Origin of the sequence: Burkholderia sp. 9775_39, from assembly GCF_015712225.1 — a bacterium.
GTDB lineage: Bacteria > Pseudomonadota > Gammaproteobacteria > Burkholderiales > Burkholderiaceae > Burkholderia > Burkholderia cenocepacia.
On record NZ_JACCQC010000005.1, the window covers coordinates 1 to 55640 of the forward strand.

Below are 55640 nucleotides of genomic sequence, written 5' to 3' on the forward strand. Positions count from 1 at the left end.
GATGGGGGATGCGGGGCGAGCCCGCGAGATGGGGAATGCGTGCGGAGCGCAGGAGGATGCGGCGCGCAGGACGGGACGCGCGAGCGGAGCGCGCGTCGATGCCGCGATGCGTGCGAGAGAAGGTGAAGTCTCGTTAGAGGGTGCGAACGCGAGTTTCGCCATGCAAGCAACCTGCCATACAACTCCATGCCGGCCAGCATACCATCGCCGTTATTGGGCGGGCGTTGCGTTGCAACAAGAAACAACTGTGACGGCGCGCCGGCATGCGCGTTGCAGACAGGTCCTTTTTACAGGCGTGGTCGCACGGGCTTTGGGGACGAAACGGCCGCGACGGCCGCCCCGCAAGGGTTTCGCACGAGCGGCAATTTCACCCTGCCGCTCGTGCGTACTCGCGACGCAAACGCGCGCCGCGCGAATTCGCGTTTTCGCTACTCAGGCAAACCCTGAATTAGGTTGCGTACACAAACATCCTGTTTGAATGCCCGCCACACGTCCCCGCTCAAAACGGTGCGCCAGGCAATCCGGGGTAATACGCGCCCGCCGCCATCCCGCCGTCGACGGCCAGTTCCGCACCGTTGCAGTACGACGCTTCGTCGCTCGCGAGGAACAGCGTCGCGCGCGCGATCTCGTCGGGCAAGCCGACGCGCTGCAGCGGCACGTTCGCATAGTGCCGGTTGATTTCCTCGAGCGGCGCGCCGGTCGGGTTCGACATCGCGGTGTTCACGCCGCCCGGATGGACGGAATTCACGCGCACACCCTGGTGACCGAGCTCGAGCGCGGCGACCTTCGTCAACCCACGCACCCCCCATTTGCTCGACACGTACGCGGCCAGCGCATTCACGCCGCGCAGCCCGTCCACCGACGAGATGTTGACGATCGATCCGCTCTGCTGCGCGATCATGCGCGGCGCGATCGTGCGGATGCCGACGAACGTGCCGACCAGATTGATCGACACCGCCCGCTCGAAATCGCGTTTCGAGAGCTCGGTGATGCCGCCGAACGCCAGCACGGCCGCGTTGTTGACGAGCACGTCGATGCGGCCGAACTGCTCGACGGCCGCCTCGGCCACGCGCGCCCAGCTCGCTTCGTCGGCCACGTCGAGCCGCACGAAGCGCGCCGCGTCGCCGAGTTCGCGCGCGAGCGCTTCGCCTTCCGCGTCGAGCACGTCGCCGATCACCACGCGAGCGCCCTCTTCGACGAACAGCCTGCACGTCGCGGCGCCCATGCCGCGCGCGCCGCCCGTGACGATCGCTACCTTGCCTGCCAGTCGACCCATGTCGTCCTCTCTCGATTCCGGTTTGCCGGCAGCGCTGCGCACGCATGCGCGCGGCTGCCGAATTGATGATGGGCACACGCCGTGCGACGTCAGCCCCAGTACGCCTGTCCGCCGTCGAGCGGCAGCGTCGCGCCCGTCAGATACGCGGCGTCGCGACTCGCGAGAAACACGATCGCGCGCCCGATGTCCTGCTCGCAATCGCCGACGCGGCCGAGCGGGATCGTGCGGAAGAACGCGGCCGCTTCCTGTGGATGCGCATCGATCCAGCCTTTCAGGCCCGGCGACAACGCATGCGGCGCGACCGCGTTCACGCGGATGCCGTCCGCGCCCCATTCACATGCGGCAGCGCGCGTCAGCGCACGAATCGCCTCCTTGGTCGCTGCATACGCGCCGTAACCGGACGCATCCCAGCGCACCGCGGCCGACGACGCGAAGTTGACGATCACGCCGTCGCCCTTCAGATGCGGATGGCACGCGCGCATCATCCGCAGCGTCGCGATCGGCCCCGATTCGAGTCCCGCCAGAAAATCCGCGTCGCTCACGTCGAGCAGGCGGCCGAGCGGCACGACCTGCGCGTTGTTGATCAGGATCTGCACGCCGCCGCACCGCTCGACGACGGCCTCGACGCACCGCGCGATCTGCGCGGCGTCCATCACGTCGCAAACGAACGCGTCGGCCAGGCCGCCGCGCGCACGGATCGCTTCGCACGTCGCGAGCAGCTTGTCGCGCGTGCGGCCGACCACCGCGACGTGCGCGCCTTCGGCGGCGAGCGCATGCGCGACGCCCTGGCCGACGCCCTGCCCCGCGCCCGTGACGAGCGCGACCTTGCCGTTCAGGATGCCCATGCGTGCTCCTTTAGGCGACGATCGCCGGATGGGCCTGCACCGGCCCGCCGAGCAGTTCGCGGTACGACGGCGGCTGCTTGCCGTCGAGATCGGCGATGCCGTATTGCAACGCGGCTTCCGCACCGACGAGCACCTGCCCCGACAGCGCCATGCGCCGCGGATCGTCGTGGATCGCATGAATCACGCGGCCCGTGAATTCCGGGCTTTCGGCGACGAGCGAAAACTCCTTGTACAGATCCGGATGTTCTTCCCATACGCGCGTCGTGCGCTCGGTGCGCAGCGGCCCCATCCAGATCGACACGGCCGCGACGTCGAAGGGCTTCAGGTCGACGGCCATGTCCTTCGCGAACTTGTCGACGCCGGTTTTCTGCGCGCCGTACGCCGCGCCGTGCATGTAGCAGCTCGCGCCGAACGACGACGTGAACGCGATCAGCCCGCTGCGGCGCTTCGCCATCAGCGGCGCCGCGTGCCAGCTCGCGACGTACGCGGAGCGCAGCCCGACGTCGAGGATGTTCACCAGATCGAGCGATTTCTCCCAGAACGGGCCGGGCAGGATCAATTGATCGTGCAGGTAGGTCGCGTTGTTGACGAGGATGTCGAGCCGCCCGCCGTCGCGCTCGACACGTTCGAACAGCGCCTTCACCTGTGCGTCGTCCGCGTGGTCGCAGGCCACCGCGATCCCGCGGCCGCCGAGCGCGTCGATCTCGCGTGCGGTCTCGTGAATCGTGCCGGGCAGCGGCGCATCGCCTTCGCGCTGCGAGCGGCCCGTCACGTAGACGGTCATGCCGGCCGCACCGAGCGCCCGCGCGATACCCTTGCCGGCACCGCGCGATGCGCCCGTCACGACGGCAACCGGCGCATCGTGGTTCTGTGTCATGTTCGATGTCTCCTGTGGAAGGTTCATCACGCAGCCGGCGGCTGCGCACCGGCGAACAGCACGCCCGGCGCGTCGCCTTCGTAGCGGGCCGACAGCGTCGACGTGACCACGCAGCGCGTGGCCGCGATCTTCCATTCGCCGTCGACCTTGCGATACACGTCGTCGTAGGTCGCGCCGAGCTGCGTGAGCGTGCGCGCGTGCGTGTCGATCATCTGGTAATGCAGGCCCCACGTACCGCGCGCCTGCGTGTCGTCGATCACGGTGATGTCGGGATTCACGCCGTGATGCATTTCAACGATGTGCGGATGGCAGCCAAGCCGCTCGAATACGTCGACGAGCGCGTCGCGCGTGTCGAACGTGCCGATCCGGCCGTAATCGATCTGCACGGGGCCGGCCACGAAGCAGTCGCGCATGCCCTGCGGATCCTTGCGGTCGCAGCACGTGAAGTAGCGCGCCTTCAGCCGGCGGATCGCATCGGCGTCCTCGAGCCTGCGCACGCGCGTTTCGAGCGATTCGATGAGGGTCATCCCGTCTCCTTGTTCGGTGCCCGCGCGGTTCGAAGGCCGCGTCGATGCCACGTTACCGCCGCGCGCTGCGCCGGCCATCACCCGTTCGGATGAAACCGGCGCTTCGTCGAAGCAGCGCCGCGCGCATGCGCACGCGGCTTTCGTCCGAACAGACGATGTGATGCAGGCGGCCTCGTCCCTACCATCGAACGACATCACCACGAGACACGCCGATGGACGACACGACCCGCACGCTCCACGAATACGAGCAGATCCGTCAGTTGAAATACCGGTATTTCCGCGCGGTCGACACGCACGACTGGACGCTGCTCGCGGCGTGCCTGACCGAGGATTGCGAGGCGCGGCTGTATGGCGGCCGGTATGCGTACGACGGCCGTGACGCCTTCGTGTCGAGCCTGCGCGAACTGATCGGCAAGCCGACCTTCCTGACGATGCATCACGGCCATCACCCGGAGCTCACGCTGGTGTCGGCCGAGCACGCATGCGGCATCTGGTTTCTCGAGGATCACGCGATCAATCTCGACGACGACTACCTGCTGCACGGCACCGCGTTCTACGACGACCAGTACGTGAAGCGCGACGGCGTATGGCGCATTCATGCGACGCGCCACGAGCGGTTGTTCGAAACCGTCACGTCGCCGATTCCACCGTCGTTCACGCTGACCGCGAACCGCTTCGCCCCCGGTGCGCATCGAGCGGCCGGATCGACCGAAACCGCTTCCTGAACCGCGGCGGCCACGCCGCCGCTCCCGTCATTCCCTTTCCGGAGCCGGAACCATGGAGAAAGTCATTTACGTGTTGTGGCGCGATGCACAGGTCGCGCCCGATCAGTGGAGCCGCGGCGTACGCGCGCAGCTCGCCGACCGGCTGCTGTCGCTCGGCGCGCACGGCGTGCAGGTGAACGTCGCCGATGCCGACGTCGCGCCCGCCGCCGGCCTGAAGCAGACCAACACGCACCCGGGCATCGACGGGATCGTCGCGGTATGGGTCGACAGCGCGAACGCGATGTTCCGCCAGCCGTTCGACGACGCGGTGCGCGCCGTGGTCCCGCACATGGCCGCGTATCTCGTCACCGAGTCGCAGCCGATTCCGAACACGCGCTTTCCCGCGCGGCCCGGCGAGCGCACGACCGGTTTCTCGCAGCTCGCATTCCTGAAGCGCCCGCCGCGCCTCACGCACGAAGCGTGGCTCGACGTGTGGCACGGCCATCACACGCGTGTCGCGATCGATACGCAGGACAATTTCCTGTACGTGCAGAACGTCGTCGTGCGTGCGCTCACGCATGCGGCGCCCGGCTACGACGCGATCGTCGAGGAGTGCTTCCCGGCCGCCGCGATGACCGATCCGCACGCGTTTTTCGATGCGGTCGGCGACGAGGAGAAGTTCCAGCGCAACGTGGCCGAGATGATGGACAGTTGCGGGCGCTTCATCGATTTCGACAAGATCGACGTGGTGCCGACGAGCCAGTACGTGGTGAAGGCCGTGCGCGGGTGACGTGCCAGGCTCGGGCAGACAAAAAAAAGCCAGCCCCGCGGGGCTGGCTTCGTGCTTCGGGTCGGACGACGATCAGAACTGGTTCATCGTGTTGTCCTTGCCCGCGGCCTTCAGCGCCGCTTCGCCGCTGAAGTATTCCTTGTGATCGTCACCGATGTCCGAACCGGACATGTTCTGGTGCTTCACGCAGGCGATGCCCTGACGGATTTCCTTGCGCTGCACGCCGGCCACGTAGCCGAGCATGCCCTGGTCGCCGAAGTATTCCTTGGCCAGGTTGTCGGTCGACAGCGCGGCCGTGTGATACGTCGGCAGCGTGATCAGGTGATGGAAGATGCCTGCTTCACGCGATGCATCGGCCTGGAACGTACGGATCTTCTCGTCGGCCAGTTGCGCCAGTTCGGTCTCGTCGTATTCCACGCTCATCAGCTGCGCGCGGTCGTAAGCCGACACGTCCTTGCCCGCTGCCTTCATCGCGTCGTACGCCTGCTGACGGAAGTTCAGCGTCCAGTTGAACGACGGGCTGTTGTTGTACACCAGCTTCGCGTTCGGGATCACCTTGCGGATCTCGCTGACCATGCCGCCGATCTGTGCGATATGCGGTTTTTCGGTTTCGATCCACAGCAGGTCGGCGCCGTTCTGCAGCGACGTGATGCAGTCGAGCACGCAACGCGCTTCGCCCGTGCCGGCGCGGAACTGGAACAGGTTGCTCGGCAGGCGCTTCGGACGCAGCAGCTTGCCGTCGCGCTTGATGACGACGTCACCGTTGCCCAGTTGGTCCGCCGACAGTTCCTCGCAATCGAGAAACGAGTTGTATTGATCGCCCAGGTCGCCCGGCTGGTTCGTCACGGCGATCTGCTTGGTCAGGCCGGCGCCCAGCGAATCGGTACGCGCGACGATGATGCCGTCGTCCACGCCCAGCTCCAGGAATGCGTAGCGGATCGCGCGGATCTTCGCGAGGAAGTCCTCGTGCGGCACCGTGACCTTGCCGTCCTGGTGGCCGCACTGCTTCTCGTCCGACACCTGGTTTTCGATCTGGATGCAGCACGCGCCCGCTTCGATGAACTGCTTGGCCAGCAGGTAGGTCGCTTCCGCGTTGCCGAAGCCGGCGTCGATGTCGGCGATGATCGGCACGACGTGCGTGACGTGGTTGTCGATCTTTTGCTGGATCGCGGCCTTGGCGGCCGCGTCCTTCGCGGCATCCAGTTCGCGGAACAGGCCGCCCAGCTCACGGGCGTCGGCCTGGCGCAGGAACGTGTACAGCTCGCGGATCAGCGCGCTGACCGAAGTCTTTTCGTGCATCGACTGGTCCGGCAGCGGGCCGAACTCCGAGCGCAACGCGGCGACCATCCAGCCCGACAGGTACAGGTAGCGGCGTTCGGTGCTGTTGAAGTGCTTCTTGATGGAGATCATCTTCTGCTGGCCGATGAAACCGTGCCAGCAACCCAGCGACTGCGTGTACTTGGACGGATCGGCATCGTACGCGGCCATGTCGGCGCGCATGATCTTCGCCGTGTACTTCGCGATGTCCAGGCCGGTCTTGAACTTGTTCTGGGCACGCATGCGGGCGGCATATTCGGGGCTGATGGCATTCCACGCGCTGCCGTGGTTTTCCTTCAAACCAGCCACTGCCTTGATGTCGTCTTGATATTGGGACATGTCTATCTCCTGGGAACGAAGCGCATTTGAGTAAAGGGTTCAGCGTGCCCGCCGCGTGTGACGAAGCGAACTGCATGGACTCAATAGTAATCCCGTCCAGCGAAATTTCAGTCAAGTCTTATATAAGACATAAGATATAAATTTCTGTTGTTTTTCAATGAGATAGCCAGGCGTTTTTGCGATGCAAAACACGGTTTCAAGCGGCGGTAAAACGCGGCGACAGGAATCCGGCGCGTATCCCGCAATATGAAACGCCCTTTCGGCTGCTGAAGAACGACATGCCTGGGCCGCGGTCGGCCAACGACGAGCGCGCCCCCTTTGTCACGGCCATGACAAAACGTCTATACTTGGACAATTCTTTGATCCGCGCGCATCGGCGCGCCGGCCTGCCTGCTCCGGAGCAACATGAACGACTCGCCCGTTTTCGACACGCTGTGCGAACTGCTGAATACCGCCGGCGCGCGTTTCCGCGTGCTCGAGCATCCGGCGGAAGGCAAATCCGACGCGATCGCCGCGCTGCGCGGCACCCGTCCCGAACAGGGCGCGAAGGCGATGCTCTGCACGTTCAAGGATGGCGGCGCCGCCACCGCGCTCGCGGTGATTCCCGGCCACCTGAAAATCGACTTCCGCAAGGTCGCCGATGCGCTCGGCCGGCGCAAGGCGACGCTCGCGTCGCCCGACGTCGCGGCCGCCGTCACGCGCTGCGTGATGGGCGCCGTGCCGCCGTTCGCATTCGATTCGAACGTGACGCTCGTCGTCGATCCCGCACTGGTCGAACACAATGACGAGATCGCGTTCAACGCGGGCCGGCTCGACCGCTCGGTCGTGCTCGACTCGGCCGACTACGTCCGGATCGCGCGCCCGCTGCTGGCCGACATCACGCGATCGGAAACGACGGACACCCCGGCTCCCCAGGACCACGCATGAGCACGAACGACACACCACGGCCGTCGGAACAGGCCTCGCTGATCGAGCAGGTGCAGCGCATCGCCGAAGGGCTCGGCGCGATGTTCGCGCCGTTCACCGAGGTCGTCGTGCACGACCTGCGCACGCCGGAGCACGCGATCCTCGCGATCCACAACAACCTGTCCGGACGCGCGGTCGGCGATCCCGCGACCGAGCTCGGCCTCGCCCGCATCGCCGACGACGATTTCCCGCAGGTGCTCGCGAACTACCCGAACCGCTTCGCCGACGGCCGCACCGCGAAAAGCACGTCGATCGGCATCAAGGATTCGACCGGGCGCTACGTCGCCGCGCTGTGCCTGAATGCCGACGTCACGCTGTTCCGCGGCTTCCAGGGCATGCTGAACCAGTTCTGCCGCACGGACGGCGAAACCGTCGTCGAAACGCTCGACCCGGCCGGCGCGGACGCGATCCGGCAGCGCATCGACGCGTTCGCGACGCGCCTCGCGACGACGCCGCGCGAGCTGAAGACCGACCAGCGCCGCGAGCTGATGCAGACGCTGAAGGCCGACGGCTTCCTCGAAGTGCGCCGCGCGATGGAAATCGTGTCGCAGCATCTCGGCGTCTCGCGCGCCACCGTCTACAACGATGCGAAGTGACGCCGCGCGCCCTGCCGTCCCGTTTCGAATTTCCCGTTGACTGACCTTTTCGACCTCTAGCGACCATGAACTCTCCGACTCTCCCCACGTACGACGACGTTGCCGCCGCCGCGGCCCGGCTCGAAGGCCATGCGCACCGCACGCCGGTGATGACGTCGCGGACGATCGACGACGCGCTCGGCGCGCAGGTGTTCTTCAAGTGCGAGAACCTGCAGCGGATGGGCGCCTTCAAGTTCCGCGGCGCGTTCAATGCACTGTCGCGCTTCAGCGCGGAACAGCGCCGGCACGGCGTCGTCGCGTTCTCGTCGGGCAACCATGCGCAGGCGATCGCGCTGTCGGCGCGCATCCTCGGCATTCCGGCGACGATCGTGATGCCGCAGGACGCACCGGCCGCGAAGATGGCCGCGACGCGCGGCTACGGCGGCAACGTCGTGACCTACGACCGCTACACCGAGGATCGCGAGCAGATCGGACGCGAGCTCGCGGAGAAGCACGGGCTCACGCTGGTTCCGCCCTACGATCACCCGGACGTGATCGCCGGCCAGGGCACCGCGGCCAAGGAACTGTTCGACGAAGTCGGCCCGCTCGACGCGGTATTCACGCCGCTCGGCGGCGGCGGCCTGCTGTCGGGCACCGCGCTCGCCACGCGGGCGCTGTCGCCGCACGCGAAGCTGTACGGCGTCGAGCCCGAAGCCGGCAACGACGCCCAGCAATCGTTCCGGTCCGGCACGATCGTACACATCGACACGCCGCGCACGATCGCCGATGGCGCTCAGACGCAGCACCTCGGCAACCTGACGTTCCCGATCCTCCGCCGCGACGTCGACGACATCCTGACCGCGACGGACGCGGAACTGGTCGACTGCATGCGCTTCTTCGCCACGCGCATGAAGCTCGTCGTCGAGCCGACCGGCTGCCTGTCGTTCGCCGCCGTGCGACGGATGAAGGATGCGCTGCAGGGCAAGCGCGTCGGCGTGGTGATCAGCGGCGGCAACGTCGATCTCGAGAACTTCTGCGCGCTGGTGTCGGCACCGGCCTGACCGTCGCGGCGCGCATGAAGATCCTGTCATGCGCGCGCCGCCGACCCTTCACGTCGCGTTAAGTTTCGCGCCCTAGACTGATTACGTCGTCCTGAAGTCAGTCGTGAAGGAGTCGCCATGAATACGCACGCGATCGTCGCCGCCGCCCTGGCGGCCGCTTCCCTGTCGGCGTTCGCTCAACCGGGCGTGACGTCATCCGGTTTTCCCGCCGCATCGCCGGCCCCCGCAGTCGCGCAAGCGACGCACCGTTCGCCCGCCGCGTTGCCGCCCGTCGGCTTCGTGTTCGCGAAGATCGATCAGAACAATACGCCGCCCGATCGCGGCGGCGACCCGGGCGGCCGCACGCACGCCGGCACGCATATGTAACGACACGCGCCGGCCGCCGGCATTCAGAACGACGGCAGCGACGGATCGCGGGCGGCGAGGATGTCGTCGGTGCGCCGCTGCAGCGCGCCGTCGAGCGTCTCCGGTTGCGGAATCAGCCAGTAGCGCCCGGCGCGAATACCGTCGAATACCCGCTCGGCGAACGCGTCGGGCGTGAGCCCGTGTGCGTTCAGCATCGTGCGCATCGTGTCGACGAAACCGCGCACCTCGGGCCGGTCGTGCGCGGCGGCGAACGGATCGTTGAAGATGCCCGACAGCACGGGCCCCGGCGCGAGCAGCGACACGCCGACCGGTGCGCCGAGCATCTTCAGTTCGCCGTACAGCGATTCCGTCAGCGCGACCACCGCGAATTTCGTCGCCGAATACGGCGACATCAGCGGGCTCGGCAGGAAGCCGCCGACCGATGCGGTGTTCACGACCCGCGCCGGCGCGTTGCGTTCGAGCATGCGCGGCACGAAGCTGCGAATCCCGTTCAGCACGCCGTGCACGTTGATCGCGAAGCTGCGCTCGAAGCGCTCCGGCGTGATTTCCCAACTGAAGCCGGTCGCCATCACGCCCGCGTTGTTGAACAGCAGGTCGACGCCGCCGAAGCGCCGCCATGCGGCTTCGGCCAGCGCGTCGACGGCTTCCGGCCGGCTGACGTCGGTCGGCACGCACAGCACGTCGGTGTCGAGCGTCGCGGCGAACGCGTCGAGTTTCGCCGGATCGAGATCGGCCAGTACGACACGCATGCCGAGCGCGGCCGCGTGGCGCGCCAGCCCGCTGCCGATGCCGCTGGCCGCGCCGGTAATCACGGCGGTGCCGCCGTCGAAGCGAATCGAATCGGTCATGTCGGTCAACGTCCTGTCGGGTCGGATGCGCGGCGCTGCGCGAGCGTGCACTGGCCGGCGAGGAACCGGCTTCGGGTGTCGGTCATGATGTCTCCTGTCATCGAGTGCGGGCCGTTCAGCTCGAACCCGCGATATCCACACGGTGCAATACGCGCCCGGGTTCCGCCTCGCCCGTTTGAACGAGATCGCGCACGCGAGCGGCAGGTTCGAACGGGAAACTGTCGAGGGAAGCGCGGCCCGCGCAACGCGCCGAGCCGGTTCCGGCTCGAGGGCACGCGCTCGCCCCGTTTCGTCAGACCAGACGCACGGCCCGCGCGCATGAAACGAAAGGATCCGGAAAGCTGACGCCGGACAATGACGTTTTTTCGCATCCGCAGGCAGCCGGACGATTGACGTGCCCGAGCGCACGCCATTACCCTTGCGCGCTGATGGTTCCCGGAGACGGGATCAAAAGGGAACGCAGGCGAGGCAACGCCTCGAATCTGCGGCTGCCCCCGCAACTGTGAGCGGCGAATCCGTGCCACCGCATGCCACTGGGAAACCGGGAAGGCCCACACGGATGACGACCCGCGAGCCAGGAGACCTGCCATCGACCCGAGGTCCAGGCAGCCGCACCGGGCGGGGTGTCCCGATGCGCCAGGCACCGCCCCCGGGTGGTCGCCCGTTGCATGGACGACCCGACCTCAGGATCCACCAGATGTCCATCGTTCCCGAATCCGCTTCCCGGCCGGAAGCGTCGCACCGACACGCCGTCGGCATCCGTTGCTCGTCCGCCCTCCGCTCACGATCGCCGTACCCGCTACTCGCTTTGTCCCGCCGTCTCATGAACCTTCGTCACCTGCTCGCCACGTCCGCCGCCACCGCGCTGCTTTCCCCGCTCGCCCATGCGGCCGGCGACACGGCGCCTGCGCAGCCCGCCGGGCCCGCGGAAGGGGCGGACCTGCCGACGATCAGCGTGACCGACACGCGGCACCTGCCCGAATCGTTCGACCGGCGCTACGCGTCGACCCAGGTGCTCACGCGCGACGATCTCGACCGGCTGTCGCCGGCCGACCCGAGCATCACGCAGGCGCTCGCGACGCTGCCGGGCGTGACCGTCGCGCAGAACGGCGGGCCCGGCTCGTCCGCGTCGGTCAGCATCCGCGGTTCGTCGGCGAGCCAGGTCGCCGTGTTCATCGACGGCATCCGGATCGGCTCGCCGACCACCGGCATCGCGCCGTGGGCCGACCTGCCGACCGACGCGTTCGAGCGCGTCGAGGTGATCTCCGGGCCGGCCGCCGCGTCGTTCGGCAACAACGCGATGGGCGGCGTCGTGCAACTCTTCACGCGCCGCGCCGCCCAACAGCCGAACCAGACCACCGTGTCGTTCGGCGGCGGCACGAACAAGACGTTCGACACGCGGTTCCGCACGTCGGGCACGGTGCCGTCGACGGGACCGCTGGCCGCGCTCGGCGGGCTCACCTATTCGCTCGGGCTGCACGACTACAACACGGCCGGCATCGACGCGACGCGGCCGTTCTTCTACGGTCACGAAGACGGCCGCAATCCGTATCACGCGCAGGATCTCGACGCGCGGCTCGGCTATGCGCGCGACAACTGGTCGCTCTCGACGTTCGCGCTGTACCACCGCTCCGACCTGTCCTACGACAACAGCGGCTACGCGAATCGCGAGCTCGATCACCAGCTGACGACCGGCGTCGCGTTCCATCTCGACATCACGCCCGATACGCAATTCGACCAGTCGTTCGGTTATGCGAACGACCGCCAGTTCATCTACGCGGACAACCCAGCCCTCGCGACGGACCAGATCAATTCGCAACGCATCAGCACGTCGACGTCGCTGACCCATCAGGCGCACGGATTTCATCTGTTCGGCCTGCCGCTGTCGGGCGAATCGAAGCTCGCCTACGATTTCACGCGCGAACAGGCGTTCCTGCCGGTCGACATTCCCGGTGGCGTACCGACGCGCAACGATTCCGCGTTCTCGCTGCACCAGTCGGCGACGCTCGGCAGCGTGACGATGTTCGTCGCGGGTCGTCACGAGATCGTCGCCGGGCAAGCGGTGAACACCGGCAACGCCGCGCTGTCGTGGGCGATCACGCCGGTCTACACGGCGCGCGTGTCGTACGGCAATGCATTCCGCCTGCCGACGTTCAACGACCTGTACTATCCCGGCTACGGCAATCCGAGCCTCAGCCCGGAACGCAGCACGTCGGTCGAGGCCGCGCTCGACGCGAACACGGCGTACGGCACCTTCACCGCGGCGATCTACGATACGCGCGTCAACAACCTGATCGCCTACAACCCGGCAACGTTCTCGCCGATGAACATCGGCCGTTCGCACATTCGCGGCATCGACCTGTCGTACAAGGGGACGATCGGCCGTTCAACGCCGGTGAGCATCGCGGTCGGCATCCTGAATCCGCAGGACGAGACCAACCAGACCTGGCTCAGCCGCCGGCCGCGCCAGACGGTCAGCCTGAGCGTCGACCACACGTGGGACGAATTGAAGCTGCACGCGCTGAGCACGGGCGCGTCGCTGCTGTACGGCGGTTCGACGTTCGACGATCCGGCCAACCGGCAGTATCTGGCGTCGTACCTGACGGTGAGCCTGCGCGCGTCGTACCGGATCAATTCGCACCTGACCGTGTCGGCGTCGCTGTCGAACCTGTTCGACCGGCAGTACATGACCGCGTACGGCTACAACACGCTCGGGCGCACCGCGTTCGGCAAGGTCAGCTATACGTTCTGACGAGCTCACGCATCCGCATGAAGCGCCACGCCGGCACGCGCGGAAAATTGACATCGCGGCCAAACCTAATAGAATTAGTTTTTTGACTAATCCGCATAGCATTCGTCATGGCGCGTGCCGGCATTACCGTGGACAAGCTCGTCGAAGCCGGCGCGCGGCTCGCCGATGAAACCGGCTTCGAGCTGCTCACCGGCGCGGCGCTCGCGCGGCATTTCGACGTCAAGCTGGCGAGCCTGTATTCCCATATCCCGAGCTTCGACGATCTGAAGAGCCGGATCGCGCTGTTCGCGCTGCAGGAGCTGGCCGATCGCGCCACCGACGCGCTGGCCGGCCGCACCGGCAAGGACGCGCTGGCCGCGCTCGCGAACGTCTATCGCGACTACGCGCGGGCGCATCCGGGCCGCTTTGCGGCCGCGCGCCATCCGGTGAGCGCCGAACGGGCCGCCGAGAGCGCGGGCGGGCAGCTCGTCAGGATGACGTCGGTGGTGCTGCGCGGCTACGACCTGCCGGAAACCGAACAGGCGCATGCGATCCGCCTGCTCGGCGGCTTCTTCATGGGCTACGTGACGCTCGAAAGCGCCGGCGGCTTCTCGCACAGCGCGCCGGATTCCGACGCGTCGTGGTCGCGCAGCCTCGATGCGCTCGACGTGATGCTGCGTCACTGGCCGTCGGCCGCCTGACGCACCGAACGGAACCCGAGCGATGAAAGACAAACCCGACGGCGTCGTACTGCCGAGCCGTGTCGTTCCCTTCCCGACCTCGATCAGCGACGAAGCACGCGCCGCGCTGCAACGCCTGACCGGCGACGACGGCGTGCCGCTGAACGCGTTGCACGTGATGCCGGCCCCGGACGATATCGACGCGTGGATGCGCGTGAAGGCCAGCGCCGACGCACATTACGCGGCCGCGGTCGAGCAGCTCGCCGGCTATCTGCGTTCGAGCGTCGAGACGATCCGCGTCGGCGATGCGGACGTGCATGTCGCGACACCGGAAGCCGAGGCTTCCAGCGCCTATGCGACCATCGACCTGCACGGCGGCGCGCTGGTCGTCGGCGGTGGCGCCGCGTGCCGTGCCGGCGCGCAGATGCAGGCCGACCGGCTCGGCGTGCGCTGCTACGGCGTCGACTACCGGATGCCGCCCGAGCATCCGTATCCGGCCGCGCTCGACGACTGCATCGCGACCTATGCCTACGTGCTGGAGCGCTACGCACCGGAACACGTCGTCATCGGCGGCCGTTCGGCCGGCGGCAATCTCGCCGCCGCGATGGTGCTGCGCGCCCGCGACGAGGGCCTGCCGCTGCCGGCCGCGCTCGTGCTGCTGTCTCCGGAAGCCGACCTGACCGAATCCGGCGACAGCTTCGAGACCAACCGCCTGGTCGACGTCGTGTTGCCGGGGCCGCTGATGGCGAACAATCTGCTCTACGCGAACGGCGCCGATCTCGCGCATCCGTACCTGTCGCCGCTGTTCGGCGATTTCGCCGCCGGCTTCCCGCCGACCTTCATCCAGAGCGGCACGCGCGACCTGTTCCTGTCGAACGCCGTGCGCCTGCATCGCGCGTTGCGACGCGCGCAGGTGCCGACCGAGCTGCACGTGTTCGAGGGGATGCCGCACGGCGGATTCATGGGCGCGCCGGAGGATATCGAGCTGAGCCAGGAAATCGCGCGCTTCGTGCACGCGCACCTGCACGCATCGAATGGAGCCGGCGATGAATAGAAACGCACCCGGCAACGACATCGGCATCGGCCGGGATCGCTGCGCTGCCCCGCGCGTCTAGATCAGTCCGCGCACGCCCGCGACCAGCTGGATCGCGCCGAATCCCGCGACGATCGCCGCCGACACGCGCGACAGCCCGTGCATGAACCCGAACGACAGCCTCGTGCGCAGCGCGGCGCTCGCGCTGCTCAGGCACAGCCACCACATGGCCGAACCGATGAACACGCCGGCGACCATCGATCCGACGGTGGCCCCCATCGCGCCTTCCTGCGTGCCCGGCAGCGGGCCGAGCGCCGCGAAGATCCCGACGAACGACACGATCGTCATCGGGTTCGACAGCGTGAGGCCGAACGTCGTCAGGAAATCGCGCAGGACCGTCGTACGCGGCAGCTCGCGTTGCCCCGCCGGCGCGGCCGGCGCCTGGCGCGCGATGGTCCACGCGAGCCAGACGAGAAACGCGCCGCCGCCGATTTTCAGGGCGACGGTCAGCATCGGGAACGCGGTGACGAGGCCCGCAACGCCCAGCGCGCCGAGCAGGCCGTAAATCGCGTCGGCGCATGCGGCGCCGACGCCCGTCGCGAATCCCGCCTGGAAGCCGCGGCTCAGGCTGCGCTGAATGCACAGCATGCCGATCGGGCCGACCGGCGCCGCGATCGACCACCCCATCACGACGGATTTGATGAACAGCATCGCCTGCTCCTTGCAGCATCCAGTGGATCGAACAGGCATCGTAGGGAAAGTCCGGCCCCCGCTGAATACGGTTTTTAAGGAAAAATAGGCACTCCACCTTAAAAACGCCCGCCGCGATGGACGATCTGGACTGGAAGATACTGGCGCTGTTGCAGGACAACGGACGCATCAGCTATACGGAGCTCGCGCGCCAGGTCCACCTGTCGGTGCCGGCGGTGACGGAACGCGTGAAGCGCCTTGAAGCAGCCGGCGTGGTCGAGGGCTACACCGCGCGGATCAACCCGTCCGCGGCAGGCTATCCGGTGAGCGCGCTGATCGGCATCACGGTGCAGCAACCGGCGAAAGCGAAGTTCCTGAAGCTGCTGGAGACGATTCCCGAAGTCGTCGAATGCCATCACGTGACGGGGGCGGATTCGTACGTGATGCGGTTGGTCGCCGTCAGCATGGCTCATCTCGAACAACTGATCGAACGCATCAACCTGTACGGCGAAACGCGCACGTCGATCGTGATGTCGACGCCGCTGCCGGCGCGCGGGCTCGCACGGCCGCCGTCGAAGCCCGGCGACACGCGCAGGTAGCGGGCCGCGGTTTCAGGCTCCATCGCCGGTCCCGGCCGGGACCGAAGACGACCGATGGCCGTCGTCTCCGGTCATGCGGCCGGGTTCCCGCATGGCGATCGGCACGAGCCGGCTATTTGCCGACCGCGCCGCCGAGCAGGCCACCCACCAGCGACGTCACCGGCGCGAGCGGGTTGGCGAGCGCGCCCAGCGGCGAGCCGCCGCCGCTCGCACCAGTCTCGGCGCCACCGTGCACGGTCGCCGGTATGCCGCCGACCACGCTCGTCACCAGACCGGCGACCGGCACCGCGCCGTTCGGGCCGCTCGGGTTCACGAGGCCGCCCGCATTGGTCACCGTGTTGCCGACCGCCCGGACGAGACCGCCGACCGCGCCGACGATCGGCTGCGGCGACGTGGACGTCACCTTCCATCCGGCCGACGTGATCGCTCCGCCGACCTGCCCGAGCAGGCCCGCGACCGGCTGCCCGAGGCCAGTTGCGGTGCCGGCCTGCTGCGTGAGCTGACCGGCCGTCGTCACGAGCGGCGTGATCGCCGTGCTGAGCGCCTGCGTCGCCTGCTGGACCGGGCCTGACGACAGGGCCGAGCCGAGCATGGTGCCGCCCGACTTCAGGCCGCCGGCCACCGTGTCGAGTAGACCGCCGACGGGCGTCGTAATCGGCGCGAGCGGCGACAGCGGGCCGGAGCCGAGCGCCTTCACCGTTTCGCTGAGACCGTTGACCGGGTTGCTGGTCGAGCCGACGAGGGTGCCGAGGCCCGTCACCGTCGTGCCGACCGGGTTCGGCGTGAAGCCGATCTGGCCGATACCGTTGCTCACGGCATTCGTCGTGTCGCGGATGAGCGTGCCGACGCCGGTGACCGTGTCGGCCGGCCCGGCCGTCATGGTCTTGCCGACGCCGGGCAGTGTCACGTCGCCGAGCGTCGAGCCCGCGGCCAGCACGACTGCGCCGACGGAACTGATGATGCCGTTGGTGCCGGGTGTACCGCTGGTTCCACTCGTGCCGCTGGTTCCGCTTGTGCCACTGGTTCCGCTTGTGCCACTGGTTCCGCTTGTGCCGCTTGTGCCGCTGGTTCCGCTCGTGCCGCTGGTTCCGCTTGTGCCACTGGTTCCGCTTGTGCCACTGGTTCCGCTTGTGCCACTGGTCCCGCTCGTGCCACTGGTGCCGCTCGTGCCACTGGTGCCGCTTGTGCCGCTCGTCCCGCTTGTGCCGCTCGTCCCGCTTGTGCCGCTCGTCCCGCTCGTCCCGCTCGTCCCGCTCGTCCCGCTCGTCCCGCTCGTCCCGCTCGTCCCGCTCGTCCCGCTGGTCCCGCTCGTACCACCGGTTCCGTTCGTCCCGCTCGTACTCGTCCCGATGGTGTTGCCGGCCAGCGTCGGCGCCGTAATGTCACCGCCGCCGCACGCCGCGAGCGCACACGCAGTGGCAATGGCGGCGAGTGAAACGTTCGCCTTGGTGAAGTGATTGTGCATGGAAGCCCCCGTTCGCTATTCAGCTCGATCACGTCAACAAGCATCTAGCGTGCCATCTCCGTGGGCCTCCTTCACATTGTCACGATCGCCTTTCGATCGCGGTCCGGGCCGCACTGCGCGTCACGGCACATCGCGTGCGGATCGTGCGTCGCGGCGCGTCCCGTCCTGGCATTCCGATCGCGCTGACGTAACACCGGCCCCGCGTTACGTAGCACCGACCGGGAAAAACCGGCAGCATCCTCGTCACGGCCGCTTCACCAGCTTCACGATCGTCAGCGTGCCGTTGACGTTTTCCACCCGGACCCGAACCTTGTCGCCCACATGCAGCGGCGGGATCATCGCCGCGTCGCTGGCCTTGAATGCCATCGTCATCGGCGGCATGCCGATGTTGTCGAGCGCGCCGTGCTTCAGCGTCACGAGCCTGCGGCCGGCATCGATTGCCTTGACTTCGGCATCGGTCAGCGTCGCATTCGACGCCGACATGGTCGCGCCGCCTGCGTTCATGCCCCGCATGTCGCCGCCGGCGAGCGCCGGCATGGCAATGGTCGCCATCGCGCACGACACGACGACAGCGCGAAAACAGGTCTTCATCGAGCATCTCCCGTCGAGCCAGCGCGTTCCCGTCGCCAGCCAGCGCCACGCATCACACGATCAACGTCGCACCGGCCCACGCGATCAGCACGACACCCAGCACGCGGCCGATACGCTCGCCACCGGGCAGCACCTTCTCCACGAACACGAACAGCGACAACGCGACGATCCACACCACGTTCATCACGCCGCCGACGAACAGCAGCGCCATCAGCAACCAGCAGCAGCCCACGCAAACGATGCCGTGCCGCACGCCCAGCAGGAAACTGCCGGCGACGCCCGGGCGCCAGTGCGCGACCAGGAATGCAGCCGGCGCCCGGCATTGCCGCAGGCACGCGCGTTTCAGCGGCGAGAATTGATAAAGCCCGGCCAGCGCCAGCACGATCGCGGAAAGGCGCGCACTCTTCGACCACAGCATCATCGCGGAGATCAGCCCGGCCGGTTGCAGCAGCGCCTGAAGCAGCGCCGCGCCGATCGAGAACACGAGCCACGTCGTCAGATAGCCGGCCAGCAGCGCCACCGACGTGAACGCCGATCCCGTCGCCCCGTCGCCGTGCTGCCGTAGCACGCGCCGGTACAGCATCACGAGCGGCGCCGCGCCGGGCGTCATCATCGCGATCATCATCACCCACCACATCGCGATCACGGTCGGCAGAGGCGGATCCATGCTGCCCATGCCGTCCGCCAGCCGATGCGGAAACAGCGCGACGGTCGTCATCTCCCGCGCCGACATGCCGGTTCCCGCGCCCGTCCACAGATAGAACCAGCACAGGCCGACGAGCGCGGCCATGCCGATCAGCGTGACGGCGCGCTCGCGGGCGAGCCAGGTGTCGAACGGCGTCATGCCGCGGCGCGATGCCGAATCAGCCCGTGGTTGTTCAGATGCAGCCGCGCGAATTGCGCATAGGTTCCGTCGAGATTCAGCGCGATGTTGCCCTGCGAGCGCCCCGTGCCCGAACCGATCTCGGCCAGCTCGTATTCGAAACCGTGCGGCAGGTCGATCCGCACACGGTGCTCGGCACCCGTCACCGGATTGTGGATGGGTTCGCCGGCTGCGTCGAACACACCGTCCACGTGAATCCGGCCGCGCCGCGCATCGACGTCAACGTCGAAATCGATCTTCGTGAAGATCGGCTCGAACGCGTGCTCGAGCGTCGACGCATACACCGAAAACATCGTCGCGAACGGATCGGTATCCTGACCGGTCATGATCTTCAGCACGGCCTCGCGCTGTGCCGGACTGGCACGCTCGTCGACGATCGGTTGGCACTTGCCCTTGCCTTCGTGAACGGCGCCCGGCCACTGGAACACCACCGCGATCCTGACGCCGTCGAGCACCACGTCGCCGTAGTGGCCGCTGTCGATCGAAATCGCCCCCATCGCTTCGCAGTTGCCGTTGGTCGGCAGCGCATTGAACTGGCAAGGGCAACCGTATGAGCAATTGCAACTGATCATTTCGGTTCCCTGAATTTCCCACGGCGTCATGGCTCCACCTCGCGCTCTGAAACAGACGAACGCTTCGAATCTAGTGCACGCGATCGGGGAAAGCAAAGCGGTCGTGGCGGCGTGAAAACCGAGGGTTCCGGCCTCACGTAAGACGTTTCAGGATGCGTTCGCCGGGTTGCGCCGGAAACCGTCTCGTCCGCCTGTTCTCACACGATCAGCGAAGCAACGATCGCGCACCACACGGCGCCTGCGCCGCACAGAAACACGCGCCGCGCGACGAACATTCGCGACTCGTCGCCGGGGGTTTTCATCGGCGACGTGGCGAGAAACGGCACGCTGGCGAGGCACGCGAAACCCGCCAGCGCGGGCACGATCACGACGTAGTCGCCGAACCGCCAGGGCAGCGCTTCGTGCAACCCCCAGTAGCCGAGAAACAGCATGCCCATCGAGAACATCGTCGCGGCGGCCGAACTGAGCGCGACCACCGATCCTGTCGGAAATTGCACGGGAACCTCCCCTCGCGCGACCCGCGCGCTGACGCCCATCTCGCCGGGGACCGCGATGACGGCGTCTGCCGGCGCAGACTCACGCGTTCATGTCCGGCTCGAACGCATCGCGTGCGCCGTCGCGACCAGGCAGCGAATGCGCGTTGTCACGGATTGACAGGCTCGGCCCGATCGAGCGGCCATGTCGTACCCGTTTAACGAGGACGTGCGTGGGCCGCTAACCCGGTTTTTTCGTGCCCTGCGCAACGGAAATCCACCCGACCACCGCCGCGGCGACCCAGCAGCAGGTGATCATCAGGTCCAGATCCATCCAGCCCTCGAAATTCGTACTGTTTTCGAAACTGCAGCGCTGATGGCCCCTGACCCACATGCAGCCGCTGATCAACTGCTGGACATGCATGTAGATGCTGTACACGGCAACGGCCGAAGCGATGATGGCGACCCGCAGGCTTATGCTCTTTTTCATTGACGCTGAAGGCGTGGGATGATTTCCCGACGATCTTAAGCCAATGGCGATGCATGACGCAATCGATCCGGTATCGTCCCGATTGACCCGCATGCGTAAAAGCGCATCGATTGTGGCAACCTCGACGGAAGCCGGCATGCGTCGCGACGGCGGAAGGATTTCGCGCGTTCAGGCGCGATGCCGCATGGATCGCGGGGCGGCTCTCCGCGCCACCGCGCTCAATCGACGACCGGCCTGATCGTCTTCAGGCAATCCGCCGCCAGTTGCTGATAAATCCGCGTGCCATTCGCCTTCGCGTCGATCTCCGCGCCGCTCAGCCGGCGTACGACACGCGCCGGCATGCCCGCCAGCAACACGCCGCGCGGCACGTCGTAGCCGGCCTTCACGAACGCACAGGCCGCGACGATCGTCGTTGCGCCGATCGTCGCACCGTCCATCACGACCGCATTCATGCCGATCATCGTGTCCGGCTCCAGCGTCGCGCCATGCACGATCGCGCCGTGGCCGATGTGGCTGTTCACGCCCAGCCGGCAGGTCTCGCCGATCCCGACGTGCAGCACGCAGCCGTCCTGCACGTTGCTGCCGTCTTCGACGACGATCGCGCCGAAGTCGCCGCGCAGGCTCGCATGCGGGCCGATGTAGCAGCGCGCGCCGATCGTCACGTCGCCGATCACGACCGCGCTCGGGTCGAGGTACGCGGACGGATCGACGCGCGGCCGCATCCCGTTGAATTCGAACAGCGGCATCGTCAGAGCGCCGCGACCGCTTCCGGCACGAGCGTGAACAGGTCGCCGACGACACCGTAATCGGCCACGCTGAAGATCGGTGCTTCGGGATCCTTGTTGATCGCGACGATCACCTTCGAATCCTTCATGCCGGCCAGGTGCTGGATCGCACCCGAAATGCCGACCGCGACGTACAGCTGCGGCGCGACGATCTTGCCGGTCTGGCCGACCTGATAGTCGTTCGGCACGTAGCCGGCGTCGACTGCCGCGCGCGATGCGCCGAGCGCGGCCTGCAGCTTGTCGGCCAGCGGCTCGAGCACCTTCGTGTAGTTTTCGCCGCTGCCCAGTCCGCGGCCGCCCGACACGACGATGTTCGCGCTGGTGAGTTCCGGCCGATCCAGTTTCGTCACTTCACGGCTCACGAAGTGCGACGTGCCGACGTCTGCCGCTGCGTCGATCCTCTCGACCGTCGCATTGCCGCCTTCCGCCGAAACCGGATCGAAGCCGGTCGCCCGCACCGTGACGACCTTGACCGGATCGCTCGACTGCACGGTCGCGATCGCGTTGCCCGCGTAGATCGGGCGCTCGAACGTGTCGGCCGATACAACGGCCGTGATCTCGGAAATCTGTGCGACATCCAGTTTCGCGGCGATACGCGGCGCGACGTTCTTGCCGTACGCGGTGGCCGGCGCGAGGATGTGCGAGTAGTCCTTCGCGATGTTCAGCGCGGTCGCTTCGACGTTTTCCGCCAGGCCCTCCGCCAGATGCGGCGCATCGGCCAGCAGCACCTTCGAAACGCCCTCGATCTTTGCCGCTGCATCGGCCGCCGCTTGCGCGTGGTGGCCCGCGACCAGCACGTGAACATCGCCGACGCCCGCGGCATCGAGCGCCCGTGCCGCGGCCACCGCATTCAACGTCGCGGCCTTGATCGACACGTTGTCGTGCTCGGCCATTACCAGAATCGTCATTTCGTTGCGTTCCCTGTTACAGCACCTTGGCTTCGGTCTTCAGCTTGCCGACCAGCGTCTGCACGTCCGGCACCTTCACGCCGGCTGCGCGCTTCGGCGGCTCGCTCACCTTGAGCACTTTCACGCGCGGTAATACGTCGACGCCGAGATCGTCGGGCTTCACCGTTTCCAGCGGCTTCTTCTTTGCCTTCATGATGTTCGGCAGCGTCACGTAGCGTGGCTCGTTCAGGCGCAGGTCGGTCGTCACGACCGCGGGCAGTCGAAGCGACAGCGTCTGCGCGCCGCCGTCGACTTCGCGCGCCACCGTCGCATGGCCGTCGGCGATCACGACTTTCGACGCGAACGTCGCCTGCGGCAGACCGGCCAGCGCGGCGAGCATCTGGCCCGTCTGGTTCGCATCGTCGTCGATCGCCTGCTTGCCGAGAATCACCAATTGCGGCTGCTCCCGGTCGACCAGCGCCTTCAACACCTTCGCGACGCCCAGCGGTTCGACGCCTTCATTCGACTCGACGAGAATCGCGCGATCCGCGCCGATCGCCAGCGCCGTGCGCAGCGTTTCCTGCGCCTGCGCGACACCCACCGATACCGCGACCACTTCGGTCGCGACTCCAGCCTCCTTCAACCGCACCGCTTCTTCCACCGCGATTTCGTCGAACGGGTTCATCGACATCTTCGCGTTCGCGATATCGACGCCCGTCCGGTCGGATTTCACGCCGACCTTCACGTTCGCGTCGACCACGCGTTTCACTGCCACGAGCACTTTCAACTGCCTGTCTCCTGTTCCGTTGCGCGAGCGCGCCGTATCAGCGCGCGGTAAACCCGCCGTCGATCACGAGCTCCGCGCCCGTCACGTAGCGGCCTGCCGGCGACACGAGATACAGGATGCCGGCCGCGATATCGCGCGGATTGCCGATCTTCGCCATCGGCACGTGCGTCTGCATGTACTCGAACGCGCGATCGGGGTCCTGGCCCATCTGGCGAAACGCGTCCTCGAGCATCGGCGTGCGGATATAGCCGGGATGCACCGAGTTCGCGCGGATGTTCTTCGCCGCGTACAGCATCGCGTCGACCTTTGCCATCATCCGCACCGCGGCCTTCGACGCGTGATACGCGGGCACGTCGGGGCCGCCGACGATCCCGTACATCGACGACAGGTTCACGATCGATCCGCCGCCGGCTGCGTCGATATGCGGAATCGCCGCGCGCGTGCACAGGAACACGCCGTTGACGTTCACGTCCTGCACGCGCTGCCATTGCGCGAGCGTGAGCTCGTGCGTCGGCACGTTGTGCCCTTCGATGCCCGCGTTGTTCACGAGCACGTCGAGGCGCCCGAAGCGCGCGACGATCTCGTCGAACACGCGCGCCACATCCGCCTCGTGCGTGACGTCGAGCGACCAGAATGCGGCCTGGCCGCCCTGTGCGCGGATGTCCTCGACCAGCGCTTGCGCCGGCTGCGACAGCACGTCGAGAATCGCGACGCTCGCGCCGGCCGCGGCCAGCGTACGCGCCGTCTCGGCGCCGATACCGCGCGCGCCGCCGGTGATCGCGGCCACCTTGCCGCGCAGGTCGAACAGTTCTTCGATGAGTTTCATGTCGTCTCCTTGTATTCGGATGGGCGCCTTCGAGCGCATCCGGCGTTATCGCGTATTCCGCGCCGCAAGAAAATCGAGGCATTCCCGATTGAAATAATCGGCGTGCTCCACCATCACCCAATGGCCGCAGCGGTTCATCAGCACGAAGCGCGCATCGCGGCAGCGTTCGAGGAAGGTCAGCGCGCCGCCGACCGGATTGAAGCGATCGTCCGTACCCCAGAAACCGAGCACCGGGCTGCGCAGATCGCCGAGCGCCGCGGTCAGGTTCGGCACGCTCATCGTCGACAGCACTTCGGTCGGCTGCTCGACGCATACCTTCATCCGCTCGGCGACGAGCGCGTCGGTGACGATCGCCGGATCGTGCACGAGCAGCGTCAGCAGTTCGCGCATCGTGTCGTCATTCATCTGGCGATGGGTGAACAGCTTCACCATCCGCTGAATCCCTTCCATCCGGAAATAGGTGTCGCGATCCTCGACGCCGCCGGGCGCCATCATGATCAGCCCGTCCACTTCGTCCGGGTAGTCGAGTGCGTATTTCAGCGCGATCGCGCCGCCGAGCGAATTGCCGAGCAGGACGGCCGGCCCGATCCCGAGCGCGGCGAGTTGCGCATGCAGCGCACCGACGAAGAAATCGAGCGTATAGGCGACGTCGGACGGCTTCGACGACTGCCCGTAGCCGGGCAGGTCGACGACGATCGCGCGATGGCCGGCCGCCGCGAACGCCGGATAGTTGTGCTTGAAGTTGCTGAAGCCGCTGGCGCCCGGCCCGCTGCCGTGAATGAACACCACCGGCCGGCCCTCGCCCGCCTCGAAATGATGCAGGCGCATGCCGCCCGGTACGTCGGTGAAGATGCCGGCCGGCGGCGTCGTGGGGGTCGTCATCGCGGGTTGTCTCCTTCGTCGTTCGATGGATGCCTGCCACGATGATTGCGCCGCCGGCGCCGGCCGGCATCATCCTTTCAGACTACGAAGCCGCGCGCACTTGTTCCTATCATCGGTCCACCGAAACGGAGGCGACGATGAACGGATTCGACTACAGCGGCAAGACGGTGCTCGTGACGGGCGGCACCAAGGGCATCGGGCGGCGCATCGCCGAACGGTTCCTCGCGGCCGGGGCGCGCGTGTTCGTCTGCGGACGCAGCGCGCCCGATACGCCGCCGTCGGCGAATGGCCGCACGGCTGCCTTCGTCGCGGCCGACCTGCGCGACATCGAGCAGGTCGACGCGATGCTCGCGACGATTCGCGACATGGCCGGCGGCCTCGACGTGCTCGTCAACAACGCGGGCGGCTCGCCGTTCGCGCTCGCGGCCGATGCGTCGCCGCGCTTCACCGAATCGATCGTGCGGCTGAACCTGATCGCGCCGCTGCAACTCGCGCAACGCGTGAACGCGATCATGCAGCCGCAGTCCACGGGCGGCGTGATGCTGTTCATCGCGAGCGTCAGCGCATCGCGACCGTCGCCCGGCACGGCCGCGTACGGCGCCGCGAAAGCCGGCCTCGTCAACGCGGTCACGTCGCTCGCGGTCGAGTGGGCGCCGCGCGTGCGCGTGTGCGCGATCAGCCCGAGCCTCGTGCAGACCGACGCGGCGACCGAAGGCCACTACGGCGACGATGCCGCGCTCGACGCGATTCGCGCGACGATTCCCGCCGGCCGGCTCGCGACACCCGACGACGTCGCCGCCGCCTGCCTGTTCCTCGCATCGCCCGACGCGTCGTACACGTCGGGCGCGAACCTGCGACTCGACGGCGGCGGCGAACGGCCCGCGTTCCTGTCGGCCGCACGGACGGACGCGCGCTGAACCATGCGACGCACACGGTGCGCAGCCGGTCGTTGCCGATGCTAGGGAAGTCCTCTAGTTCATTTTGACGATTCCCTGCTACCGCGATCTCCCTACTCTGCCTCTCACGACAACACACAGAGTCGACCGTCGTCGATACCCCAAGAGGAGACACCATGCATCAACGGATTTCGCGCCGTACCGACAAGCGGGCCGCCGCCACGCTGTCGACGCTGGCCGCCGCGCTGCTGACGTGCGCCGTTCCGGACGCACACGCCGGCAGCACGATCGCGCTCGGCGCCGACACGACGCTGGACTATACGTTCACGCTCAGTTACGGCCTCGGCATGCGCACCCGTGCGCCGAGCGGCAATCTGCTGACGCCGGCGAACATCAACGGTGACGACGGCGATCGCAACTTCGCGAAGAACAAGCTGATCGAGAACCAGGTCAGCCTGCTCGGCGAAGTGAACCTGAAGCATGACGACTGGGGGATATTCGTTCGCGCGGACACGTTCTACGACCAGGCGTATCGGCGCCCGAACTACAACGACGCGCCGGGCACCGTGAACCACTCCGGCCAGTACAACGACTTCACGAGCGACGCGCGCTACTGGTCGGGCGGCCACACGACGCTGCTCGCCGCGTACGCGTACAACACGTTCCATCTCGGTTCGACGAGCCTGAACGTGAAGGTCGGCGATCAGGTGGTCGCCTGGGGCGAAAGCCTGTTCTTCCCGAACATCGCGGGCGCACAGGGGCCGTCCGACGCGACCAAGTCGTACATGGCCGGCGCCGAGGTCAAGGACATCCTGCTGCCGGTGCCGCAGATCTCGACGCAGTGGCAGATCACGCCGAACTTCAGCCTGCTCGGCTACTACCAGTTCTCGTACCAGCAGAACCGGCTGACCGCGCCCGGCACGTACTGGAGCTACTCCGACGTCACGGGCCCCGGCGCGCAATACATCATCGGCCCGGGCGGGATGATCATTCCGCGCGGCCCGGACGACAAGCCGAGCGCACGCAACCAGTGGGGGATCGGCGCGCGCTTTCGCATACTCGGCGACACCGAGCTCGGCCTGTACCACCTGCACTACAACGACATGAACCCGAGCGTCGTCACGACGTACTTCCCGACGCTGCAGTACCAGCAGAAGTATTTCAGCAACATCAAGCTGACCGGCGCGAGCTTCTCGACGCAGGTCGGCCCGGTGAACGTCGCGGGCGAAGTGTCGTACCGCCAGGGCGCGGCCGTGCTGGTCAATACGGCGACCGGCCCGCAGTCGACCCGCGCGAACGTGCTGCAGACCAACCTGTCGGGCATCTACTCGATCGGCCCGAGCTTCCTCGCGAACTCGCAATCGCTGATCGGCGAACTCACGTACGTGCACGCAGGCAGCATCTCGGCGCTCGACGGCTCGACCACGCTGTCGAATTCGCGCAACGCGCTCGCGATGGAGATCGCGTGGACGCTCAGCTACAAGAACGTGTTCAACGGCTGGGATCTCGACGTGCCGCTGACCTACACGCACGACCTGACGGGCACGTCGCCGCTCGCCGGCGCGCTCGGCTCGCTGACGGGCCAGGGCGATCACCGCGTGACGGCCGGCCTGACCTTCACGCGCCTGAGCAACCTGCAGCTGTCGCTCGTCTATGCCAAGTTCCTCGGCTCGCCGAACCCGGTCACGCGTCCGCTCTCGGATCGCGACTACGTACTGGCCACGGCGACCTATCACTTCTGAGCGGCCCGGCCGCTCGTCACTCAGCAACAAGAGGATCGATATGAAACGCATTCATCTCCCCCTCCTTCGCGCCTCGGTGATGGCCGCGTGCGCGGTCGTCGCGACGGCGTCGTTCCCGAAGGTCACGCCGGACGACCTGAAGGCGCTCGACGGCCCGCTGACGCCGATGGGCGCGCTGCGCGCCGCGAGCAAGGACAACGGCGTGCCGGAGTGGTCCGGCAAGTGGCTCGGCACGCCGCCCGACGTGCAGTACAAGCGCGGCGGCCGCTACCCCGATCCGTTCGCGAACGAGAAGCCGATCGCGACGATCACCGCGGAAAACATGGCGCAGTATGCGGAGCATCTGACCGACGGTCAGAAGGCGATGTTCAAGCGCTATCCGGCCACGTTCAAGATCAACGTCTACCCGAGTCATCGCGATTTCCGCTACACCGATTCCGTCTACAAGGACATCCGCACGTACGCGCCCGATTCGACGATGACGTCCGACGCGAACGGGCTGACCAACGCGCCGCCGCAGGTGCCCTATCCGATCCCGAAGACGGCCGCCGAGCTGCTGTGGAATCAGCGCATGTCGTCGGCGATCGGTGCAGAACAGGCAACCTACGACCAGGCGGTCGTCTATTCCGACGGCAACATCGCGTGGGGCAAGGTGCGCTACGACATCTACTCGCCGCGCAACGTCGGCAAGTACGACGTGAAGAATGACCTGAACAACCGCACGTTCTACCGCAACGCGACGGAGTTGCCGCTGTCCGACCGCGGCTCGCTGATCGTCGGCTTCCAGAACTGGGACAAGGCCGGCGCGGACAACGCGTCGCGCACGTGGATGTACAACCCCGGCACCCGGCGCGTGCGCCAGGCGCCGGAATACGGCTATGACCAGCCGCAGGGCCCGGGCGGCTTTCGCACCGTCGACGACGATCGCCTGTACAACGGCCCCGGCGACCGCTACGACTGGAAGATCGTCGGCAAGCGCGAAATCTACGTGCCGTACGACAACTACAAGGCGATGGACAGCTCGGTCAAGTATGCGGACCTGCTGACCAAGGGGCATGAAAACCCGGCGTACATCCGCTACGAACTGCATCGCGTGTGGGTGCTGCAGGCGACGCTGAAGAGCAACTACCGTCATCAGTATGCGAAGCGCGTGCTGTACATCGACGAGGATTCCTGGATGACGCTGCTCGCCGACAACTACGACGCGCGCGGCCAGCTGTGGCGCACCAACGTCGCGACGACGCTGTATGCGTATGACGCGAAGACGTTCTATCCGGGCGTCGTGTTCTTCCACGACCTGATCTCCGGCGCGTACATGGCCGACCGCCTCACCAACGAAGGCCCGATGCCGAAGCTCGACAACAGCCCGCAGTTCAGCGAAGCGTACTTCTCGCCGGACGCGATCCGCAGTTCGGGCAACTGATCGATCGACGCGGCCTGCCCGCGCTCCACGCGCCGGAGCCCCGGCTCCGGCGCACGACGCCGCCCGCGACGGCGGCCTTTTTCCATTCGAGGGCCCTTTCATGTCTTCCCGCCTGCATACGACGCTCGGCGACGAGCTGTACGCCGCGTGGCACGCGCGCGCGCCGGTCGCGCCGCTGTCGAGCCGCCCGCGCCGTCTGTCGCTCGACGATGCCTATCTCATCCAGCAGCGCTTCATCGAACGCCGCGTCGAACACGGCGAAGCGGTCGTCGGCAAGAAGATCGGCGTGACGAGCCAGGCCGTGCAGGACATGCTGAACGTGCGCCAGCCCGATTTCGGCATCCTGCTGTCCGGCATGCACCATGCGGCCGGCGAAGCGATCGCGACCGACTCGCTGATCGCGCCGCGCGCCGAGGGCGAGATCGCGTTCATCCTCGCGCGCGACCTGCGCGGCCCCGGCATCGACCGCACCGACGTGATCGCCGCGACGGCCGCCGTCGCGCCCTGCTTCGAGATCGTCGACTCGCGCATCCGCGACTGGGCGATCCGGATCGAGGACACCGTCGCCGACAACGCTTCGTGCGGTGTGTACGTACTCGGCGATGCGCGCGTCGATCCGCGCACGCTCGATCTCGCCGCCTGCGAGATGACGATCGAGAAAAACGGCGAGCCCGTCGCGCGCGGTCGCGGCGATGCGGCGCTCGGCCATCCCGCCGATGCGGTCGCGTGGCTCGCGAACACGCTCGCCGCCTACGACGTGCCGCTGCTTGCCGGCGAGATCGTGCTGTCCGGCTCGCTCGCGAAACTGATTCCGGTCACGGCCGGCGACACGCTGTCGATGCACATCGCCGGCATCGGCGGCTGCGACGTCCGCTTTATCTAAAGGAACACTCCCGATGAAGAAAATCAAATGCGCATTGATCGGGCCGGGCAACATCGGCACCGATCTGTTGTACAAGCTGCGCCGTTCGCCGGTGCTCGAACCCGTGTGGATGGTCGGCGTCGACCCGGCATCCGACGGCCTCGCACGCGCACGCGAGTTCGGCCTGAAAACCACCGACAAGGGGGTCGACGGGCTGCTGCCGCACGTCGTCGGCGACGAGATCCGCATCGCATTCGACGCGACGTCGGCATACGTGCATCGCGACAATTCCGACAAGCTCACCGCGCTCGGCGTGAAGATGATCGACCTGACGCCCGCGGCGATCGGGCCGTATTGCGTGCCGCCGGTGAACCTCGATGCGCATCTCGACAGCGCGCAGACGAACGTGAACATGGTGACCTGCGGCGGCCAGGCGACGATTCCGATGGTGTATGCGGTGTCGCGCGTACAGCCGGTCGCGTACGGCGAGATCGTCGCGACCGTGTCGTCGCGCTCGGTCGGCCCCGGCACGCGCAAGAACATCGACGAGTTCACGCGCACGACGTCCGGCGCGATCGAACAGGTCGGCGGCGCACGCAAGGGCAAGGCGATCATCGTCATCAACCCGGCCGAGCCGCCGCTGATCATGCGCGACACGATCCACTGCCTGACCGACGGGCCGCCCGACGTCGACGCGATCACCGCGTCCGTGCATGCGATGGTCAAGGAAGTGCAACGCTACGTGCCCGGCTACACGTTGAAGAACGGCCCGGTGTTCGACGGCAATCGCGTGTCGGTGTTCATGGAAGTCGAGGGGCTCGGCGACTACCTGCCGAAGTACGCGGGCAACCTCGACATCATGACCGCCGCCGCGGCCGCCACGGCCGAGCGTTTCGCCGAACAGATGCTGGCCGCGACGGCCGCCACCGCTTGAGCCGAGGAGCCACACGATGTCACTTGCAGGCAAGAAGATCACCGTCCACGACATGTCGCTGCGCGACGGGATGCACCCGAAGCGCCACCAGATCACGCTCGACCAGATGCGCGACATCGCGCGCGGGCTCGACGCGGCCGGCGTGCCGCTGATCGAGGTCACGCACGGCGACGGCCTCGGCGGCGCGTCGGTCAACTACGGGTTTCCCGCGCACACCGACGAGGCGTACCTGAGCGCCGTGATTCCGGAGCTGAAACAGGCCCGGGTGTCCGCGCTGCTGCTGCCCGGCATCGGCACCGTCGAGCACCTGCGCATGGCGCACGCACTCGGCGTCGGCACGATCCGCGTCGCGACGCACTGCACCGAGGCCGACGTGTCCGAGCAGCATATCGGCCTCGCACGCACGCTCGGGCTCGACACGGTCGGCTTCCTGATGATGGCGCACATGTCGTCGCCGGCACAGCTCGTCGTACAGGCGAAGCTGATGGAGTCGTACGGCGCGAACTGCATCTACATCACCGATTCGGCCGGCCACATGCTGCCCGACGACGTGACCGCGCGAATCGGCCAGGTGCGCGACGCGCTGAAGCCGGAGACGGAGCTCGGCTTCCACGGCCACCACAACCTCGCGATGGGCGTCGCAAATTCGGTCGCGGCGGTCGCCGCCGGCGCGAACCGGATCGACGCGGCGGCGGCCGGCCTCGGCGCCGGCGCGGGCAACACGCCGATGGAAGTGTTCGTCGCGGTGTGCGACCGGATGGGGATCGAAACGGGCGTCGACGTATTCGCGATTTCCGACGTCGCCGAGGATCTCGTCGTGCCGATCATGGATGCGCCGATCCGTCTCGACCGCGACGCGCTGACGCTCGGCTATGCGGGCGTCTACTCGTCGTTCCTGCTGTTCGCGAAGCGTGCGGAAGCGAAGTACGGGATTCCGGCGCGCGACATCCTCGTCGAGCTGGGCCGTCAGCGGCTCGTCGGCGGGCAGGAGGACATGATCGAGAATGCGGCGCTGACGATGGTGCGGGCGCGGGAGGTGGCGGCGTAGGCGGACGAGGTCGTGCACGGCCGACCAACGGAAACGGGGCGCAAGCCCCGTTCGTCGTTGGATGCACGGGCATGTCGATTGCGCGCGCCCGGGGCACCCGCCTGCTGACACCACGCTGTCAGCAGGCGGGCCCTAAGCTCGAACGTCCGACACCCGAGGAGCATCGCCCGTGGCCCATACCGGAGAACTGGCCGCACTGGCCGAGCGCGCCGTCAAACGACGCGGCGTCACCCTGCTGACCCTGTGCCTCGCCGTACTCGTCGCGCAGGTCGACACGGCCGTCGTCAATCTCGCGACGCGCGCCATCGGCGCCTATTTCCACGCCGGTGTCGGTGCATTGCAATGGGTCGTCGACAGCTACAACCTCACGTACGCGGTGCTGCTGCTGACCGGCGGCCTGCTCGCCGACCTGTACGGCCGGCGCCGCATCTTCATGGCCGGCACGGCCGTTTTCACGCTTGCGTCGCTGCTGTGCGCGCTCGCGCCATCGGTATCGGTGCTGATCGCCGCACGTGCGCTGGCCGGCGTCGGCGCGGCGTTGTTACTGCCGGCGTCGCTTGCGATCGTGCGCGTCGTGTGGCGCGATCCGGTCGCGCGCGGCCGCGCGCTCGGCATCTGGGCCGCGTGCAACGGCGTCGCGATGGCGCTCGGCCCGACGCTCGGCGGCGTGCTGATCCGGCACTTCGGCTGGCGCAGCATCTTTTTCGTCGTCGTGCCGCTGAGCGTCGCCGCGATGCTGCTCGCGATTCCGGCCGTGCCCGAATCGTCCGATCCGCACGGCCGTCATTTCGACGGTGCGGCGCAAGTCGCGGGCGCACTCGCGCTCGGCGCGCTCGCGTATGCGGCGATCGTGTTCCGCGACGCACCGGTCGCCTGCACGATCGCCGGCTGCATCGCGGTCGCGTCGTTCGTCGCGTTCGTGGCGATCGAGCGCCACCACGGAGAATCCGCGCTGGTGCCGCTGGACCTCTTCCGGATCAGCGCATTTCGCGGCGCGATCGCCGCGACCACCGGCATGACGTTCGGAATGTACGGCGTGCTGTTCCTGCTGCCGCTGACGTGGCAAAGCGTCGGCCGCCTCGATTCGACCGGCGCGGGGCTCGCGCTGCTGCCGATGGCACTCGTGTTCGTCGTCGTGTCGCCGTGGTCGGGGCCGTTGTCGGAGCGTATCGGCACGCGTGCGACGACGGCCGGCGGTGTCGCGGTGATCGCGAGCGGGCTCGCCGCGATCGGCGCATCGGCCGAGTCAGCGAGCCTGCTCGGCGCCGAAATCGGGCTGGCGTTGACGGGGCTCGGGATGGGGATCGCGACAGGCCCGCTGATGACCGTCGCGGTCGGTGCGGTCGACGCGGCGCGTTCGGGCACCGCCAGCGCGCTCGTCAACGTCGCGCGAATGACCGGCGCGACGCTCGGCATCGCGGTGCTCGGCACGGCGTTCGCAGCCGCGCATGGCGGCGCGGCCGGCCTGCGCGTCGCGATGCTCGCCGGCGCGGCGGTTCAACTGACGGGCGCGGCGGTATCGGCGGTCAGCGTGCAGCGGGCGGCATGACGCGACACATGCGCACCCGCCGTTCGCTCAATGGTGCTTCCCGCCATGTTTGCGCACCCGGTGCTCGGCGCGCTTGCGCAGCAGCACCGGCATCAGTTCCTCGATGTACTGGCGCGCCTGCCCGCGCGTGACGATCTCGCTGAAGCGCTGATGCGCGTGATCCTGGCCAACCAGCGCCGCATGCGCTTTCCTCAGGATGTGCAGATAGGCGATCAGGCTCGTGCCATCGCGCACGGGCAGCGCATCGCGCGGGTCCGGCGTCGGGGCGGTACTCATGCTCGGATCCTTTGCGGACAATCGGTCCGGCAGGTTGTCGTGACGAGCCCGCACCGAAGGGATTGAAAGCCGCGTGCGGGCCGCGAATTGCCGACGAGTGTACGACCGCGCCGGCCCGCGCGTAAAGCCGCCGGCGAACGACGTCGCAACAGGTGCGTTCAGTCGCCGGCCGGTGCGGACGACGATGCGTTTCGCCCGGCTCGTGCGGTTCGGAACGGGGAGACTTGCTGCAGGACGCGGCCGCCTGAGCGTGGTACACGCACGGCGCCGGCAAAGGCGGGAGAAGCCGCCGCGGCGCGATGGCGCCGCGGCGACCGGCGAACGGCACACCGTGCGCCGTTCAGCCGGTTCGTCCGGCCGTGCGGCCGGACGGGTGTCGATCGGTGCGCGCTGCTGCGCACCGATGGTGGCCGCTTAGCGGCGCGGCTGCCCGCTTCGCGGCGGACGCGGCGAATTCGCGTCCTTGTGCCGGAAGTTGATGCGCCCCTTGGTGAGGTCGTACACCGACAGTTCGAGCGTCACGCGATCGCCCGCGAGAATGCGGATGTGGTTCTTGCGCATGCGGCCCGACGCGTATGCGCCGACCACGACGCCGTTTTCCAGCGTGACACGGTATTTGCTGTCCGGCAGCACTTCGTCGACGATTCCGTCCAGTTCCAGCAGTTCTTCTTTTGCCAAACCAATTCCTCCAGACAAGGTGATTGACCGCGGCCGGCGACTGCCCGGCGCCGATTCCCGCAAACGGGACGGCGGCAGGCAGGCTGCCGGGATCGGTTCGTTCAGACGGGCCTCGGGCCTGTCTTGCGATCGGAGCCCGGCGCGTTGCGACGTTCGGGCGGTCGGTGGCTGCGGCGCCAGCAGCGCCGCGCAAGTCGGGACCGCGCCAGCTACGGCATGGCGGCGGTCTGCTCGGGTTGATGCGTTGAAGCGGTGATGCGCTCGCAAAACGGCTTGCGCTTCGCGAGGGCGTTGCGTCGCATGCGGTTCAGGCATGCGATGAGGGAGGCGTCACGACCGATGCATCGTGAATGTCGCGATGCATCGGTCGTGCGCATCGGAACGCACAGGCCGCCGTCAGGCAGCGCCCCGCGCGATACTCCATCCGGCACCGGCCGCCGATCGGCGACCGCTGCCGATGCGGCTTACTGCGGCGTGATGTTCGACGCTTGCAGACCCTTCGGGCCACGCTTCACTTCGAAGCTGACCTTCTGGCCTTCGGCCAGGGTCTTGAAGCCCGTGCCGCGAATTTCCGAGAAATGGGCGAACAGATCGTCGCCGCCGTTGTCCGGGGAAATGAAACCAAAGCCCTTGGTTTCGTTGAACCACTTGACGGTACCGGTATCCACAAATACTTCCTTAATACAAATGACGAATGGTGAACATGCGCCCGCGACGGGCACAGAAAGAATCAAAGAGGGAGAGACCAACGACTGCCGCACGGTGTGCGGCCAATGATGAGCAATCGAACTTCTTGACGACTTCGGTCTCGGACACTACGCGGTAGCGGCCGTTTCGTCAAGTTCTTTTGGTGCGGCGCACAAGCGCAGGCGCCCGGCGCGCCTTCTGCGGCGGGTGTTGCCGGCCGATCGACGCGCTTTCGATGCGCCCCTATTTTCCGACCGGCCTGCCCCTTTCTTACTGCGGCTCGAACACGTGATGCAGCGCCGGCGGCGCGTCGCCTTCGCGAATGCGCATCTCGAACGCCTTGCGCGCGACGCTCGCGGGCCGCACGTCGGCCACGTCCAGGTAGAACTGCGAATACCAGTCGCGCATCTGGTACAGCGGGCCGTCGCCTTCGCACAGCAGCGGGTTGTCGATCCGCGTCTTGCTGTGCCAGATGTCCACGTCCTCGTAGAACGCGCGCTGCGCTTCCTTCACGTACGCATTCGCGATCTCCATGTTCTGCTCGTCGGACAGTCCGGCCACCTTCTTCACGATCACGCCGTACCGCAGCTCGAAGCTGTTCATGTCGATCGGCACGTGGCAGTTCAGCAGCACCGAATGGATCGGCTGCCCGTTGCTCTGCCCCGTCATCTGCGTGATGTGCACGGCCGGCCCGAAATAGGTCGACAGCGCGGTCAGGCTGTCGCCGCCCAGCTTCTCGCTGCGGCCGACCAACAGCTGCGTCGCCTTGTGGTGCTCGAACAGGTTCGCGAAATAGTCGATCGGCGCACGGTGCACGGTCGCGAAGTGCGCGACGTCCGAGATGTTGTCGACCAGCTCGCGGCAATTCGCGTGGATCACCATCTTGTCGATGACCCAACCCGACCATTCGTCCGAGAAACACACGTCGAGGCGCGGAATCGCGACCTCGGCCGGCGGCGCATGGCCTTCCGGGTCGTTCCACACGAACAGCAGGTTGTTTTCCTCGCAGGTCGGCCACGCGCCGATGCGCGCCTTCGGCGGAATCCGCTTGCAGTACGGAATCGACGCGCACTGCCCTTCGCCGTTCCACGCCCAGCCGTGGAACGGGCACACGAGGGTGTCGCCCTGGACCGTGCCGAGGCTCAGGTCAGCGCCCATGTGCGGGCAATAGGCGTCGACGACGTTGACCTTGCCGGTCGAATCGGCGAACGCGGCGAGCTTGCGGCCGAAGATGTTCAGCGTATGCGGCTTGCCGTCCTGGTAGTCGCGGGCGAGGCCGAGGCAGTGCCAGCCGCGCGCATAGCGCTGCGCGAGCGGCTGGGCTTCGATCTTGTAAGGGCGTGCGGACATGTGGGTTGACTCCTCTTGTGGAGAGCGCGCGGCGGCCCGCCGCGCGCGGGGAAAATCGGCGCGCCGTTCAGCGCACCGGGTTGCCGTGTTCGAGTGCGGGCGCCGGCTGCGGCGGCGCGGGGGTCGCCGGCGACGGCTGCTGCTTCGGCAGGCGGCGCTCGGCACGCTCGACGCCGAGCCACGCGGCGAGCGCGGGCAGCAGGAACACCGCGCCGAACAGGTTCACGAGGAACATGAACGCAAGCAGCACGCCCATGTCGACCTGGAACTTCAGCGCGGAGAACGCCCACGTGCCGACGCCGATGAACATCGTGACGGCCGTGAACAGCGCCGCCGTGCCGCGCTGGCGCATCGCATCGGCGAACGCGTCCGGCAGCGTCGCGCCGTGGCGGAGGTCGTGCTGCAGGCGCTCGTACAGGTAGATCCCGTAGTCGACGCCGACGCCCACGCCGAGCGTGATCACCGGCAGCGTCGCGACCTTCAGCCCGATGCCGAGCCGCGCCATCACCGCGTTGCACAGGATCGACACGAGCGTGAGCGGCACGATGATGCACAGCACCGCGCGCCACGAGCGGAACGTGAGCGCGCAGAGCAGCGCGATCGCGCCGAAGATCGACAGCAGCATCGCGATCTCCGCGTCGCCGACCGCCTCGTTGGTCGCGGCCATCACGCCGACGTTGCCGCCCGCGAGCCGGAACGCGACGTTCGGCGTCGGATTCTCGGCCGCGAAGCGCTTGATCTCGTCGACGATGTGCGCGATGGTCGTGCCTTCGTGGTTCTTCGTGTAGATCAGGACCTGGATCGCCTTGCAGTTCGCGGTGTTCATCCCGTTGTCGGGATCGAACGCGTTGGCGCCCTGCGTGAGCCCGTCGCTGGAACGCGGCAGCGCGGCCCAGCGCGGGTTGCCTTCGTTGAACGCGGCGATAAACACCTTGCCCTGCGACGCGACGCTCGTCACCGACTGCACGCCGGCCACGCCGCGCATGTTCATCTCGAACCGTTCGATCGCGCTCATCACCGGGTAATGCAGGCATGCGTCGTCGAAGCCGGTCGTCTCGACGATCACCGACAGCACGTCCACGCCGATGTTGTACTGGTGCGTGATCGCCGCGTTGTCGACGTTGTAGCGCGAGTTCGCGCGCAGCTCCGGCGCGCCGGTGCCGATGTCGCCGATCTCCAGCCGGCGCGATTCGAGCGTGCCGTACGCGAGCAGCGCGAGCGCCACCGCGAACACGCCGAGCGCCGGCGCCGGCCGCGCGAACACCGCGAAGCGCGACCACATCCAGCTGCCGCCGGCCGCCGCGGTGCGCTGCGCGCGCGCCAGCGTGCCGGGCTCGAGCCGCGTGTACGACAGCAGGATCGGCAGGAACACCTTGTTGGTCACGATCATCAGCAGCACGCCGAGGCATGCGGTGATGCCGAGTTCACGCACGATGTCGATCCTGATCCGCATGATCACCATGAAGCCGAGCGCGTTGGTCAGCAGCGCGACGGTGCCCGGCACGAACAGCTTGCGGAACGCGTCGCGCGCGGCGTCGACCGACGACGCGCCGCGCACCAGCGCCTGCTTCCACGCGTTGGTCATCTGCACCGCGTGCGACACGCCGATCGAGAAGATCAGGAACGGCACGAGGATCGACATCGGGTCGATGCCGAGCCCGAGCAGCGGCAGCGCGCCGAGCAGCCAGACGACCGGCAGCAGCGCGACGACGAGCGCCAGCGCGGTGGTCTTCAGCGAACGCGTATACGCGAACAGCAGCGCGGCCGTGACGAGGAACGCGAGCGCGAAGAACGCCATCACGCCGGCGATCCCGGCTTCGACGTCGCCCACCAGCTTCGCGAAGCCGATGATGTTCACGTCGATGCCCCGTTTCGCGTACTTCGCGCGAATCTCCTCCAGCTGGCGCGCGACCGCGCTGTAGTCGAGCCGCTTGCCGGTCGCGGGATCGGTCTCGCGCAGTTCCGCGCGGATCAGCGCCGACTTCAGGTCGTTGCCGACCAGCCGGCCGATCTGCCCCGAGCGCGCGACGTTGCGGCGCACCTTCGCGAGATCGTCCGGGTTCGCGCTCGAGAACTGGCCGGGCACCACCACGTCGCCGCGAAAACCGGCCTCGGTCACCTCGGTGTAGTGGACGTTCGGCGTGAACAGCGAGAACACGCGCGAACGGTTCACGCCGGGGATGAAGAACACGTCGTCGGTCGCGTGGCGCAGCGCGTCCATGAAGGTCTGGTTGTAGATGTCGCCGTCACCCTTCCAGCGCAGGCTCACGAGGATCGTGTTCGCGCCGGGGAACGCCCCCGCATAGCGTTCGAACACCTGCATGTACGGGTGCTGCATCGGGATCATCTTGTTGAAGCCCGGATCGAGCTTCAGCCGCGTCGCGGACAGCCCGAGCGCGAGCGTCACCGCGACGCACAGCAGCATCAGCAGCCGGCGCCGGCGGATGATCGTGTTGGCGCAGCGCTCGACGAACGTGGCGAGGCGCGACGCGGAAACGGCTTCAGGGGGACGGGACAGGTCGTTCATGGAATTCTCGTGTCGGGACGGACGGGCGATGCGAAACGAACGGATACGGGCGAAAAACGGCGGCTGCATCGATCGCGGCCGCCGGGCCGCGCGTCAGGACGGCGACACGGCGAGCGGCGCGACGCCGGATTCGCCGCCGAGCAGCAGCGCGCCGTGCCCCATGTCGAGCACGGCCGCGAGGCTCTGCACGCCGCCGAGCTTGCGTACGTCGAAAGTCAGCCCGCCGTCTTTCGACACGACGATCGCGCCGCCCTGGCCGACCAGCACGAGTTCGCCATCCGCGAGCTGCGTCGCGCCGAAATACGACACCGGCACGTGGCTGTCGACGTGCGTCCAGGTCGCGCCGTGATCGGTGCTGCGCACCACGTTGCCGCGCATCCCGTATGCGACCCAGTCGCCGTTCGCGAGCATCAGCGCGCCGAACAGCGAACCCGCGTACGGCGACGGCGGCTTGTCCCACGTGACGCCGTTGTCGGCCGAGCGCAGCAGCGTGCCGCTCTCGCCCGCGACCAGCAGGTTGCCGCGGCCGTCACCGACGATCGCGTTCAGGTGGCGGTCGCCGGCCGGCGTCTTCACCGTCCGCCAGTTGACACCCGCATCGTCCGAGCGCAGCAGCTGGCCGAAGCTGCCGGCCGCGAACAGCGGGCCGTCGGCGGTGCCCCAGATCGACAGCAGCGGATCGGAATGGTCGTGGTCGATGTGCACCTCGCGCCAGTGCATGCCCGCGTCGTCGCTGCGCACGATCCGCCCGTCGTGGCCGACCGCGATCCCGAGCGTCGGCGTGATGAAGCGCACCTGCGTGAGCGTCGATGCCGGGTCGTGCGCGATCGCCGCCGGCCGCCAGTGCGCACCCGCGTCGTCGCTCAGCAGGATCACGCCGCGCTCGCCGACCGCGACGATGCGCGTCGTGCCGGCACGGGCGAGCCCGTTGATCTGCAATCGGTCGGCATGGATCGCGGTGACCGGGAACGCCGGCAGCGGGCGCGGCGAGAATGCGAACAGCGCGGCGCCGAGCACGAGCGCCGATATCGCGAGTCCGGGCAAGGTTCGTTTCATGCTTGTCTCCTGTGTCTGCGGTCGACGGCGGCAGGCGCCGAAGCGCCGACCACCGTCGGCCGCCAGTCTCCGGGCCGTCGGTCGTTGCCGCGGCCTCGAAGGGTCCTGAATGGATGGCCGCTCGTGCGGCGCGGCACGTCCGCGTGCCGCTACCGGGCGTTATGCGCCGACGTCGAACAGCGCGGCCGCCCCCATCCCGCCGCCGATGCACATCGTCACGACCGCGTGCCGCACACCGCGCCGCGCGCCTTCGAGCAACGCGTGCATCGTCATCCGCGTGCCCGACATCCCGAACGGATGGCCGAGCGCGATCGCGCCGCCGTCCACGTTCAACCGGTCGTCCGGGATGCCGAGCGTGTCGCGGCAGTACAGCGCCTGGCACGCGAATGCCTCGTTCAGCTCCCACAACCCGACGTCGGCCACGGTCATCCCGAAGCGCGCCAGCAGCTTCGGAATCGCGAACACCGGGCCGATACCCATCTCGTCCGGCGCGCAGCCTGCCACCGCGAGGCCGCGGAACACGCCGAGCGGCGTCAGCCCGCGACGCGTCGCCTCGGCGCGCGACATCACGACCACGGCCGCCGCGCCGTCCGACAGCTGCGATGCGTTGCCCGCGGTCACGAACTCGCCCTGCTCGACGAGCTTGCCGCCGCTCCACGACGGCTTCAGCCCCGCGAGCCGCTCGGCCGTCGTGTCGGCGCGCACGCCCTCGTCGCGCGCCGCGCGCACCGCTTCGTGGCCGGCCGGATTGCCTTCCTCGTCGAACAGCGCGCGCCGCACGTCGAGCGGCGCGATTTCCGCGTCGAAGCGGCCGGCTGCCTGCGCGCCGGCGGTGCGCTGGTGGCTCTGCAGCGCGAATGCGTCCTGCGCCGCGCGCGAAATGCCGTAGCGGCGCGACACGATCTCGGCCGTTTCCATCATCGCGATGTACGCGTCGGGCTGGTGCTCGAGCACGGCCTGCGAACGCGCGCGATACGCGTTCTTGTGCTTGTTCTGCGTGAGCGAGATCGACTCGACGCCGCCCGCGACGACGATCCGCGCATCGCCCGCGCCGATGCTGCGCGCCGCGCTCGCGATCGACATCAGGCCCGACGAGCACATGCGGTCGATCGCCATCCCCGGCACCGACGCCGGCAGCCCGGCCGCCGCGGCCGACAGGCGGCCGATGTTGTAGCCCTGCGTGCCCTGCTGCGCGGCGCAGCCGATCAGCACGTCGTCGACGTCGGCCGGCGCGACGCCCGCGCGTTCGAGCGCGGCGCGCACGACGTGGCCGCCCAGCGCGGGCGCCTCGGTGTCGTTGAACATGCCGCGAAACGCCTTGCCGATCGGCGTGCGTGCGACGGAAACGATGACTGCGTCTTCCATGTGCTGGCTCTCTGAATCGGAAACTAGAAGTAATAGCGGCTGATCGTGTCGGCCACGCAGCCGGGCCTGGCCTCGCCGTCGATCTCGACGGTCACGCGAATCCATGCCTGCACGCCACCGTCGAGCGGCTCGACGCGCAGCAGCTCGCCGACGCCGCGCACGCGTGCGCCGACCTTCACCGGCGCGGGAAAACGGATCCTGTCGCAGCCGTAGTTGACGCCGAGCCGCGCGCCGTCGATGCGCACGATCTGCGGCAGGAAATGATTGACGAGCGCCAGCGTCAGGTAGCCGTGCGCGATGCATGCGCCGAACGGGCCGTCCTTCGCACGCACCGGATCGACGTGCACCCACTGGTGATCGCCCGTCGCATCGGCGAAGCCGTCGATGCGGAACTGGTCGATCGCGAGCCACGCGCTCGCGCCGAGCGTGTCGCCGACGGCGGCCGCGAGTTCGCCGGGATGCGCGAACACGCGCGGCGTCGCGCGGACGGAGTCGAGGGTCGTATCCATCATGCGTGCTGGCTGCTGACCGACAGCACTTCGCCCGTCATGTACGACGCGTAATCGCTTGCCAGGAACACCATCACGTTCGCAACCTCCCAGACTTCGGCGGCGCGCCCGAAGGCTTCGCGCGACGCCAGTTGATTCAGCAAATCGGCCGGAGCCGACTTCTTCAGAAAATCGTGCATCGCGATGCTCGGCGCGACCGCGTTGATGCGCACGCCGTACGGCGACGCCTCGAGCGCCGCGCAGCGCGTGAGCGCCATCACGCCCGCCTTCGCCGCCGCGTAGTGCGCCTGTTCCGCCTGCGCACGCCAGCCGAGCACCGATGCGTTGTTGACGATCGCGCCGCGGCCGCGGGCCTGCATGTGCGGCAGCATCGCGCGCGTCATCCGGAACGTCCCGGTGAGGCTAATGTCGATCACGCGCGACCATTCGGCATCGTCCATATCGACGATGCGGGTCGATCCGCCGAGCCCGGCGTTGTTGATCAGCACGTCGACGCCGTCGAGCCTGTCCTGCGCTTCGGCGACCAGCGCCTGCACGTCGGCCTCGACCGCGACGTTGCACAGGCGGCCATGGACCTGCTGCAGCCCGGTTTCCGCGCGCAGCGTCTCGACGGCCTGTGCGAGGCGCTTGTCGTGGATATCCGAAATGAACAGCGCGCGGCAGCCTTCCTCCGCGCAGCGGCGCGCGGCCGCGAAGCCGATGCCGGCGCCCGCGGCAGCCGTGATCAACACCGATTTGCCGGCGAGCAACTGATGGCCGGGAACGTATGCCGGCGCTTTCTGGATCTGGGGTTCGGTCATGCTGTGCCTCGTGGTTCTCTTGGCATGCCGAGCCCGCGCTCGGCCATGATGTTGAGCTGGATTTCGTTGGTGCCCGCGTAGATCGTGTCCGCGCGGGAGAACAGGAATACGCGCTGCAGATGGGTGAGCTTGTCGTCGGCCGGATCGAGCACGTTCGCGCGCGGGCCGAGTGCGTCCATCGCGAGCTGGCCGAGATCGCGGTGCCAGTTCGACCAGAAGTACTTGTAGATCAGCGCCTCGCGCCGCAGCGACGCACCCGAGCCGCCGTCGGCATCGTCCGCGCCGGACAGCATCCGCAGCGCGTTGTAGCGCATCACGCGCAGCCCGGCCCACGCGCGGCCGATCCGCTGGCGCAGCACGGGGTCGCGGTCCGCGCCCGATTCGCGCGCCGCGTCGATCACCCATTCGAGTTCGCGGACGAACTGCATCTGCTGGCCGAGCGTCGACATCCCGCGCTCGAAGCCGAGCAGCGTCATCGCGATCCGCCAGCCGTCGCCGGCCGCGCCGACCAGATCGCGTGCGTCGGCCCGCGCGCCGTCGAAGAACACCTCGTTGAATTCCGCGCCGCCGTTGAGCTGCCTGATCGGCCGGATCTCGATGCCCGGCTGGTCGAGCGGCATCAGCAGGAACGACAGCCCCTTGTTGCCCGTCGACGCGGGATCGGTGCGGGCGAGCACGAAGATCCAGTCGGAATCGTGCGCGAGCGACGTCCATACCTTCTGGCCGTGCACGCGCCACGCGCCGTCCGCGTCCTGCTCGGCGCGCGTGCGGACGTTGGCGAGGTCCGAACCCGCGCCGGGCTCCGAGTAGCCCTGGCACCAGAACTGCGTGCCGGCCAGGATGCCGGGCAGGAAGCGCGCGCGCTGGTCGTCGGTGCCGCACGCGACGAGCGTCGGCCCAAGCAGCCCTTCGCCGATGTGGCCCATCCGTCCGGGACCGCCGGCGCGCGCATATTCCTCGTGAAAGATCACCTGCTCGGCGACCGAGAAGCCGCGCCCGCCCTGGCGGGTCGGCCAGCCGAGGCCGGTCCAGCCGCCGTTGGCCAGTTCGCGCTCCCACGCCTTGCGCAACGCGGGCCACGCTTCCTCGTCGCCGGGGCCGCCGCGGTATTTCAGGCATGCGAATTCGCCGGTCAGGTGCGATTGCACCCAGTCCGCCACTTCGTGCCGCAATTGCCGTTCACGCGTTTCGCTGTTCATTGGAGGGCTCCTGCGCGCGCGACCGATGCACGCGTGGCGATCGAAACCGGCGACGCTGCCCGGGCTTCGTCGCGCGGCGATGCGCCGCCGTCGATCGCACGGGATGCGATCCATTCGAGCAGGTGCGGCGTGCTGCCGAACTGAGCGCTCGACGCCTGTGCGCGCTTGAAATAGAGATGCGGGTCGTATTCCCACGTGAAACCGACACCGCCATGCAGCTGGATCGCTTCCTGCGCGCAGAACGCATACGCATCGTTCGCGGCGGCCTTCGCGGCCGCGATGTCGGCGCGCAACGCGGCGCCCGGCATCGCGCCGGTTTCGGCATCCCATGCGTGCGCGGCGCCGAGTACGGCCGAACGCGCCGCTTCGATCAGCACCATCATCTGCGCGCATCGATGCTTGACGGCCTGGAACGACGCGATCGCCCGGCCGAACTGCACGCGCTGGCTCGTGTAGTCGAGCGTCAGGTCGAGGCATTGCTGCGCGCCGCCGAGCTGTTCGGCGGCCAGCGCGAGCGCCGCGAACCAGGCGGTGCGTTCCATCGTCCGGGCCGCGGCGGCGCCGACGGCGAGCAGCGCGTCGCGGCTCACGCGCGTTTCGTCGAGAACGATGCGCGCGATCGGCCGCGTCGCATCGAGCGTGTCGAGCGGCGTGACGGTCAGGCCCGTTGCCGTTGCGACGTCGATCGCGAACAAACCGATCGACTGCCCTTCGTTCGCGATCCGGGCGGGAATCAGCAGCAGATCGGCGCGCACGCCGTCGATCACCTGCGCGATCTCGCCGGACAGCGCGTAGCCGCTCGCGGCCTCTTCCGCGACGACCGGCAACGACCACGAACCTGCGGGCATCTCGAATGGCAGCGCCAGCGTCGCGCTGCACGCGCCTTCGGCGATCTTTGCAAGCCAGCCGGTGGCGCCGGCCGCCTCGCGGCAGCCAGCCAGTGCGGTCGCCGCCAGGCACGCGGTCGAAAAATACGGCACGCACGCGACGCGCCGGCCGAGCTGCTCCATCAGCACCGTCTGTTCGACCGCGCCGAGCCCGAGCCCGCCCGCCGCTTCCGGCAGCGCAAGCGCGTTCCAGCCGAGCTCGCCCGCGAGCGCGGCCCACAGCGCATCGTCGCGGCCGGCCGATTGCTCGATCGCGCGGCGTACGTCGGCGGACGCGCTGCGTTCGGCGAGCACGTCGGCCGCCGCGTCGCGGATCATCGCCTGTTCGTCGGTGAGCGCCAGATCCATCGGTCAGCTCCCGTACACGCGCTGCGCGGGCCGCGCGTCGGCCAGCAGTTGCGCGACCGCCGGGCCAACCTCGGCCGCCGCCCAGCGCGCGCCGCGATCGACACGGGGGCCGGTGCGCCAGCCTTCGGCGACCGCGATCATCCCGCCCGCGACCTCGAACACCTGGCCCGTCACGTCGGCCGACTGCGCGCTGCCGAGCCACACCACCAGCGGCGCGACGTTGGCCGGATCGAAATAATCGAAGCCGCCGTCCTCGGGCTTCTTCATCATGTCGGCGAACACGCCTTCGGTCATCGACGTGCGCGCGGCCGGCGCCAGCGCGTTCACGCGCACGCCATAGCGCTGGAGTTCCGCCGCCTGCATCAGCGTGAGCGCGGCGATCCCCGCCTTTGCCGTGCCGTAGTTCGACTGGCCGATCGAGCCTTGCAGCCCGGCGCCCGAACTCGTGTTGACGATCCGCGCGTCGACCGGGTTACCGGCCTTCGCGGCGTCGCGCCACGCGCGTGCCAGCACGCTCGACAGACAGAAGTGGCCGCGCAAATGCACGCGCATCACGTCGTCCCAGTCGGTTTCGGTCATGCTCGTGAACATCTTGTCGCGGCAGATGCCCGCGTTGTTGACGAGCACGTGCACGTCGCCGAACGCAGCGCGTGCGGCGTCGACGATCCGCTGCGCCGTGTCGACCCGGGTGATGTCGTCCGAATTCGCGAGCGCGCGGCCGCCGCGCCGCGCGATCTCGTCGCACACGGCCTGCGCGGCGTCGTGCCGGATGTCGTTGACGACGACCGCCGCGCCCTCGGCCGCGAACGCGAGCGCGTATTCGCGCCCGAGCCCGCCGCCCGCGCCGGTGATGATGACGGTGCGTCCGTTGCAGATTCCCATGCTGGTGCCTCGTGGATCCTGAGATGGTGAAAGTGACGCGCTCACAGGCGCTCGATGATCGTGACGTTCGCGAGGCCGCCGCCTTCGCACATCGTCTGCAGCCCGTAGCGGCCGCCCGTGCGTTCCAGCTCGTGCAACAGCGTCGTCATCAGCCGCGCGCCGGTCGCGCCGAGCGGATGGCCGAGCGCGATCGCGCCGCCGTTCGGGTTGGTCTTTTCGTGCGGGAAACGCGTATCGGCCAGCCACGCCTGCGCGACCGACGCGAACGCCTCGTTCAGCTCGACGACGTCGATCCGCGCCAGATCGAGCCCGCTCTTCTTCAACGCAGCCCGGGTCGCCGGAATCGGCGCGGTGAGCATCCACAGCGGATCGTCGCCGAGCACGCTCAGGTGATGAATGCGTGCGCGCGGCGTGAGGTCGTAGCGCTTGAGCGCCTCCTCCGACACGATCAGGAGCGCCGCGGCCGCATCGCAGGTCTGGCTCGCGACGGCGGCCGTCAGCGAGCCGCCCGGCGTCAGCGGTTCGAGCGTCGCCATCTTGTCGAGCGACGTGTCGGGGCGCGGCGTCTCGTCATGCATCACCCCTTCGAACGGCACGATCTCCCGCTTGAAATGACCGGCCTCGATCGCCGCGACCGCGCGGCGGTGGCTCTCCAGCGCGTAACGCTCCATCGCGTCGCGCGACAGGTTCCAGTGATCGGCGATCCGCTGCGCGGCGACGAACTGCGACACCGGCGCGTCGCCGAAGCGCGCGCGCCAGCCGGCGCTGCCCGAGAACGGATCGGTGAAGCCGAGCGGCGCCGCGCAGGTCATCGCGGACGAGATCGGGATCTGCGTCATCGTCTGCACGCCGCCGGCGACGACCACGTCCTGCACGCCGCTCATCACGGCCTGCGCGGCGAAGTGCACGGCCTGCTGCGACGAGCCGCACTGGCGGTCGACCGTCACGCCCGGCACCTGCAGCGGCAGCCCGGCCGCGAGCCAGCAGGTGCGCGCGATGTTGCCCGCGAGCGGGCCGATCGTATCGACGCAGCCGAACACCACGTCGTCGTATTCGTCGGCCGGGATCGCGTTGCGCTCGACGAGCGTCTTCAGCACGAAGCCGCCGAGGTCCGCCGCATGCACGTGCGCGAGCCCGCCCTTGCGGCGGCCGGTGGGCGTGCGCAGCGCGTCGACGATATAGGCTTGTTTCATCGGTTCGTTTCCTCGAAATCGAAGGTCTGCGCGGGGCCGATCGGCAATGCGTCGCCGAGGATCGCGTCGGCCACGCGGGCCTTGTGGAGCGCGCTGTCGCCCCAGCTGCCGGACAGCGCCCAGATGCGCTTCATGAAGATCTGCAGATCGAGCTCCCACGTGTAGCCGATCGCGCCGTGCACCTGCATCGCGTGGCGCGCGGCCAGTTGCGCGGCCGACATCGCGGCGAGCTTCGCGTGCGACACGAACACCGCGCGCTGCGGGTGATCGTCGGCGATCGCCTGCGCGGCGCGCGCGACCACCGGCCGTGCGAACTCGTAGCGGATGGCGACGTCGGCGAGCAAATGCTTGAGCGCCTGGTACGAGCCGATCGCCTTGCCGAACTGCTTGCGCTGCGCGCTGTAGTCGATCGCGACGTCGAGCACGCGCTGCGTGAGGCCGAGCAGTTGCGCGGCGACCGCGAACGCGCCATGGTCGAGCGCGCGGTTCAGCAGCGGCGCGGCTTCGTCGGCGCTCGCGATGCGGGTGGCCGCCGACGGCTCCCAATCGAGCGTGAACAGGCGCCGCGACGGGTCGACGCTGTCGACCGCGCGCCATGCGCACTGCGCGGGATCGACGCGGTGCAGCTCGCCGCGGTGTTCGCACAGCAGCGTGTCCGCGACATGCACGTCGGCCGCATACGGGTTCACCGGATGCACGAGCGCGACGCGCGCCCGCCCTTCGGCGATGTCGCGCAGCAGCGCGTCGCGCCAGTCGCTCGCGGGCAGCCGCGCCAGCACGCCGGCCGACACGAGCGCCGTGTCGAGCAGCGGCTCGGGGCTGCCGAAATAGCCGTAGGCCTGCGCGAGCAGCGCCCATTCCGCTTCGGTCAGGCCGAGGCCGCCGTGTGCTTCGGGCACCGACACGGCGGTCAGCCCCTGCGACGCGAACAATGCCCACAGGTCATCCGAGCGCCCGGTCGGCGTCGCCCACAGCTCGCGGATCAGCTCGGGCGTCATCTCGGTCATCAGCAGGCGCTTCACGCTGTCCGCGAGCGCTTCCTGGTCTTCATCGAATACGAAATCCATACGATGTCCGTTCAGTGAGTGTCGCCGGCGCGCTTACGCGCGCGGCATGCCGAGCATCCGTTCGGCGACGATGTTGCGCTGGATCTCGTTGGTGCCCGCGTAGATCGTGCCGGCCTGCGCGAACAGGAAACCGTCGAGCCAGTGGCCGAGCGTCGCGTGCTGCGCGGCCGTCTGCGGGACGACCTCGCCATGCGCGCCGAGGATGTCGAGCGCGGTCTGATGCATGCGCAGGTCGAGCTCCGACCAGAACACCTTGTTGGTGCTCGACTCCGCGCCGATGTGGCCGCCCTTCAGCAGCCGGCTCGCGGTCGCATAGGTCGACAGCGCATACGCCTGCGCGTCCATCCAGGCCTGCACCACGCGTTCGCGCAGCGTCGGATCGCGGTCCGCGCTGTCGCGGTGCGCGAGATACAGGTCGCGCAACGCCTGCGCGGTGCGCTGGAAGCGCGCGGGCGAACGCAGCATCAGCCCGCGCTCGAAACCGGCCGTCGCCATCGCGACCTGCCAGCCGGCGCCTTCGGCCGCGAGCCGGTTCTCGACCGGCACGCGCACGTCGTCGAAGAAAATCTCCGCGAAGCCGGTCTGCCCGTTCAGCTGGCGGATCGGCCGCACCGTGATGCCGGGCGCGGACAGCGGCACCATCAGGAACGTCAAGCCGTGGTGACGCGTCGATTCGGGATCGCTGCGGAACAGCCCGAACAGCCAGTCGGCCCACACCGCGCGGGTCGACCAGATCTTCTGGCCGTTCAGCACGTATTCGTCGCCGATCCGGGTGGCGGTCGTGCGGATCGCGGCCATGTCCGAGCCCGCGTTCGGCTCCGACCAGCCCTGCGCCCACACGTGCTCGCCGGCCGCCATCGCGGGCAGGAAGCGCGCCTTCTGCGCATCCGTGCCGAAATCCATCAACGTCGGGCCGAGCAGGAATATGCCGTTCTGGTTCACGCGCATCGGCGCATCCGCGCGCCAGTACTCTTCCTCGAAGATCAGCCATTCGATCAGGTCGCAGCCGCGCCCGCCCAGCTCGCGCGGCCACGTGACCATGCTCCAGCGGCCCGAGTGCAGCGTGCGCTCCCATTGGCGGTGCGCGGCGAAGCCTGCCTCGGTGTCGAAGCTCGGCAGCCGCTCGCGCGGCACGTGCGCGGCGAGCCATGCACGGATTTCCGCGCGAAACGCCTGCTGTTGCGGCGTATAGGTCAGGTTCATGCGCGTGCCTCCGCGGCGCTGGCGCGTGCGTCGAAATGCGCGTCGCGCTTCTCGACGAACGCGGCGCGCGCTTCCGTCGAATCGTTCGTCATGTATGCCTGCAGCGTGAAGCCCTGCTCCCAGCGGTACTTGTCTTCGAGATCGCCGTCCTCGACGCCGTTCAGCGCCTCCTTCGCGAGCCGCACCATCGCCGGGCTCTTCGCGGCGATCTTGCGGGCGATCGCGAGCGCCGCGTCGCGCAGCGCGTCGCGCGTCACCACCTGCTCGAGCGCGCCGAGCCGGTACGCTTCGGCCGCGTCGATCATGTCGCCGGTGAAGTACATCGCGCGCACCTTCTGCACGCCGAACAGCCGCTGCAGGTGCGCGCCGCCGCCCATCGCGCCGCGGTCGATCTCGGGCACGCCGAAACGCGCGCAGTCGGCCGCGACGACGATGTCCGCCGCGCCGCAGATGCCGATCCCGCCACCGAGCACGAAGCCGTGCACCGCCGCGATCACCGGCTTCGGATTGCGGTGCACCGCGCGGAACGTCTCGTAGTTGCCCGCGTTCACCGCCACGATCCGCTCCGGATGCGCGGCCAGCTCCTTGATGTCGACGCCCGCGCAAAAGCAGCGGCCTTCGCCGCGCACGACGATCACGCGCACGTCGTCGTCCTCGCCGAGCGCGTCGAGCGCGCGGGACAGCGCCTGCCAGCCGTGCGCGTCGAGCGCGTTCACCGGCGGATGGGCGATCACCAGCTCGGCGATGCCGTCCGCGCGATCGATCCGGAACGGCATCGCGCCGGCCGGTTGATTGGTTGCTGCCATCTCCATTGCCTCCCTGTGATGTTCGTCATGCGGCCTGCGCCGCTGCCGCGCCGCGCAGCGCGGCCAGCGCGTCGAGCCGCTCGCCGGCTTCCGCGACGATTCGCGCGATCAGTGCATCGCACGATTCGATCGCGCCGATCATCGCGGCCGCCTGGCCGCTCGGCAGCACGCCTTCGTCGGGGCGGCCTTCGACGATCGCGCGCTGGATCAGGAACGGCGCGTTCGCGGCCATCAGCGTCTGGCTGGCCGTGTAGTCGTGCGAGCGCAGCGCCTTGATCGCGAGGCCGAGCATGTCGGCCGTGCTCAGCCCGTTCTGGCGCCGCCACGCGTCGGCCGTCTTCAGCGCGAACCACGTGCGGCGCAGCGGGCCGAAGCGTTCGAGCTTCAGCAGGTACGGGTTGTCGATCATTCGTTGCGGCAGCCCGTCGAGCGCGTCCGACACGCGGATGCGCGCCGGGTCGCCGACCGCCACGTAGCGCTCGAGCGTCGCGCGCGGCACCGGCGATTCCGCGCTCATCAGGAAGCGCGTCCCCATCGCGATGCCGGCCGCGCCGTACGCGAGCGCGGCCGCCAGTCCGCGCCCGTCGAAGAAGCCACCGGCCGCGACGACCGGCACGCGCACCGCGTCGAGCACCTTCGGCAGCAGCAGCGTGGTCGGCACCGCGCCCGTGTGGCCGCCGCCTTCCGCGCCCTGCACCGTCACGATGTCCGCGCCGAGTTCGACGGCCTTCGCCGCATGCTTCGGCGCGCCGACGGTCGGCATGCAGACGATGCCGGCATCCTTGAAACGGCGGATCGTCTTCGCATCGGGGCCGCGCCCGTAGCTGACCGCGCGCAGCCGGTGCTCGATCGCGAGATCGACCACCTGCGCGGCGTTCTTCTGGAACATGTGGAAGTTGATGCCGAACGGCCGATCCGTCAGCGACTTCACCTTCAGGATCTCGGCCTCGACCTGCTCCGGTTCGAGCGTCGCTCCGGCCAGGAAGCCGAATCCGCCGGCGTTGCTCGTGGCGGCGACGAGCCGCGCGTCGGCCACCCAGCCCATCGCGGTCTGCACGATCGGGTAGCGGCAGCCGAGCAGGTCGCACAGCGGCGTATGCAGCGGGCCGTGAAGCGTCGTGCTCATGCGGCGGCTCCGTTGACGGCGACCGGTGCCGGCGCGTCCGCGCGGTCCGCGCCGTTCGGCTGGCGTTGCGAGCTGGCCATGCTGCGGGCGTCGTAACCGCCGAGGCGGTCGCCGCTCACGAGCTCGTTGTGCGCATGCGCGAAGTGATGCCACGCGAACGCCGCGTCCATCGCCGCGCGCTTGCCTTGCAGTTCCTCGACGTGATTCAGCGCCTGCTTGGTCAGCGTGAGCCCGAGGCGCGGCATCGTCGCGATCTTCGCGGCGATCGCGTAGGTCGCGTCGCGCAGCCGCTCGCGCGGCACCACGCGGTTGACCATCCCCATGTGGTACGCGCGCTCGGCCGGCATCCGCTCGCCGAGAAACAGGAATTCCTTCGCGATGCGCGGATTCAGCTCGTACGCGTGGGCGAAATACTCGACGCCCGGAATCCCCATCCGCACGACCGGATCGGCAAAGAACGCATCCTCCGACGCGACGATCAGGTCGCACACCCACGCGAGCATCAGCCCGCCGGCGATGCACGCGCCCTGCACCATCGCGATCGTCGGCTTCGGCAGGTCGCGCCAGCGCCGGCACATGCCGAGATACACCTCCTGCTCGCGCGCATAGAGGAATTCGCCGCCTGCCTTGTCGACGTGGTCGTACCACAGCGACGCGCGCTCGAACGACTCGTGGATGTCGCGGCCCGGCGTGCCGATGTCGTGACCCGCCGAGAAATGCTTGCCGGCGCCCGCGAGCACGATCGCCTTCACCGCGTCGTCGTGCGCCGCGCGCCGGAACGCCGCGTCGAGCGCATACGTCATCTTCGAGTTCTGCGCGTTGTGGTAGTCGGGGCGGTTCATCGTGATCGTCGCGATGCCGTCCTCGAGCGCGTAGTCGACGACACCGTCGCCGAACGTCATCCGGGTCGCTTCCATGTCGGCCCTCATCCCCGGCGCGGCGCCGGATTGTTGCGCACGATCGTCGCGCGCAGGTTGTGCGGATCGAGCGCGCGCACGATGCGCAGGTCTTCCGCGTTCGGCGCTGCCGTCGTGCCGATGTCCGGCGAGGCAAGCAGCGGGAAACCGGTCGCGTCCTGCACCTCGTCGAAGCTCACGCCCGGGTGCAGCGAGCGCACGCGGATCGCGTGGTCGGGCCCGCCGAAATCCATCACGCACAGGTCGGTGACGATGCTGCGCAGGTCGACGAAGGTCTTCATCCCGGGCAGCCGGCGCGCCGGGTTGTAGCCGACCGTGCACACCATGTCGACTTCGCGTTCGACGAACGTGCGCTTGCCGTGGCCGCTGACGAAGAACGAGTTCGCGTGGTTCGTCGTGTTGCCGGGGAAGCCGCGTGCGCCGAGCAACTGGGTTTTCGGGTGCGCGTAGTCGTCGCCGAGCCACGAAATGTTGGCCTGGCCGAAGCGATCGATCTGCGTCGGCATCACCAGCGCATGGCGGCGCCCGTGCCACAGGCAGTCGAACACGCGCTCGTAGGTCATCCAGCCGCTCGCCTTCACGCGATAGCCGTCGGGGCGCGGGCCGAGCGGCACCGGCTCCTCGACGAGATACGCTTCGCCGTCGGTCAGCATCAACCCGTTGTTGTACGCGAGCCGCGCGAGGCCGGCCGCGAGCCGCGGGCCCGTGCCGATGCCGGTCGCCAGCACTTCGCCGTCGTCGCGCCACAGTCGCGCGGACGCGACGATCATCAGTTCCGCGAGGGAATGGTCGAGAGATTCGCTCACAGGCGCTCCTTTACAGAATCGGCAACGGCAGCGTCGTCACGTGCGACAGCCCGCCGACGCCTTCGAGGTACTGACGTTCGTCCTGGCCGACCACGTCGCGCAGGTACGCCACCGTCCTGGCGTCGTCTTCCGCGCTGGTGCAGTACGCGCGCAGGTGCGGCAGGTCCCAGCCGTAGGCCGGCCCGCACGACGTCGGATGCGCGCCACCCGGTGCGTGCACGACGCCCGTGACGAGCGAGCGCTCGAACGGATTGCGGCGCGCGGCGTCGAGGTCGTCGCTCGCGAGCGACGCATCGACCGTTTCCGCCGATACGTAGCAGCGCCGCGCGGCGCGCGCCATCCACGCATCGAAGAACGGATCGGGGCCGTCGATGCGCGTATTGCCCATCCGGTCGGCCGCGTTCACGTGCAGCAGCGCGACGTCAAGTTCGATCGCCGGCATCGCGAGCAGCGTCTCGCCGTCGTCGTACGGCGACTGCACCGTGCGCAGTTGCGGCGCGTGATCGAGCAGCGCGGTGCCGAGCCCGGCGCGCGTCGGCAGGAACGGCAGGCGTGCGGCGGCCGCGCGCAGGCCGAGCTGCAGCATCCCTTCGTCGAGTTCGAGCACGTCGATGCGGCCCTGCTCGCGGGCGCGGCGGAAATGCGGCTCGAGCGGGATCACGTCGAGCGACACGAAGCCGAACACCACCTTGCGCACCTTGCCCGCCGCGCACAGCAGGCCCACGTCGGCGCCGCCGTACGCGACGATCGTCAGGTCCTTCAGGTTCGAGCGCGCGATTTCGCGCACCAGCGCCATCGGCTTGCGCCGCGGCCCCCAGCCGCCGATGCCGATCGTCATGCCGTCGGCGAGTTGCGCGACCACGTCGCGCGCGGACATCGTCTTGTCGAGAGGTTTCATCGTCATCGTGCTGGCTTACCGGTATCCGATGCTGAAATCGTGGCCCCACTGGCTCACCTTCGTGGCCTCGAACACCGCGTGCTTCGACCAGTCGACCGTGAGGCCGCCGAAGCCGTATTCGAGATCGAAGCCGCCGGGGGTCTTCATGTAGAAAGAGATCATCTGGTCGTTGCAGTGCCGGCCGAGCGTCGCGGACATCTTCACGTCGTGCGCGGCGACGCGGTCCAGCGCGCGGCCCACTTCGTCCATCGAATCGACTTCGGCCATCACGTGCACGCAGCCGGACGGCACGGCCATCTCGAACAGCGCGAGGCTGTGATGGCGCGCGTTGCGGCAGTGCATGAAATGGATGCGCTTTTCCGGTTCGGCCGGGTCCGGCGTGAACTTCACGCGGTAGATGTCGGACAGCTCGAAGCCGAGCACGCCGCGCACGAACGCATCGGTCGCGTCGAACTGCGGCGCGGGCAGCACCGCGTGGCCGAGCCCCATGTCGCCGGTGACGAAACGCGCGACGCCCAGCGGCGACACGAAGCGGCGAAAGTCGCAGCGTGCGCCCCAGTACAGCTCGTGGCGGTTGCCGGACGGATCGGTGCACCACGCCATCGCCTGCACGCGGCGCAACGCGGCTTCGTCGCGGCTGGCGCGCACCGGCTCGACGCCGGCGCGCTGCAGCGCCGCGAGCGCGGCGTCGAACGCGGCGCCGTCGGGCAATTCCCAGCCCGATGCGAAATAGCGGTCGGCCGCGCCGGGAACGATCACGTAGCGGAAATCGCGCTCGTCCATCTTCAGATAAAGCGCGCCGTTGGGCGCGTCGAGCGCCTGCATGCCCAGCACGTCTTCCGCGTAGCGGCGCCACGCATCGACGCGCGTCGCCTCGACGACGACGTAGCCCAGCGCACGGACATCGATCATGTCGGCCTCCTCCTGGTTCAGAATCCGTTGTTCGTGAAAGGATTCTGGCCGGTCGGAGGTGGCGTTACATCGTCTGTTGGGACGAGAGGACGGGCGGTAAAAGGCGGGGATGGCGGCGCGGAAGTGCGCCGCAGGGGGATTCGGTGCTCGGCGGGTGAAAGGTGGCGGCCGGTCACGGCAGCCACGGCGATGCGCTCGCCTGCCGGGCGGTCACCGCCCGCCCCGGCTTCGCGCGACCGGCAGGCCGCCTGCCGCGACGTTACTCGAACGGATTCAGCAACCGGACGCCGGTGCGAGCGAAATCGTCGACGTTGCGCGTGACGACCGTCAAATCGTTGATCAATGCGGTGGCCGCGATCAGCTTGTCGAGTTCGTGCGTCGGATCGGGCACGCGCAAATGCCCCCACATCTGGCCGGTTTCGACATCGACCGGCAGGATGTTCGGCGCATAGCCGGACAGGATCATCGTCAGCCAGGCCTCGAGCGCCGACGCCTGGCTGTGATCGCCGCGATGACGGATCAGGTCGACACCGCGCCGCAGCTCGGCCACCGTCACGACGGACAGGTAAAGCGGGCTCGCGTCGGCTTCGGCCTGCCTGAAGAACGCCCGCACGCCGCGGTTGGTTCGCTTGCCCTTCCTGATTTCGCTGATGACGTTCGAATCAATCAAAAACACGCCTGACCTCGCCTGAATCCTGAACACGTTGGAAATCCGCGTCTTCGCCCACCTCCGGCATGCTCATCAGCACTTGCGCGAATGTGCGCCGCTTCGGCCGGCCGAGCGCTTCGGCCAGAATGGCTCGATGTTCGGCCTCGGCGCTCCTGCCGT

At 68.2% G+C, this 55640-nt stretch carries 58 protein-coding genes and 1 riboswitch (1 of these 59 running past the window's edge); of the genes, 17 read left to right on the forward strand and 41 right to left on the reverse strand.

Going from position 1 to position 55640, the window contains the following annotated elements:
* Nucleotides 1–499 precede the first annotated feature (499 nt).
* From H0X90_RS08330 to H0X90_RS08345, 4 genes are all read right to left on the reverse strand, one after another.
* Entirely contained in the window at nt 500–1276 is a 777-nt protein-coding gene (locus H0X90_RS08330; RefSeq protein ID WP_062885537.1) for a glucose 1-dehydrogenase, read from the reverse strand.
* Between the two features lie 89 nt (nt 1277–1365).
* Nucleotides 1366–2121 (reverse strand): SDR family NAD(P)-dependent oxidoreductase, encoded by a 756-nt coding sequence (locus H0X90_RS08335; RefSeq protein WP_006483036.1) that lies wholly within the window; start codon nt 2119–2121, stop codon nt 1366–1368.
* 10 nt (nt 2122–2131) lie between these two features.
* Nucleotides 2132–2998: an SDR family NAD(P)-dependent oxidoreductase gene (locus tag H0X90_RS08340; protein WP_060211140.1), complete on the reverse strand. Its 867-nt coding sequence runs from the start codon at nt 2996–2998 to the stop codon at nt 2132–2134.
* Between the two features lie 26 nt (nt 2999–3024).
* On the reverse strand, nt 3025–3525 hold the full coding sequence (locus H0X90_RS08345; RefSeq protein WP_006483068.1) for a nuclear transport factor 2 family protein: 501 nt from the start codon (nt 3523–3525) through the stop codon (nt 3025–3027).
* A gap of 212 nt (nt 3526–3737) precedes the next feature.
* On the opposite strand from H0X90_RS08345, the gene H0X90_RS08350 reads away from it, so the two are divergent.
* Nucleotides 3738–4250 (forward strand): nuclear transport factor 2 family protein, encoded by a 513-nt coding sequence (locus H0X90_RS08350; RefSeq protein WP_006494806.1) that lies wholly within the window; start codon nt 3738–3740, stop codon nt 4248–4250.
* Nucleotides 4251–4302: 52 nt separating this feature from the next.
* The gene (locus H0X90_RS08355; RefSeq protein ID WP_048988234.1) at nt 4303–5019 is read left to right on the forward strand and encodes an EthD domain-containing protein; all 717 of its coding nucleotides are present in this window, start codon (nt 4303–4305) and stop codon (nt 5017–5019) included.
* Between the two features lie 72 nt (nt 5020–5091).
* Here the strand turns inward: H0X90_RS08355 and H0X90_RS08360 are convergent, their stop codons facing one another.
* Nucleotides 5092–6675: an isocitrate lyase gene (locus H0X90_RS08360; RefSeq protein WP_006483004.1), complete on the reverse strand. Its 1584-nt coding sequence runs from the start codon at nt 6673–6675 to the stop codon at nt 5092–5094.
* A 405-nt stretch (nt 6676–7080) separates the two neighbouring features.
* Between H0X90_RS08360 and H0X90_RS08365 the strand changes: the two genes are divergently transcribed.
* The 4 genes from H0X90_RS08365 (at nt 7081) to H0X90_RS08380 (ending at nt 9643) form a co-directional block, all read left to right on the forward strand.
* A complete protein-coding gene (locus H0X90_RS08365; protein ID WP_060263928.1) occupies nt 7081–7602 on the forward strand; it encodes a YbaK/prolyl-tRNA synthetase associated domain-containing protein in 522 nt (173 codons plus the stop codon).
* Nucleotides 7599–8237 (forward strand): transcriptional regulator, encoded by a 639-nt coding sequence (locus tag H0X90_RS08370; RefSeq protein WP_048988232.1) that lies wholly within the window; start codon nt 7599–7601, stop codon nt 8235–8237. The genes H0X90_RS08365 and H0X90_RS08370 overlap by 4 nt, the downstream gene beginning before the upstream one ends.
* Before the next feature lie 65 nt (nt 8238–8302).
* Nucleotides 8303–9277: a threo-3-hydroxy-L-aspartate ammonia-lyase gene (locus tag H0X90_RS08375; protein WP_006483053.1), complete on the forward strand. Its 975-nt coding sequence runs from the start codon at nt 8303–8305 to the stop codon at nt 9275–9277.
* A 117-nt stretch (nt 9278–9394) separates the two neighbouring features.
* Nucleotides 9395–9643 (forward strand): hypothetical protein, encoded by a 249-nt coding sequence (locus H0X90_RS08380; RefSeq protein WP_006483063.1) that lies wholly within the window; start codon nt 9395–9397, stop codon nt 9641–9643.
* A 23-nt stretch (nt 9644–9666) separates the two neighbouring features.
* Here H0X90_RS08380 and H0X90_RS08385 read toward each other — a convergent pair whose 3' ends face one another.
* Nucleotides 9667–10491, reverse strand: coding sequence for an SDR family NAD(P)-dependent oxidoreductase (locus H0X90_RS08385; RefSeq protein ID WP_060263931.1), 825 nt, complete (start codon nt 10489–10491; stop codon nt 9667–9669).
* Nucleotides 10492–10903: 412 nt separating this feature from the next.
* A riboswitch (cobalamin riboswitch) is annotated at nt 10904–11097 on the forward strand.
* A gap of 217 nt (nt 11098–11314) precedes the next feature.
* On the opposite strand from H0X90_RS08385, the gene H0X90_RS08390 reads away from it, so the two are divergent.
* The 3 genes from H0X90_RS08390 to H0X90_RS08400 all read left to right on the forward strand — a co-directional run bounded on the left by H0X90_RS08390 (nt 11315) and on the right by H0X90_RS08400 (nt 14956).
* A complete protein-coding gene (locus H0X90_RS08390; protein WP_060263934.1) occupies nt 11315–13243 on the forward strand; it encodes a TonB-dependent receptor in 1929 nt (642 codons plus the stop codon).
* Nucleotides 13244–13371: 128 nt separating this feature from the next.
* Nucleotides 13372–13923 (forward strand): TetR/AcrR family transcriptional regulator, encoded by a 552-nt coding sequence (locus tag H0X90_RS08395; RefSeq protein WP_227745528.1) that lies wholly within the window; start codon nt 13372–13374, stop codon nt 13921–13923.
* Nucleotides 13924–13945: 22 nt separating this feature from the next.
* On the forward strand, nt 13946–14956 hold the full coding sequence (locus H0X90_RS08400) for an alpha/beta hydrolase (protein WP_058903151.1): 1011 nt from the start codon (nt 13946–13948) through the stop codon (nt 14954–14956).
* Nucleotides 14957–15013: 57 nt separating this feature from the next.
* Here the strand turns inward: H0X90_RS08400 and H0X90_RS08405 are convergent, their stop codons facing one another.
* The gene (locus H0X90_RS08405; protein WP_077189428.1) at nt 15014–15646 is read right to left on the reverse strand and encodes a LysE family translocator; all 633 of its coding nucleotides are present in this window, start codon (nt 15644–15646) and stop codon (nt 15014–15016) included.
* A gap of 116 nt (nt 15647–15762) precedes the next feature.
* Here H0X90_RS08405 and H0X90_RS08410 point away from each other — a divergent pair, with 116 nt between their 5' ends.
* Nucleotides 15763–16224, forward strand: coding sequence for an Lrp/AsnC family transcriptional regulator (locus H0X90_RS08410; protein ID WP_006483067.1), 462 nt, complete (start codon nt 15763–15765; stop codon nt 16222–16224).
* A gap of 112 nt (nt 16225–16336) precedes the next feature.
* On the opposite strand, the gene H0X90_RS08415 is transcribed toward H0X90_RS08410, so the two are convergent.
* The 11 genes from H0X90_RS08415 to H0X90_RS08465 form a co-directional block, all read right to left on the reverse strand.
* Nucleotides 16337–17689, reverse strand: a complete 1353-nt coding sequence (locus H0X90_RS08415) for a collagen-like triple helix repeat-containing protein (protein ID WP_181365756.1) — start codon at nt 17687–17689, stop codon at nt 16337–16339.
* Between the two features lie 243 nt (nt 17690–17932).
* Nucleotides 17933–18280: a copper-binding protein gene (locus tag H0X90_RS08420; RefSeq protein WP_077189426.1), complete on the reverse strand. Its 348-nt coding sequence runs from the start codon at nt 18278–18280 to the stop codon at nt 17933–17935.
* Nucleotides 18281–18332: 52 nt separating this feature from the next.
* Nucleotides 18333–19124: a DUF2182 domain-containing protein gene (locus tag H0X90_RS08425; protein WP_077189425.1), complete on the reverse strand. Its 792-nt coding sequence runs from the start codon at nt 19122–19124 to the stop codon at nt 18333–18335.
* Nucleotides 19121–19765 carry a DUF1326 domain-containing protein gene (locus H0X90_RS08430; RefSeq protein WP_006491659.1) on the reverse strand — a complete coding sequence of 215 codons (645 nt, stop codon included), beginning with the start codon at nt 19763–19765 and terminating at the stop codon, nt 19121–19123. Before H0X90_RS08430 ends, H0X90_RS08425 begins: the two co-directional genes overlap by 4 nt.
* Nucleotides 19766–19932: 167 nt before the next feature.
* On the reverse strand, nt 19933–20232 hold the full coding sequence (locus H0X90_RS08435) for a hypothetical protein (RefSeq protein WP_012493350.1): 300 nt from the start codon (nt 20230–20232) through the stop codon (nt 19933–19935).
* A 217-nt stretch (nt 20233–20449) separates the two neighbouring features.
* Nucleotides 20450–20698 carry a hypothetical protein gene (locus H0X90_RS08440; protein WP_012493351.1) on the reverse strand — a complete coding sequence of 83 codons (249 nt, stop codon included), beginning with the start codon at nt 20696–20698 and terminating at the stop codon, nt 20450–20452.
* Nucleotides 20699–20916: 218 nt separating this feature from the next.
* On the reverse strand, nt 20917–21444 hold the full coding sequence (locus tag H0X90_RS08445) for a transferase hexapeptide repeat family protein (RefSeq protein ID WP_006494792.1): 528 nt from the start codon (nt 21442–21444) through the stop codon (nt 20917–20919).
* 2 nt (nt 21445–21446) lie between these two features.
* On the reverse strand, nt 21447–22391 hold the full coding sequence (locus H0X90_RS08450; RefSeq protein WP_048988212.1) for an electron transfer flavoprotein subunit alpha/FixB family protein: 945 nt from the start codon (nt 22389–22391) through the stop codon (nt 21447–21449).
* Nucleotides 22392–22407: 16 nt separating this feature from the next.
* Nucleotides 22408–23157, reverse strand: a complete 750-nt coding sequence (locus H0X90_RS08455; protein ID WP_006483005.1) for an electron transfer flavoprotein subunit beta/FixA family protein — start codon at nt 23155–23157, stop codon at nt 22408–22410.
* 37 nt (nt 23158–23194) lie between these two features.
* Nucleotides 23195–23983, reverse strand: a complete 789-nt coding sequence (locus tag H0X90_RS08460; protein WP_006483065.1) for an SDR family NAD(P)-dependent oxidoreductase — start codon at nt 23981–23983, stop codon at nt 23195–23197.
* Nucleotides 23984–24028: 45 nt separating this feature from the next.
* Complete coding sequence (locus H0X90_RS08465) at nt 24029–24865, reverse strand: alpha/beta fold hydrolase (RefSeq protein ID WP_006483031.1); 837 nt, start codon at nt 24863–24865, stop codon at nt 24029–24031.
* Nucleotides 24866–25002: 137 nt separating this feature from the next.
* Between H0X90_RS08465 and H0X90_RS08470 the strand changes: the two genes are divergently transcribed.
* From H0X90_RS08470 to H0X90_RS08500, 7 genes are all read left to right on the forward strand, one after another.
* Complete coding sequence (locus H0X90_RS08470) at nt 25003–25782, forward strand: SDR family oxidoreductase (protein WP_006483021.1); 780 nt, start codon at nt 25003–25005, stop codon at nt 25780–25782.
* Between the two features lie 155 nt (nt 25783–25937).
* The gene (locus H0X90_RS08475; RefSeq protein ID WP_006483062.1) at nt 25938–27503 is read left to right on the forward strand and encodes a DUF1302 domain-containing protein; all 1566 of its coding nucleotides are present in this window, start codon (nt 25938–25940) and stop codon (nt 27501–27503) included.
* 40 nt (nt 27504–27543) lie between these two features.
* Entirely contained in the window at nt 27544–28926 is a 1383-nt protein-coding gene (locus H0X90_RS08480; protein ID WP_034202300.1) for a DUF1329 domain-containing protein, read from the forward strand.
* 100 nt (nt 28927–29026) lie between these two features.
* Nucleotides 29027–29809, forward strand: coding sequence for a 2-oxopent-4-enoate hydratase (dmpE, locus tag H0X90_RS08485; protein ID WP_077189424.1), 783 nt, complete (start codon nt 29027–29029; stop codon nt 29807–29809).
* Between the two features lie 13 nt (nt 29810–29822).
* Nucleotides 29823–30722 carry an acetaldehyde dehydrogenase (acetylating) gene (locus H0X90_RS08490; RefSeq protein WP_006483009.1) on the forward strand — a complete coding sequence of 300 codons (900 nt, stop codon included), beginning with the start codon at nt 29823–29825 and terminating at the stop codon, nt 30720–30722.
* Between the two features lie 16 nt (nt 30723–30738).
* Nucleotides 30739–31770: a 4-hydroxy-2-oxovalerate aldolase gene (gene dmpG / locus H0X90_RS08495; protein ID WP_077189423.1), complete on the forward strand. Its 1032-nt coding sequence runs from the start codon at nt 30739–30741 to the stop codon at nt 31768–31770.
* Between the two features lie 169 nt (nt 31771–31939).
* The gene (locus H0X90_RS08500) at nt 31940–33319 is read left to right on the forward strand and encodes an MFS transporter (protein ID WP_006494784.1); all 1380 of its coding nucleotides are present in this window, start codon (nt 31940–31942) and stop codon (nt 33317–33319) included.
* A gap of 27 nt (nt 33320–33346) precedes the next feature.
* Here H0X90_RS08500 and H0X90_RS08505 read toward each other — a convergent pair whose 3' ends face one another.
* The 23 genes from H0X90_RS08505 to H0X90_RS08615 form a co-directional block, all read right to left on the reverse strand.
* The gene (locus H0X90_RS08505; protein WP_077189422.1) at nt 33347–33595 is read right to left on the reverse strand and encodes a hypothetical protein; all 249 of its coding nucleotides are present in this window, start codon (nt 33593–33595) and stop codon (nt 33347–33349) included.
* Between the two features lie 414 nt (nt 33596–34009).
* The gene (gene infA, locus H0X90_RS08510; protein WP_006483034.1) at nt 34010–34273 is read right to left on the reverse strand and encodes a translation initiation factor IF-1; all 264 of its coding nucleotides are present in this window, start codon (nt 34271–34273) and stop codon (nt 34010–34012) included.
* Between the two features lie 464 nt (nt 34274–34737).
* Nucleotides 34738–34941, reverse strand: coding sequence for a cold-shock protein (locus tag H0X90_RS08515; protein ID WP_006483056.1), 204 nt, complete (start codon nt 34939–34941; stop codon nt 34738–34740).
* Nucleotides 34942–35230: 289 nt separating this feature from the next.
* Nucleotides 35231–36310: a Rieske 2Fe-2S domain-containing protein gene (locus H0X90_RS08520; RefSeq protein ID WP_006483025.1), complete on the reverse strand. Its 1080-nt coding sequence runs from the start codon at nt 36308–36310 to the stop codon at nt 35231–35233.
* Nucleotides 36311–36377: 67 nt separating this feature from the next.
* Nucleotides 36378–38837 (reverse strand): RND family transporter, encoded by a 2460-nt coding sequence (locus H0X90_RS08525; RefSeq protein WP_077189421.1) that lies wholly within the window; start codon nt 38835–38837, stop codon nt 36378–36380.
* Between the two features lie 93 nt (nt 38838–38930).
* Nucleotides 38931–39893 carry a YCF48-related protein gene (locus H0X90_RS08530; RefSeq protein ID WP_034202296.1) on the reverse strand — a complete coding sequence of 321 codons (963 nt, stop codon included), beginning with the start codon at nt 39891–39893 and terminating at the stop codon, nt 38931–38933.
* A gap of 159 nt (nt 39894–40052) precedes the next feature.
* A complete protein-coding gene (locus H0X90_RS08535; protein ID WP_048988197.1) occupies nt 40053–41258 on the reverse strand; it encodes an acetyl-CoA C-acyltransferase in 1206 nt (401 codons plus the stop codon).
* 23 nt (nt 41259–41281) lie between these two features.
* Nucleotides 41282–41767, reverse strand: coding sequence for a MaoC family dehydratase (locus tag H0X90_RS08540; RefSeq protein ID WP_006481528.1), 486 nt, complete (start codon nt 41765–41767; stop codon nt 41282–41284).
* Nucleotides 41767–42567: an SDR family oxidoreductase gene (locus H0X90_RS08545; RefSeq protein WP_006481546.1), complete on the reverse strand. Its 801-nt coding sequence runs from the start codon at nt 42565–42567 to the stop codon at nt 41767–41769. The genes H0X90_RS08540 and H0X90_RS08545 overlap by 1 nt, the downstream gene beginning before the upstream one ends.
* Nucleotides 42564–43766 (reverse strand): acyl-CoA dehydrogenase family protein, encoded by a 1203-nt coding sequence (locus H0X90_RS08550; protein WP_006481541.1) that lies wholly within the window; start codon nt 43764–43766, stop codon nt 42564–42566. Before H0X90_RS08550 ends, H0X90_RS08545 begins: the two co-directional genes overlap by 4 nt.
* Nucleotides 43763–45001: an acyl-CoA dehydrogenase family protein gene (locus H0X90_RS08555; RefSeq protein WP_048988192.1), complete on the reverse strand. Its 1239-nt coding sequence runs from the start codon at nt 44999–45001 to the stop codon at nt 43763–43765. The genes H0X90_RS08550 and H0X90_RS08555 overlap by 4 nt, the downstream gene beginning before the upstream one ends.
* A 3-nt stretch (nt 45002–45004) precedes the next feature.
* The gene (locus H0X90_RS08560; protein ID WP_077189420.1) at nt 45005–45883 is read right to left on the reverse strand and encodes an SDR family oxidoreductase; all 879 of its coding nucleotides are present in this window, start codon (nt 45881–45883) and stop codon (nt 45005–45007) included.
* A 41-nt stretch (nt 45884–45924) separates the two neighbouring features.
* Complete coding sequence (locus H0X90_RS08565; RefSeq protein WP_006494775.1) at nt 45925–47076, reverse strand: acetyl-CoA C-acetyltransferase; 1152 nt, start codon at nt 47074–47076, stop codon at nt 45925–45927.
* Nucleotides 47073–48143: an acyl-CoA dehydrogenase family protein gene (locus H0X90_RS08570; RefSeq protein ID WP_077189419.1), complete on the reverse strand. Its 1071-nt coding sequence runs from the start codon at nt 48141–48143 to the stop codon at nt 47073–47075. The genes H0X90_RS08565 and H0X90_RS08570 overlap by 4 nt, the downstream gene beginning before the upstream one ends.
* Nucleotides 48144–48176: 33 nt before the next feature.
* The gene (locus H0X90_RS08575) at nt 48177–49346 is read right to left on the reverse strand and encodes an acyl-CoA dehydrogenase family protein (protein WP_006481533.1); all 1170 of its coding nucleotides are present in this window, start codon (nt 49344–49346) and stop codon (nt 48177–48179) included.
* Nucleotides 49343–50158 carry an enoyl-CoA hydratase family protein gene (locus H0X90_RS08580; RefSeq protein ID WP_077189418.1) on the reverse strand — a complete coding sequence of 272 codons (816 nt, stop codon included), beginning with the start codon at nt 50156–50158 and terminating at the stop codon, nt 49343–49345. Before H0X90_RS08580 ends, H0X90_RS08575 begins: the two co-directional genes overlap by 4 nt.
* A gap of 19 nt (nt 50159–50177) precedes the next feature.
* Nucleotides 50178–51278: a nitronate monooxygenase family protein gene (locus H0X90_RS08585; RefSeq protein WP_034202287.1), complete on the reverse strand. Its 1101-nt coding sequence runs from the start codon at nt 51276–51278 to the stop codon at nt 50178–50180.
* Nucleotides 51275–52195, reverse strand: a complete 921-nt coding sequence (locus H0X90_RS08590; RefSeq protein ID WP_077189417.1) for an enoyl-CoA hydratase — start codon at nt 52193–52195, stop codon at nt 51275–51277. The genes H0X90_RS08585 and H0X90_RS08590 overlap by 4 nt, the downstream gene beginning before the upstream one ends.
* An 8-nt stretch (nt 52196–52203) precedes the next feature.
* Nucleotides 52204–53001 carry a CoA-transferase subunit beta gene (locus H0X90_RS08595; protein ID WP_006481539.1) on the reverse strand — a complete coding sequence of 266 codons (798 nt, stop codon included), beginning with the start codon at nt 52999–53001 and terminating at the stop codon, nt 52204–52206.
* A 10-nt stretch (nt 53002–53011) separates the two neighbouring features.
* Complete coding sequence (locus H0X90_RS08600; protein ID WP_034202286.1) at nt 53012–53905, reverse strand: CoA transferase subunit A; 894 nt, start codon at nt 53903–53905, stop codon at nt 53012–53014.
* 9 nt (nt 53906–53914) lie between these two features.
* A complete protein-coding gene (locus tag H0X90_RS08605; RefSeq protein WP_077189416.1) occupies nt 53915–54811 on the reverse strand; it encodes a VOC family protein in 897 nt (298 codons plus the stop codon).
* Between the two features lie 259 nt (nt 54812–55070).
* The gene (locus H0X90_RS08610; RefSeq protein ID WP_171984140.1) at nt 55071–55487 is read right to left on the reverse strand and encodes a type II toxin-antitoxin system VapC family toxin; all 417 of its coding nucleotides are present in this window, start codon (nt 55485–55487) and stop codon (nt 55071–55073) included.
* Nucleotides 55474–55640: the 3' portion of a DNA-binding protein gene (locus H0X90_RS08615; protein WP_006481537.1), read on the reverse strand. 70 nt of this gene lie beyond the right edge of the window; only the last 167 of its 237 coding nucleotides appear in the window; its start codon lies off the right edge, out of view; it ends in the stop codon at nt 55474–55476. The genes H0X90_RS08610 and H0X90_RS08615 overlap by 14 nt, the downstream gene beginning before the upstream one ends.

What these genes read in the sequence shown, in the direction of transcription:
- H0X90_RS08330 (WP_062885537.1), bottom strand. Translation starts at nt 1,276, where the DNA reads ATGGGTCGACTGGCAGGCAAGGTAGCGATCGTCACGGGCGGCGCGCGC.
- H0X90_RS08335 (WP_006483036.1), bottom strand. Translation starts at nt 2,121, where the DNA reads ATGGGCATCCTGAACGGCAAGGTCGCGCTCGTCACGGGCGCGGGGCAG.
- H0X90_RS08340 (WP_060211140.1), bottom strand. Translation starts at nt 2,998, where the DNA reads ATGACACAGAACCACGATGCGCCGGTTGCCGTCGTGACGGGCGCATCG.
- H0X90_RS08345 (WP_006483068.1), bottom strand. Translation starts at nt 3,525, where the DNA reads ATGACCCTCATCGAATCGCTCGAAACGCGCGTGCGCAGGCTCGAGGAC.
- H0X90_RS08350 (WP_006494806.1), top strand. Translation starts at nt 3,738, where the DNA reads ATGGACGACACGACCCGCACGCTCCACGAATACGAGCAGATCCGTCAG.
- H0X90_RS08355 (WP_048988234.1), top strand. Translation starts at nt 4,303, where the DNA reads ATGGAGAAAGTCATTTACGTGTTGTGGCGCGATGCACAGGTCGCGCCC.
- H0X90_RS08360 (WP_006483004.1), bottom strand. Translation starts at nt 6,675, where the DNA reads ATGTCCCAATATCAAGACGACATCAAGGCAGTGGCTGGTTTGAAGGAA.
- H0X90_RS08365 (WP_060263928.1), top strand. Translation starts at nt 7,081, where the DNA reads ATGAACGACTCGCCCGTTTTCGACACGCTGTGCGAACTGCTGAATACC.
- H0X90_RS08370 (WP_048988232.1), top strand. Translation starts at nt 7,599, where the DNA reads ATGAGCACGAACGACACACCACGGCCGTCGGAACAGGCCTCGCTGATC.
- H0X90_RS08375 (WP_006483053.1), top strand. Translation starts at nt 8,303, where the DNA reads ATGAACTCTCCGACTCTCCCCACGTACGACGACGTTGCCGCCGCCGCG.
- H0X90_RS08380 (WP_006483063.1), top strand. Translation starts at nt 9,395, where the DNA reads ATGAATACGCACGCGATCGTCGCCGCCGCCCTGGCGGCCGCTTCCCTG.
- H0X90_RS08385 (WP_060263931.1), bottom strand. Translation starts at nt 10,491, where the DNA reads ATGACCGATTCGATTCGCTTCGACGGCGGCACCGCCGTGATTACCGGC.
- H0X90_RS08390 (WP_060263934.1), top strand. Translation starts at nt 11,315, where the DNA reads ATGAACCTTCGTCACCTGCTCGCCACGTCCGCCGCCACCGCGCTGCTT.
- H0X90_RS08400 (WP_058903151.1), top strand. Translation starts at nt 13,946, where the DNA reads ATGAAAGACAAACCCGACGGCGTCGTACTGCCGAGCCGTGTCGTTCCC.
- H0X90_RS08405 (WP_077189428.1), bottom strand. Translation starts at nt 15,646, where the DNA reads ATGCTGTTCATCAAATCCGTCGTGATGGGGTGGTCGATCGCGGCGCCG.
- H0X90_RS08410 (WP_006483067.1), top strand. Translation starts at nt 15,763, where the DNA reads ATGGACGATCTGGACTGGAAGATACTGGCGCTGTTGCAGGACAACGGA.
- H0X90_RS08415 (WP_181365756.1), bottom strand. Translation starts at nt 17,689, where the DNA reads ATGCACAATCACTTCACCAAGGCGAACGTTTCACTCGCCGCCATTGCC.
- H0X90_RS08420 (WP_077189426.1), bottom strand. Translation starts at nt 18,280, where the DNA reads ATGAAGACCTGTTTTCGCGCTGTCGTCGTGTCGTGCGCGATGGCGACC.
- H0X90_RS08425 (WP_077189425.1), bottom strand. Translation starts at nt 19,124, where the DNA reads ATGACGCCGTTCGACACCTGGCTCGCCCGCGAGCGCGCCGTCACGCTG.
- H0X90_RS08430 (WP_006491659.1), bottom strand. Translation starts at nt 19,765, where the DNA reads ATGACGCCGTGGGAAATTCAGGGAACCGAAATGATCAGTTGCAATTGC.
- H0X90_RS08440 (WP_012493351.1), bottom strand. Translation starts at nt 20,698, where the DNA reads ATGAAAAAGAGCATAAGCCTGCGGGTCGCCATCATCGCTTCGGCCGTT.
- H0X90_RS08445 (WP_006494792.1), bottom strand. Translation starts at nt 21,444, where the DNA reads ATGCCGCTGTTCGAATTCAACGGGATGCGGCCGCGCGTCGATCCGTCC.
- H0X90_RS08450 (WP_048988212.1), bottom strand. Translation starts at nt 22,391, where the DNA reads ATGACGATTCTGGTAATGGCCGAGCACGACAACGTGTCGATCAAGGCC.
- H0X90_RS08460 (WP_006483065.1), bottom strand. Translation starts at nt 23,983, where the DNA reads ATGAAACTCATCGAAGAACTGTTCGACCTGCGCGGCAAGGTGGCCGCG.
- H0X90_RS08465 (WP_006483031.1), bottom strand. Translation starts at nt 24,865, where the DNA reads ATGACGACCCCCACGACGCCGCCGGCCGGCATCTTCACCGACGTACCG.
- H0X90_RS08470 (WP_006483021.1), top strand. Translation starts at nt 25,003, where the DNA reads ATGAACGGATTCGACTACAGCGGCAAGACGGTGCTCGTGACGGGCGGC.
- H0X90_RS08475 (WP_006483062.1), top strand. Translation starts at nt 25,938, where the DNA reads ATGCATCAACGGATTTCGCGCCGTACCGACAAGCGGGCCGCCGCCACG.
- H0X90_RS08480 (WP_034202300.1), top strand. Translation starts at nt 27,544, where the DNA reads ATGAAACGCATTCATCTCCCCCTCCTTCGCGCCTCGGTGATGGCCGCG.
- dmpE (WP_077189424.1), top strand. Translation starts at nt 29,027, where the DNA reads ATGTCTTCCCGCCTGCATACGACGCTCGGCGACGAGCTGTACGCCGCG.
- H0X90_RS08490 (WP_006483009.1), top strand. Translation starts at nt 29,823, where the DNA reads ATGAAGAAAATCAAATGCGCATTGATCGGGCCGGGCAACATCGGCACC.
- dmpG (WP_077189423.1), top strand. Translation starts at nt 30,739, where the DNA reads ATGTCACTTGCAGGCAAGAAGATCACCGTCCACGACATGTCGCTGCGC.
- H0X90_RS08505 (WP_077189422.1), bottom strand. Translation starts at nt 33,595, where the DNA reads ATGAGTACCGCCCCGACGCCGGACCCGCGCGATGCGCTGCCCGTGCGC.
- H0X90_RS08520 (WP_006483025.1), bottom strand. Translation starts at nt 36,310, where the DNA reads ATGTCCGCACGCCCTTACAAGATCGAAGCCCAGCCGCTCGCGCAGCGC.
- H0X90_RS08525 (WP_077189421.1), bottom strand. Translation starts at nt 38,837, where the DNA reads ATGAACGACCTGTCCCGTCCCCCTGAAGCCGTTTCCGCGTCGCGCCTC.
- H0X90_RS08530 (WP_034202296.1), bottom strand. Translation starts at nt 39,893, where the DNA reads ATGAAACGAACCTTGCCCGGACTCGCGATATCGGCGCTCGTGCTCGGC.
- H0X90_RS08535 (WP_048988197.1), bottom strand. Translation starts at nt 41,258, where the DNA reads ATGGAAGACGCAGTCATCGTTTCCGTCGCACGCACGCCGATCGGCAAG.
- H0X90_RS08540 (WP_006481528.1), bottom strand. Translation starts at nt 41,767, where the DNA reads ATGGATACGACCCTCGACTCCGTCCGCGCGACGCCGCGCGTGTTCGCG.
- H0X90_RS08545 (WP_006481546.1), bottom strand. Translation starts at nt 42,567, where the DNA reads ATGACCGAACCCCAGATCCAGAAAGCGCCGGCATACGTTCCCGGCCAT.
- H0X90_RS08550 (WP_006481541.1), bottom strand. Translation starts at nt 43,766, where the DNA reads ATGAACAGCGAAACGCGTGAACGGCAATTGCGGCACGAAGTGGCGGAC.
- H0X90_RS08555 (WP_048988192.1), bottom strand. Translation starts at nt 45,001, where the DNA reads ATGGATCTGGCGCTCACCGACGAACAGGCGATGATCCGCGACGCGGCG.
- H0X90_RS08560 (WP_077189420.1), bottom strand. Translation starts at nt 45,883, where the DNA reads ATGGGAATCTGCAACGGACGCACCGTCATCATCACCGGCGCGGGCGGC.
- H0X90_RS08565 (WP_006494775.1), bottom strand. Translation starts at nt 47,076, where the DNA reads ATGAAACAAGCCTATATCGTCGACGCGCTGCGCACGCCCACCGGCCGC.
- H0X90_RS08570 (WP_077189419.1), bottom strand. Translation starts at nt 48,143, where the DNA reads ATGGATTTCGTATTCGATGAAGACCAGGAAGCGCTCGCGGACAGCGTG.
- H0X90_RS08575 (WP_006481533.1), bottom strand. Translation starts at nt 49,346, where the DNA reads ATGAACCTGACCTATACGCCGCAACAGCAGGCGTTTCGCGCGGAAATC.
- H0X90_RS08580 (WP_077189418.1), bottom strand. Translation starts at nt 50,158, where the DNA reads ATGGAGATGGCAGCAACCAATCAACCGGCCGGCGCGATGCCGTTCCGG.
- H0X90_RS08585 (WP_034202287.1), bottom strand. Translation starts at nt 51,278, where the DNA reads ATGAGCACGACGCTTCACGGCCCGCTGCATACGCCGCTGTGCGACCTG.
- H0X90_RS08590 (WP_077189417.1), bottom strand. Translation starts at nt 52,195, where the DNA reads ATGGAAGCGACCCGGATGACGTTCGGCGACGGTGTCGTCGACTACGCG.
- H0X90_RS08600 (WP_034202286.1), bottom strand. Translation starts at nt 53,905, where the DNA reads ATGACGATGAAACCTCTCGACAAGACGATGTCCGCGCGCGACGTGGTC.
- H0X90_RS08605 (WP_077189416.1), bottom strand. Translation starts at nt 54,811, where the DNA reads ATGATCGATGTCCGTGCGCTGGGCTACGTCGTCGTCGAGGCGACGCGC.